General features: G+C 73.0%; 39 protein-coding genes (1 of these 39 cut by a window edge). 29 read left to right on the forward strand and 10 right to left on the reverse strand.

Going from position 1 to position 43,112, the window contains the following annotated elements; translation table 11 throughout:
* Positions 1-482: the 5' portion of a MerR family transcriptional regulator gene (locus ACIRQF_RS35120; protein WP_376637063.1), read on the reverse strand. The gene continues 133 nt to the left of window position 1, outside the view; only the first 482 of its 615 coding nucleotides appear in the window; it begins with the start codon at positions 480-482; the stop codon falls past the left edge of the window.
* A gap of 244 nt (positions 483-726) precedes the next feature.
* Here ACIRQF_RS35120 and ACIRQF_RS35125 point away from each other — a divergent pair, with 244 nt between their 5' ends.
* The 5 genes from ACIRQF_RS35125 (at position 727) to ACIRQF_RS35145 (ending at position 5,004) form a co-directional block, all read left to right on the forward strand.
* Positions 727-2,250 (forward strand): flavin-containing monooxygenase, encoded by a 1,524-nt coding sequence (locus ACIRQF_RS35125; RefSeq protein ID WP_404098701.1) that lies wholly within the window; start codon positions 727-729, stop codon positions 2,248-2,250.
* A complete protein-coding gene (locus ACIRQF_RS35130) occupies positions 2,247-3,146 on the forward strand; it encodes an alpha/beta fold hydrolase (protein ID WP_404098704.1) in 900 nt (299 codons plus the stop codon). The genes ACIRQF_RS35125 and ACIRQF_RS35130 overlap by 4 nt, the downstream gene beginning before the upstream one ends.
* Positions 3,143-4,033 (forward strand): SDR family oxidoreductase, encoded by an 891-nt coding sequence (locus ACIRQF_RS35135; RefSeq protein WP_376637060.1) that lies wholly within the window; start codon positions 3,143-3,145, stop codon positions 4,031-4,033. Before ACIRQF_RS35130 ends, ACIRQF_RS35135 begins: the two co-directional genes overlap by 4 nt.
* Positions 4,034-4,143: 110 nt before the next feature.
* Positions 4,144-4,326 (forward strand): hypothetical protein, encoded by a 183-nt coding sequence (locus ACIRQF_RS35140; protein WP_376637059.1) that lies wholly within the window; start codon positions 4,144-4,146, stop codon positions 4,324-4,326.
* 123 nt (positions 4,327-4,449) lie between these two features.
* On the forward strand, positions 4,450-5,004 hold the full coding sequence (locus ACIRQF_RS35145; RefSeq protein WP_404098708.1) for a GNAT family N-acetyltransferase: 555 nt from the start codon (positions 4,450-4,452) through the stop codon (positions 5,002-5,004).
* Here ACIRQF_RS35145 and ACIRQF_RS35150 read toward each other — a convergent pair.
* Positions 4,947-8,312 (reverse strand): S41 family peptidase, encoded by a 3,366-nt coding sequence (locus ACIRQF_RS35150; RefSeq protein WP_382482797.1) that lies wholly within the window; start codon positions 8,310-8,312, stop codon positions 4,947-4,949. The two genes, ACIRQF_RS35145 and ACIRQF_RS35150, sit on opposite strands and share 58 nt — an antisense overlap.
* 184 nt (positions 8,313-8,496) lie before the next feature.
* On the opposite strand from ACIRQF_RS35150, the gene ACIRQF_RS35155 reads away from it, so the two are divergent.
* Positions 8,497-9,069: a TetR/AcrR family transcriptional regulator gene (locus ACIRQF_RS35155; RefSeq protein ID WP_404098711.1), complete on the forward strand. Its 573-nt coding sequence runs from the start codon at positions 8,497-8,499 to the stop codon at positions 9,067-9,069.
* 108 nt (positions 9,070-9,177) lie between these two features.
* A complete protein-coding gene (locus tag ACIRQF_RS35160) occupies positions 9,178-11,382 on the forward strand; it encodes an MMPL family transporter (RefSeq protein ID WP_404098714.1) in 2,205 nt (734 codons plus the stop codon).
* Positions 11,383-11,479: 97 nt separating this feature from the next.
* On the opposite strand, the gene ACIRQF_RS35165 is transcribed toward ACIRQF_RS35160, so the two are convergent.
* On the reverse strand, positions 11,480-11,842 hold the full coding sequence (locus ACIRQF_RS35165; protein WP_376637054.1) for an SsgA family sporulation/cell division regulator: 363 nt from the start codon (positions 11,840-11,842) through the stop codon (positions 11,480-11,482).
* 150 nt (positions 11,843-11,992) lie between these two features.
* Between ACIRQF_RS35165 and ACIRQF_RS35170 the strand changes: the two genes are divergently transcribed.
* The 4 genes from ACIRQF_RS35170 to ACIRQF_RS35185 all read left to right on the forward strand — a co-directional run bounded on the left by ACIRQF_RS35170 (position 11,993) and on the right by ACIRQF_RS35185 (position 15,767).
* Positions 11,993-13,024: an energy-coupling factor ABC transporter permease gene (locus ACIRQF_RS35170; RefSeq protein WP_404098716.1), complete on the forward strand. Its 1,032-nt coding sequence runs from the start codon at positions 11,993-11,995 to the stop codon at positions 13,022-13,024.
* Positions 13,024-13,785 carry a cobalt ECF transporter T component CbiQ gene (cbiQ, locus tag ACIRQF_RS35175; protein WP_376637052.1) on the forward strand — a complete coding sequence of 254 codons (762 nt, stop codon included), beginning with the start codon at positions 13,024-13,026 and terminating at the stop codon, positions 13,783-13,785. Before ACIRQF_RS35170 ends, cbiQ begins: the two co-directional genes overlap by 1 nt.
* Complete coding sequence (locus tag ACIRQF_RS35180; RefSeq protein ID WP_376637051.1) at positions 13,773-14,528, forward strand: energy-coupling factor ABC transporter ATP-binding protein; 756 nt, start codon at positions 13,773-13,775, stop codon at positions 14,526-14,528. Before cbiQ ends, ACIRQF_RS35180 begins: the two co-directional genes overlap by 13 nt.
* A 75-nt stretch (positions 14,529-14,603) precedes the next feature.
* Positions 14,604-15,767, forward strand: a complete 1,164-nt coding sequence (locus ACIRQF_RS35185; RefSeq protein ID WP_404098836.1) for a serine hydrolase domain-containing protein — start codon at positions 14,604-14,606, stop codon at positions 15,765-15,767.
* A gap of 55 nt (positions 15,768-15,822) precedes the next feature.
* Here ACIRQF_RS35185 and ACIRQF_RS35190 read toward each other — a convergent pair whose 3' ends face one another.
* The 5 genes from ACIRQF_RS35190 to ACIRQF_RS35210 form a co-directional block, all read right to left on the reverse strand.
* A complete protein-coding gene (locus ACIRQF_RS35190) occupies positions 15,823-16,335 on the reverse strand; it encodes an RICIN domain-containing protein (RefSeq protein WP_376637050.1) in 513 nt (170 codons plus the stop codon).
* Between the two features lie 129 nt (positions 16,336-16,464).
* Positions 16,465-17,316, reverse strand: coding sequence for an EamA family transporter (locus ACIRQF_RS35195; protein WP_404098721.1), 852 nt, complete (start codon positions 17,314-17,316; stop codon positions 16,465-16,467).
* Positions 17,313-17,801, reverse strand: coding sequence for a YbaK/EbsC family protein (locus tag ACIRQF_RS35200; RefSeq protein ID WP_389753808.1), 489 nt, complete (start codon positions 17,799-17,801; stop codon positions 17,313-17,315). The genes ACIRQF_RS35195 and ACIRQF_RS35200 overlap by 4 nt, the downstream gene beginning before the upstream one ends.
* Before the next feature lie 158 nt (positions 17,802-17,959).
* A complete protein-coding gene (locus ACIRQF_RS35205; protein WP_404098723.1) occupies positions 17,960-19,594 on the reverse strand; it encodes a penicillin-binding transpeptidase domain-containing protein in 1,635 nt (544 codons plus the stop codon).
* A gap of 251 nt (positions 19,595-19,845) precedes the next feature.
* Positions 19,846-21,588, reverse strand: coding sequence for a dolichyl-phosphate-mannose--protein mannosyltransferase (locus tag ACIRQF_RS35210; protein ID WP_376637046.1), 1,743 nt, complete (start codon positions 21,586-21,588; stop codon positions 19,846-19,848).
* A 52-nt stretch (positions 21,589-21,640) separates the two neighbouring features.
* On the opposite strand from ACIRQF_RS35210, the gene rsmI reads away from it, so the two are divergent.
* The 6 genes from rsmI (at position 21,641) to ACIRQF_RS35240 (ending at position 27,081) form a co-directional block, all read left to right on the forward strand.
* Positions 21,641-22,528, forward strand: a complete 888-nt coding sequence (rsmI, locus tag ACIRQF_RS35215) for a 16S rRNA (cytidine(1402)-2'-O)-methyltransferase (protein WP_382482805.1) — start codon at positions 21,641-21,643, stop codon at positions 22,526-22,528.
* Between the two features lie 139 nt (positions 22,529-22,667).
* Entirely contained in the window at positions 22,668-23,102 is a 435-nt protein-coding gene (locus tag ACIRQF_RS35220) for a hypothetical protein (RefSeq protein WP_376637044.1), read from the forward strand.
* 64 nt (positions 23,103-23,166) lie between these two features.
* Positions 23,167-24,036, forward strand: a complete 870-nt coding sequence (locus ACIRQF_RS35225) for a TatD family hydrolase (protein WP_389753817.1) — start codon at positions 23,167-23,169, stop codon at positions 24,034-24,036.
* 72 nt (positions 24,037-24,108) lie between these two features.
* Positions 24,109-25,266: a ubiquitin-like domain-containing protein gene (locus ACIRQF_RS35230; RefSeq protein WP_404098728.1), complete on the forward strand. Its 1,158-nt coding sequence runs from the start codon at positions 24,109-24,111 to the stop codon at positions 25,264-25,266.
* A gap of 40 nt (positions 25,267-25,306) precedes the next feature.
* The gene (gene rsmA / locus ACIRQF_RS35235; RefSeq protein ID WP_404098731.1) at positions 25,307-26,191 is read left to right on the forward strand and encodes a 16S rRNA (adenine(1518)-N(6)/adenine(1519)-N(6))-dimethyltransferase RsmA; all 885 of its coding nucleotides are present in this window, start codon (positions 25,307-25,309) and stop codon (positions 26,189-26,191) included.
* Positions 26,188-27,081 carry a 4-(cytidine 5'-diphospho)-2-C-methyl-D-erythritol kinase gene (locus tag ACIRQF_RS35240; RefSeq protein ID WP_382482808.1) on the forward strand — a complete coding sequence of 298 codons (894 nt, stop codon included), beginning with the start codon at positions 26,188-26,190 and terminating at the stop codon, positions 27,079-27,081. Before rsmA ends, ACIRQF_RS35240 begins: the two co-directional genes overlap by 4 nt.
* Before the next feature lie 31 nt (positions 27,082-27,112).
* On the opposite strand, the gene ACIRQF_RS35245 is transcribed toward ACIRQF_RS35240, so the two are convergent.
* A complete protein-coding gene (locus ACIRQF_RS35245; RefSeq protein WP_404098734.1) occupies positions 27,113-28,087 on the reverse strand; it encodes a hypothetical protein in 975 nt (324 codons plus the stop codon).
* A gap of 226 nt (positions 28,088-28,313) precedes the next feature.
* Here ACIRQF_RS35245 and ACIRQF_RS35250 point away from each other — a divergent pair, with 226 nt between their 5' ends.
* From ACIRQF_RS35250 to ACIRQF_RS35295, 10 genes are all read left to right on the forward strand, one after another.
* Positions 28,314-29,597 (forward strand): acyltransferase, encoded by a 1,284-nt coding sequence (locus tag ACIRQF_RS35250; RefSeq protein ID WP_404098737.1) that lies wholly within the window; start codon positions 28,314-28,316, stop codon positions 29,595-29,597.
* A 145-nt stretch (positions 29,598-29,742) separates the two neighbouring features.
* Positions 29,743-29,949, forward strand: a complete 207-nt coding sequence (locus ACIRQF_RS35255) for a hypothetical protein (RefSeq protein ID WP_404098739.1) — start codon at positions 29,743-29,745, stop codon at positions 29,947-29,949.
* A 362-nt stretch (positions 29,950-30,311) separates the two neighbouring features.
* Positions 30,312-32,108 carry an ABC-F family ATP-binding cassette domain-containing protein gene (locus tag ACIRQF_RS35260; RefSeq protein ID WP_382482811.1) on the forward strand — a complete coding sequence of 599 codons (1,797 nt, stop codon included), beginning with the start codon at positions 30,312-30,314 and terminating at the stop codon, positions 32,106-32,108.
* Between the two features lie 134 nt (positions 32,109-32,242).
* Positions 32,243-34,096 (forward strand): PQQ-binding-like beta-propeller repeat protein, encoded by a 1,854-nt coding sequence (locus tag ACIRQF_RS35265; protein WP_404098742.1) that lies wholly within the window; start codon positions 32,243-32,245, stop codon positions 34,094-34,096.
* Positions 34,097-34,145: 49 nt separating this feature from the next.
* Positions 34,146-35,975, forward strand: coding sequence for a PQQ-binding-like beta-propeller repeat protein (locus ACIRQF_RS35270; protein ID WP_382482813.1), 1,830 nt, complete (start codon positions 34,146-34,148; stop codon positions 35,973-35,975).
* A gap of 186 nt (positions 35,976-36,161) precedes the next feature.
* Positions 36,162-36,836: a LuxR C-terminal-related transcriptional regulator gene (locus ACIRQF_RS35275; protein WP_404098745.1), complete on the forward strand. Its 675-nt coding sequence runs from the start codon at positions 36,162-36,164 to the stop codon at positions 36,834-36,836.
* 218 nt (positions 36,837-37,054) lie between these two features.
* Positions 37,055-38,095, forward strand: a complete 1,041-nt coding sequence (gene galT, locus ACIRQF_RS35280) for a galactose-1-phosphate uridylyltransferase (RefSeq protein WP_404098839.1) — start codon at positions 37,055-37,057, stop codon at positions 38,093-38,095.
* Positions 38,092-39,060, forward strand: coding sequence for a UDP-glucose 4-epimerase GalE (gene galE, locus ACIRQF_RS35285; RefSeq protein ID WP_382482814.1), 969 nt, complete (start codon positions 38,092-38,094; stop codon positions 39,058-39,060). Before galT ends, galE begins: the two co-directional genes overlap by 4 nt.
* Positions 39,057-40,214: a galactokinase gene (gene galK, locus ACIRQF_RS35290; protein ID WP_404098748.1), complete on the forward strand. Its 1,158-nt coding sequence runs from the start codon at positions 39,057-39,059 to the stop codon at positions 40,212-40,214. The genes galE and galK overlap by 4 nt, the downstream gene beginning before the upstream one ends.
* Positions 40,215-40,440: 226 nt before the next feature.
* Positions 40,441-41,166 (forward strand): LuxR C-terminal-related transcriptional regulator, encoded by a 726-nt coding sequence (locus ACIRQF_RS35295; RefSeq protein WP_376637030.1) that lies wholly within the window; start codon positions 40,441-40,443, stop codon positions 41,164-41,166.
* Here ACIRQF_RS35295 and ACIRQF_RS35300 read toward each other — a convergent pair.
* On the reverse strand, positions 41,125-41,622 hold the full coding sequence (locus ACIRQF_RS35300) for a MarR family winged helix-turn-helix transcriptional regulator (protein ID WP_376637029.1): 498 nt from the start codon (positions 41,620-41,622) through the stop codon (positions 41,125-41,127). The genes ACIRQF_RS35295 and ACIRQF_RS35300 overlap by 42 nt on opposite strands.
* Positions 41,623-41,785: 163 nt before the next feature.
* Between ACIRQF_RS35300 and ACIRQF_RS35305 the strand changes: the two genes are divergently transcribed.
* On the forward strand, positions 41,786-42,619 hold the full coding sequence (locus ACIRQF_RS35305) for a trans-aconitate 2-methyltransferase (RefSeq protein ID WP_376637028.1): 834 nt from the start codon (positions 41,786-41,788) through the stop codon (positions 42,617-42,619).
* A complete protein-coding gene (locus tag ACIRQF_RS35310; protein ID WP_404098751.1) occupies positions 42,619-42,981 on the forward strand; it encodes a VOC family protein in 363 nt (120 codons plus the stop codon). The genes ACIRQF_RS35305 and ACIRQF_RS35310 overlap by 1 nt, the downstream gene beginning before the upstream one ends.
* Positions 42,982-43,112: the final 131 nt, after the last annotated feature.

Here is a 43,112-nt window from a genome sequence, read left to right on the forward strand (position 1 = left end):
GCCTCCGCGTGCTCGCGGACCCGGCCGCCCGCCTCCAGGACGGCGGCCAGCGGGACGCCCTCGCGGACGAGGGCGGAGGAGACGTCGAGCAGCCGGCGGCTGACGTGGACGATGTCCTCGCCGTCGGTGGCGAGGTAGCCGAGGTCGAGGGCGGCGGCCAGGTTCTCGGGGGTGACCTCGCCGGCGAAGGTGTCGGCGAGCTCCTCCGGGGTCAGCCGGACCGGCTCCTCCTCGGTCGGGGGGCCGAGTTCGAGGACCTCGCCGACGTTGCGGCCGGACTCGAAGGCGGTGGTGAGGTCGGCGATGCCGTTGAGGGTGTGGCCGCGTTCGAGCAGGGCGGCGATGGTGCGCAGCCGGGCCAGGTGGCGCTCGTCGTACCAGGCGATCCGGCCCTCGCGGCGGGGCGGCGGTATCAGTCCGCGCTCCCGGTAGAAGCGCAGGGTGCGGACGGTGATGCCGGCGGCGGCCGCCAGGTCGGTCATGCGGTACTCGTGCGGGGTTCTGTCCGAGCCCTCGGGTCGCGTGGTCCCCCCGGTGCCCGTGGTTCCCGTGGGTGCCGCCGTGTCCGCCTGTTCTCCCGTTCGTTCTGCCACACCCGCCAGCCTATGTTGTACCGCCGGTAACTTTCCCCGGCCCAACCCCTACCGCTCGGTATGCCGCTGCTCTACAGTCCCGACTGTGCCAGTGATTGCTGGCGTAATCATGGCCAGGCGCACGGGAGGCGGCATGGCGAAGCACGAGCACGTACGAGTGGCGGTGATCGGATCGGGATTCGGCGGACTCGGGGCCGCCGTCCGGCTGCGCCGCGAGGGGATCACCGACTTCGTCGTCCTGGAGCGGGCCGACGCCGTCGGCGGCACCTGGCGGGACAACAGCTACCCCGGCTGCGCCTGCGACGTCCCCTCCCACCTCTACTCCTTCTCCTTCGCGCCCAACCCCGACTGGCCGCGCACGTTCTCCGGGCAGCGCCACATCCGCGCCTACCTGGAGCACGTCACCGACACCTTCGGGATCCGGCCGCATCTGCGCCTGGGCCACGAGGTCATGAAGATGGCCTGGGACGAGGACGAGCTGCGCTGGGGGATCGAGACGAGCCGCGGCTCCTTCTCCGCCGACGTCGTCGTCTCCGCCACCGGGCCGCTGTCCGACCCGAAGATCCCCGACATCCCCGGGCTCGCCGACTTCACCGGCAAGGTCTTCCACTCCGCCCGCTGGGACCACGACTACGACCTCACCGGCAAGCGCGTCGCCATGGTCGGCACCGGTGCCTCCGCCATCCAGATCGTCCCGGCCGTCCAGCCGAAGGCCGGGAAGCTCACCCTCTTCCAGCGCACGCCCCCGTGGGTCATGCCCCGCGTGGACCGGGCCATCAGCGGCCCCGAGCGCTGGCTGCACCGGCAGCTGCCGTTCACCGCGACCGCCCGCCGAGGCCTCCTGTGGGGCATCCGTGAGCTCCAGGTCAGCGCCTTCACCAAGCGGCCGAACGAGCTCGGCCTGGTCGAGCGGCTCGCCAAGGCGAACATCGCCCGGTCGATCAAGGACCCGGTGCTGCGGGCCAAGATGACCCCGTCGTACCGCCTCGGCTGCAAGCGCATCCTGCTGTCGAACGCCTACTACCCGGCGCTCGCCCAGCCCAACGTGGACGTGGTCGCCTCCGGTCTGAAGGAGGTCCGCGGAAACGTCCTGGTCGCCGCCGACGGGACCGAGACCGAGGTCGACGCGATCATCTTCGGCACCGGTTTCCACGTCACCGACATGCCGATCGCCTCGCGCGTCGTCGGCGCCGACGGCCGCTCGCTCGCCGACTGCTGGAAGGGCGGCATGGAGGCGCTGCGCGGCGCCACCGCGGCCGGCTTCCCCAACTGGATGACGATCATCGGCCCGAACACGGGCCTCGGGAACTCCTCGATGATCCTGATGATCGAATCCCAGCTGAACTACATGGCCGACTACCTGCGCCAGCTCGACGTGCTCGGCGGCCGTGCCGCCCTCGCCGCCCGGCCCTCCGCCGTCGGCACCTGGAACCGCCGGGTCCAGGCCCGGATGGAGCGGACCGTGTGGAAGGCGGGCGGCTGCGAGAGCTGGTACCTCGACGCCAACGGCCGCAACACCACACTGTGGCCGGGCACGACCGGCGAGTTCCGGCGCGAGACGCGGTCCGTCGACCTCTCCGAGTACGAGGTGCTGCGGGTGCCCGCGAAGGCCACGGCCGGCCGCCGCACCGGCCGCAAGAAGGAGGCCGCGCAGTGAACACGCCCACCGTCACCTCCGCCGACGGCTCCCGTCTCCACGTCGAGGTGCACGGCCCGGCCGGCGCCCCCGCCGTGGTCCTGGCCCACGGCTGGACCTGCTCCACCCGCTTCTGGGACGCGCAGATACGGGACCTCGCGGCCGACCACAAGGTCGTCGCCTACGACCAGCGCGGTCACGGCGGTTCCCCCGCCCCGGCCGCCGGCGGCAAGGGCTACTCCACCGAGGCGCTCGCCGACGACCTGGAGGCCGTGCTCGCGGCCACCCTCGGCCCCGGCGAGCGGGCCGTCCTGGCCGGGCACTCCATGGGCGGCATGACGCTCATGGCCGCGGCCCGGCGGCCCGTCCTGCGGCAGCACGCGGCCGCCGCGCTGCTCTGCTCGACCGGCCCCGCGCGGCTCACGGCCGAGGCCCTCGTCGTCCCGCTGGGGCCGGGCGGGCTGCGGACCCGGCTGACCCGCTCCGTCCTCGGCTCCAAGGCGCCGCTCGGGCCGGTCAGTCCCGTCTCGAAGAAGATCCTCAAGTACGCCACGATGGGACCGGGGTCCGCGGCCGACCGGGTCGACGCGTGCGCGCGGATCGTGCACGCCTGCCCGCGCGGCGCGCGGTACGGCTGGTCGCAGGTCCTCGCGGACCTCGACCTGGAGGCGGAGCTGCGGGAACTCCGGCTGCCCGTCGCGGTGCTCGTCGGCACCGCCGACCGGCTCACTCCGCCGCTCCACTCCCGCGCCATGGCGGCCGCCCTGCCGCACTGCACGGGCCTGGTCGAACTGGCGGGCATGGGCCACATGACGCCGGTGGAGGCCCCCGAGGCCGTCACCGCACAGATCCGCGAACTGACGCTCACGTACCTGGGTGTGACGGAGCAGGCCGTGAAGGAGGAGGCAGAGGCATGAGCAGGGTGAGCCTGGAAGGACAGGTGGCGGTCGTCACCGGAGGAGCCCGCGGTGTCGGCGAACTCCTCGCCCGCAAACTCTCCGCGCGCGGCGCGAGGATCGCGCTCGTCGGCCTGGAGCCCGAGCTCCTCAAGGAGGTCGCGGGCCGGCTCCACACCGAGGCCGACTGGTGGCACGCGGACGTCACGGACCACGAGGCCATGGCCAAGGTCGCGGCCGAGGTGAAGGAGCGGTTCGGCAAGGTCGACATCGTGGTCGCCAACGCCGGTGTGGCGGCGGGCGGTCCGTTCGTCGACTCCGACCCGGTCGCCTGGCGGCGGGTCATCGAGGTCAACCTGATCGGCGGCGCCGTGACCGCCCGGGCGTTCCTGCCCGTCCTGATGGAGTCCCGCGGCTACTTCCTGCAGATCGCCTCGCTGGCTGCGATGACCCCGGCGCCGATGATGACGGCGTACTGCGCGTCCAAGTCCGGCGTGGAGGCCTTCGCCCACAGCCTGCGGGCCGAGGTCGCCTACAAGGGCGTCAAGGTCGGGGTCGGCTACCTGTCCTGGACCGACACCGACATGGTGCGGGGCGCCGACCAGGACGACGTGATGCGCGAGCTGCGCTCCCGGCTGCCGTGGCCGTCGAACCGCACGTACCCGCTCGGGCCGGCCGTCGACCGGATCGTCGCCGGCATCGAGCGCCGTTCGGCCCATGTGTACGCCCAGTGGTGGCTGCGGGGGATGCAGTCGAGCCGCGGCTACCTGCCGGGGATCATCGCGACCGTCGGCCGACGGGAGATGCAGCGCTTCGAACCGCGGCTGGCGTCCGTCCCGAAGGGGCTGGTGGGTGCGGGAGGCGCGGCGGACGAGCACGCCCGAGCGGACTCGGTCCGGCCGTCGTGACGGTCCGTATCTGATCGAAATGCGCGGGATGTCCTGCCGTGTCAGTCTGGTCGAGGCCCAGGGGCGACCAACGCCCCGTTCCCCTCTCACCCTTCTAGGAGTGAATCTTCATGGGCATCAAGGACCAGTTCCAGGACAAGGCGCAGGAGCTCTCCGAGCGCGCCAAGCGGCCGATGGGCAACCCGAAGGACAAGGCGTCGGAGCGCGCCTCGCAGCCCAAGGGCCGCCCGCAGCAGCCGCATGAGCGCACGGACGAGGCCCAGGACCGCTTCGACGCGGACTACGACGCCTGACGCCGTCCTGTGAGGAAGGCGCACCCGGGACGCCGGGTGCGCCTTCGCGCATGTCCCTGTGGACAACCGCCGGCTGTGGATAACCTGCCGCACGGAATCGCGAAGTTACGTACCGTGATCCCCATGTCCGTAACCGACGCAAGCGACATGACCGCGGCGCTCGTCCTCGAGCGGCTGCGACCCGACCACGCGCCCGCCCTGCTCGCCTTCGAGCGGGAGAACCGGGCCTACTTCGCCGCGTCCGTGCCCGACCGCGGGGACGCGTATTTCGAGGAGTTCACGGCCCTGCATCAGGACCGGCTCGACGAGCAGGAGACCGGCGCGATCCTCTTCCACGTGCTGGTGGCGCCGGGCGACGGGGAGATAGTCGGCCGGTTCAATCTGGTCGACGTGGCCGACGGCAGCGCCGAACTCGGCTACCGGGTGGCCGAGAAGGCGACCGGACGGGGCGTGGCCACCGCGGCCGTACGGGAGTTGTGCGTACGGGCCCGGGAGGAGTACGGGCTGAGCCGGCTGACCGCCGCCACGACCCTCGACAACGGGCCGTCCCGGGCGGTGCTCACCCGGGTCGGCTTCGGTGCGGTCGGGAGCGTGACGCTGGAGGGGGTGCCCGGGATCGCCTACGAGCTGGACCTCGGCGGCAGTTTGGGCCGGGAGCGGTCGGGCACGGCCTCGTAGCCCGGCGGGCTCGCGGGCGGGTTCTCGTCCAGGAGCGCGAGGGCCACGTGCACGGCGTCGTCGAGCTGGGCGTGGCGGCCCTCGGCCCAGTCGAGGGGGGTGCGCAGGATCGCGAGGTCCGGCGCCACCCCGTGGTTCTCGATGGACCAGCCGTACTCGGGGAACCAGGCCGCGTTCATCGGGACCGTGATCTGGGTGCCGTCGCCGAGCCGGTGGCGCCCGGTCATACCGACGACACCGCCCCAGGTGCGCTGGCCGATGACGGGGCCGAGCCGGAGCAGCTTGAAGGCGGCGGTGATCATGTCGCCGTCGGAGGAGGTGGCCTCGTCGGCGAGCGCCACGATCGGGCCGCGCGGCGCGTTGGTGGCGTACGAGACGGGCTGGGCGTTGCGGGTGAGGTCCCAGCCCAGGATCTTGCGGGTCAGTTTCTCTATGACCAGCTCGCTGATGTGGCCGCCGGCGTTGCCGCGGACGTCCACGATGAGGGCCGGCCGGGAGACCTCCATCCGCAGGTCGCGGTTGAACTGGGCCCAGCCGGAGCCGCCCATGTCGGGGATGTGGAGGTAGCCGCAGCGCCCGCCGCTGACCTCGTGGACCACGGCGCGCCGCTTGGTCACCCAGTCCTGGTAGCGCAGGGGGCGTTCGTCGACGAGCGGGACGACGGCGATCCGGCGGGCCCGGCCCTCGCCCTCGGCGGGGGTGAAGGTGAGTTCGACGGTGGTGCCGCCGGTCCCGGAGAGGAGGGGGTAGGGGCCGGCGACCGGATCGACGGGCCGGCCGTCGACGTGGGTGAGGACCGCGCCCTCGCGGATGCCGTTGCCGGCGAGGGGTGAGCGGGCCTTGGAGTCGGAGGAGTCACCGGGCAGGATCCGCTTGACCACCCAGCCGCCGTCGCGGGGCACGAGGTTGGCGCCGAGGAGGCCTTGGGCGCGCTGGTAGTGGGACGGTCCCTCGTTGCGCCGGGCGGGGGTGACATAGGCGTGGGAGGTGCCGAGCTCGCCCATGACCTCGCGCAGCAGGTCGGCGAACTCGTCGGGGGAGGCGACGCGTTCGACCAGCGGGCGGTACTGGTCGAGCACGGCGGTCCAGTCGACGCCGCCCATGTCGGGTTCCCAGAAGTAGGCGCGGACGATCCGGCCGGCCTCGTCGAAGGCCTGCCGCCACTCGGCGGCCGGGTCGACCTCGTGCACGATCCGCCGCAGGTCCAGATAGACGGTGGAGTCGCTGTCGCCGGACTCGGTGGCGGGGGCGGCCCGCAGCTCGCCCTCGTCGACCACGACGAGCCGGGTCCCGTCGCCGCTGACCGCGAACCAGTCCAGGTGGCCGACGAGTTCGGTCTTGCGGGCCTTGGTGATGTTGAAGTGCTCCAGCGTGGGGCGGGGGGAGGGGTCGGAGGGATTGGCGAAGGTCTCGCCGAGGGCGCCGGAGATGGGCCAGCGCAGCCAGACCAGGCCGCCGCCGGAGACCGGCTGGAGGGCGGAGTACTTGGAGGCGGTCACGGGGAACGGGGTGACCCGGTCGGGGAGCCCCTCGATCTCCACGGTCACCGTGCCGTCGCCCTCGGCCCCGCTCTCCTCGGCCGGGTCCATGCCGCCGGCGGCGGGCCGGCCGTCGGGGAGGAGGGCGAAGGGGGAGGGGGTGGCGGAGGAGAGCGGGACGAGGTAGGGGCGGCAGCCCAGCGGGAAGGACAGGTCGCCGGTGTGCACGTCGTAGACGGGGTCGAAGCCGCGCCAGGAGAGGAAGGCGAGATAGCGCCCGTCGCGGGTGAAGACCGGGTTCTCGTCCTCGAAGCGCCCGTTGGTGACGTCGACGACGACCCCGGCGCCGGGGCCGGCGATGCGGGCCATCTTGATGGAGCGCAGGGAGCGGCCGATGCCCGGGTGGGACCAGGTCAGCCAGGCCCCGTCGGGGGAGAAGGCGAGGTCGCGGACGGGGCCGTTGACCGAGCTGATCAGCTCGGTGACCTCGCCTCCGGGCTCCGTCGTGGAGTCCTCGGGTGCTTCGGTGGTGATGAGGAGCAGCCGCCCGTCGCTGGAGGCGATGGCGAGCCGTTCGCCGTCGGGGTCGGAGACCATCTCCTCGACCCGGCCGAGTTCTCCTGAGGCGAGCCTGCGCGGGGGGCGGACGCCGCTGGCCCGCGGGAGCGAGGCGACCTCGATGGCGTCCTCGCCCTCGGCGTCGGTGACGTAGGCGACCTGGCCGCTGCTGCCCAGCATCTCGGGCAGCCGGACCCGTACGCCGGGGGTGTCGGCGATCGTGCGGGCGGGACCGTCGCGGTGGGTGAGCCAGTAGAGGCTGCCGCGCACCGAGACGGCGCTGGCCCGGCCGGTCTCGTCGACGGACAGGGCGTCCACGTGGTGGGCGGCGGGCACGTGGTACGGGCGCCGGCCGGTGCGCGGGCCGCCCAGCCGGACGTCGAGGCGGCGCGGCCGGGCGTCGGCGGTCAGGCGGTCGACGATCCACAGCTCGCCCGCGCACTGGTAGACCACGCGCTGACCGTCGCTGGAGGCGTTGCGGGCGTAGAACTCTTCGTGGTCGGTGTGGCGGCGCAGGTCGGAGCCGTCGGGCCGGCACGAGTAGAGGTTGCCGATGCCCTCGTGGTCGGAGAGGAAGGCGATCCTGGTGCCGCCGCCGGCCCCGCCCTCCTCGGCGGGCGCGGCGACGAACATCGGGGCGTCGAGGTGTCCGTCGAGGTCCGGGAGCAGCTGTTCGCCGTGCAGCCACAGCCGGCCCATGGCCCCGCCCCGGTACCGCTTCCAGGAGGCGGGCTCGTGCGGGGGCGTGCCGGTGAGCAGCAGGGTGCGGCGGTGTCCCGCGGAGTTGTCGGCCGGGGAGGTGCCCTCGTCGAGGTCGGCGACGGCGATGTGGGAGACCGGTCCCCAGGGCATCCGGCCGCCGGGGGAGCCGTCGGTGGGCACGGTGTACGCCCAGGAGAAGTACGAGAAGGGCTGGCCGTGCGAGGAGACGGCGAGGATGTCGGACCCGCCGTCCTCGCCGGGCGGCGACCAGCCGCAGACCCGGGTGTCGGTGGAGCCCCAGTAGGTGAGCCGCCGGGAGGGGCCGCCGTCCACCGGCGCGAGATGGATCTCCGGGTCGAGGCTGCGCCAGCTCGTGTAGGCGATCTGGCGGCCGTCCGGGGAGAAGCGCGGGTGGCCGATCCGGGTCCGGTCGGCGGTGATCCGCCAGGCGCGGCCGGGGCGGTGGCCCTCGGGGACGAGGGGGGAGACCCAGAGGTCGTCCTCGGCCGCGAAGCAGAGCAGTTCGCCGTGGAGGTGCGGGAAGCGGAGATACGCGACGTCGTCACTCACCTCCTCATGCTTTCCGCGTGGAGGGGCTGCGGCAACTCGTACGTCAGTCCAATCCGGCGACGGTTCCGGCGGGGCTGTGGCCCAGGACACGTACGAAACGGTTTCGTTTCGCTTGGACCGGGGGTATCGTCGTGGTGTACGAAACCGTTTCGTTCGTGTCGATCGTCGGAACAGGAGGCCGGACATGGCTCGCAGCAGGCTCACCCCGGAACGGCAGGCCGAGCTGTACGAAGCCGTGCTCGACCTGCTGCGCGAGGTCGGCTACGACGCCCTCACCATGGACGCCGTCGCCGCCCGCACCCGGTCGAGCAAGGCCACCCTCTACCGCCAGTGGGGGAGCAAGCCCGAACTCGTCGCCAGGGCCCTGCGTCACAACAAGCCGGTCTCGATCGGCGAGATCGACACCGGCAGCCTGCGCGGCGACTTCCACGCCGTACTGGAACGGTCCGACGACTGCCAGATGGAGAAGGACTCCGCGCTGATGCGGGGCCTGGCCCATGCCGTACACAACAACCCCGAACTGCTCGAGGCACTGCGCGAGCTGCTCATCGAACCCGAGATGACCGGCCTTCGCGAGGTACTGGACCGAGCCGTACGGAGGGGCGAGGTCGACGCCGGCAACCCGGCGCTCGCGCTCGTGCCGCACATGCTGATCGGAGCGTTCATCGCCCGCCCGCTGATCGACGATCGGCCGGTGGACCAGGAGTTCCTCAGCGCCTACGTCGACGCCGTCGTGCTCCCCTCACTCGGCGTCTGACCCACCCGCCCCACCCTGTCGCACCCCGCAGTTCCTGACGTCGCACCGCTCACGCCGTCGGGCCGGCTCCCCATGCCCTGTCCCACTCACCAATGGGAGTAAGCCCCCGTGGCCACGTTCCTGTACAAGCTCGGCCGCTCCGCCTTCCGGCGCCGACGGCTCGTCGCCCTGCTCTGGGTGGCGCTCCTCGCGCTCGCCGGCGTCGGGGCCGCCACCGCGCCCGCCGCGACCTCCAGCTCCTTCTCCATCCCCGGCACCGAGGCACAGCGCGCCTTCGACCTGCTCGAACAGCGCTTCCCCGGCGGCAGCGCCGACGGCGCCACCGCCCGTGTGGTCTTCAAGGCCCCGGCCGGCCAGTCCATGAAGGACCCGGCCAACAAGGCCAAGGTCGAGAAGACCGTCGCCGCGCTCAAGTCCGGCTCCGAGCAGATCGCCCAGGTCACCGACCCGTACACGGCGCAGGCGATCTCCCGCGACGGCTCGACCGCCTATGTCTCCGTCGCGTACAAGGTCAACGCGATGGAGCTGACCGACGCCAGCCGGGACGCGCTCAAGGAGACCGGCCGGGCCGCGCAGGGACAGGGGCTCACCGTCGAGATCGGCGGTGACGCGCTCCAGAGCATGCCGGAGACCGGAGCCGGCGAGATCGTCGGCGTGATCATCGCGGGCATCGTGCTCGTCATCACCTTCGGTTCGCTCGTCGCCGCCGGACTGCCGCTGCTCACCGCGATCATCGGCGTCGGCATCGGCGTCTCGGCCATCACCGCGCTCGCGAGCGTCCTCGACCTCGGCTCCACCACCTCCACCCTCGCGATGATGATCGGCCTCGCGGTCGGCATCGACTACGCCCTCTTCATCGTCTCCCGCTACCGCGCGGAGCTCGCCGAGGGCCGTGAGAAGGAGGAGGCCGCGGGGCGCGCGGCCGGCACCGCCGGCTCCGCGGTGGTCTTCGCCGGTCTGACCGTGGTCATCGCCCTGGTGGGCCTGGCCGTCGTCAACATCCCGATGCTCACCAAGATGGGCTTCGCCGCGGCCGGCACGGTCGTGATCGCGGTCCTCATCGCGCTCACCCTCATCCCCGCGCTGCTCGGCTTCGCCGGCGACAAGGTCGTCGGCCGCAAGCAGCGCAAGGCCGCCGGGGAGAACGCCGGCGCGCCGAACGCCGACCCGAAGAAGGAGAAGCCGAACGCCGGCACCCGCTGGGCCCGCTTCGTGATCCGTCGCCCGCTGATGGTCCTCCTCGTCGGCGTCCTCGGCCTCGGCGCCATCGCCGTGCCGGCCGCCTCCCTGGAGATGGGCCTGCCGGACGACGGCGTGAAGCCCACCTCGGCGACCGAGCGCCGCGCCTACGACCTGCTCTCCGACGGCTTCGGCCCCGGCTTCAACGGCCCGCTGCTCGTGGTCGTCGACGGCGACAGGTCCGCCGCGGACAAGACCGTCTCCACGATCAAGGGCCTGGAGGGCTGGGCCGCCGTCACCCCGCCGACCCCCAACAAGGCCGGCGACACCGCGATGATCACGGTGATCCCGAAGGACCGTCCGTCCTCCGTGGCCACCGAGAACCTGGTGCACGACATCCGCGGCGCCACCGGCGACGACGTGCTGGTCACCGGTGCCACCGCGATGAACATCGACTTCTCGCAGAAGATGAACGACGCGCTGCTGCCCTACCTGGCGCTGGTCGTCGGACTCGCCTTCCTGCTCCTCATGGTGGTGTTCCGCTCGGTCCTGGTCCCGCTGAAGGCGGCCCTCGGCTTCCTGCTCTCCGTGGTCGCCGCCCTCGGCGCGGTCGTCGCGGTCTTCCAGTGGGGCTGGCTGGGCAGCCTGTTCGGCGTCGAGCAGACCGGCCCGATCATGTCGATGATGCCGATCTTCATGGTGGGCGTCGTCTTCGGCCTTGCGATGGACTACGAGGTGTTCCTGGTCACGCGGATGCGTGAGGCGTACGTCCACGGGGCGCGCCCCGGCGAGGCGATCGTCACCGGTTTCCGGCACGGCGCCCGGGTGGTCACCGCCGCCGCGGTGATCATGATCGCGGTCTTCTCGGGCTTCATCGGCTCCAGTGAGCAGATGGTGAAGATGATCGGCTTCGGTCTGGCCGTCGCCGTCCTCTTCGACGCCTTCGTGGTCCGCATGGCGATCGTCCCGGCGGTGCTCGCGCTCCTGGGGCACAAGGCCTGGTGGCTGCCGAAGTGGCTGGGCCGGGTCCTGCCCAACGTGGACGTCGAGGGCGAGGGCCTGGCCGCGCACGACGCCCGGGGCGACGGCCGCGGCACGGGCCGCGACGAGGACCGGGAGCTGGTCTCCCTCTGACCCTCCGAAACCTCCGGGGCCGCCGCACGAGCGGGCGGCGCGCCCCGGACCGCGCCGGGACCTGTGGGGACGGGGAGCCGACGCGACGCCTACGCCGTCAGCCCGCCTTCATCGGCGCGCGGGCGGCGTAGGTGTGTCGGAGGAAGCGGAGCAGGGCGGTGGTGTCGAACTGGACCACCGCGACCCCGTCAGCGGTGTGGAACTCCACCACGGTCTGCACCCGTCCGCAGGGCCAGACGCCGACGTCCCCGCGCCTGGCCGGGGCGCGTAGTCCGGTCTCCAGGAGGGCGCGGGGGAAGGACCACTCGATGTCGCCGGGGAAGACGAAGCGGACGGTCGCGGGCTCGAAAGCGGGGTCGAAGCGGAGGGCCACCGGGACGGGTCGCGAGAGCGGAGCGTCGCTGATGATCCGGCCTTTGGCGTGGTCCTCGACTCCATGGTCATCAGCGGCGCGGGGCATCGGGCGACTCCTCACACTCGTTCGTACCATTAGTCCTTAATGTCCCACTATTTCCGGGCGCGCGCCCGGGCGGGGCGTGAGCCCTCACCTCCCTCCTGACCTCCGGGCGCTCTTGCAAACCATTCGCAGGAGCGCTCTATCATTCGGGACGTGCATGTACCCGACGGATTCATCAACGCCCCCGTATCGGCCGCCGCCGGTGTCGTCGCCGCAGGCGCCGTCGCCGTCAGCCTGCGCGGAGCCCGCAAGGAACTCGACGAGCGGACGGCCCCGCTGGCGGGCCTCGTCGCGGCCTTCATCTTCGCCGTGCAGATGCTCAACTTCCCCGTCGCGGCCGGCACCAGCGGACACCTGCTGGGCGGCGCGCTCGCGGCGATCCTCGTCGGGCCGTACACCGGCGTCCTGTGCATCGCCGTCGTCCTGCTCATGCAGGGTGTCCTGTTCGCCGACGGCGGTCTCACCGCGCTCGGTGTGAACATCACCGTCATGGGCGTCGTCACGGTCGTCGTCGCCTACGCGCTCTTCCGCGGCCTGGTCCTCCTGCTGCCGCGTACCCGCCGCTCGGTGACCGCCGCCTCCCTCGTCGCCGCGCTCGTCTCGGTGCCGGCCGCGGCCACCGCCTTCACCGCGATCTACGCGCTCGGCGGCACCACCGACGTGCCGATCGGCAAGGTCCTCACCGCGATGGTCGGCGTCCACGTCCTCATCGGCATCGGCGAGGCCGTCATCACCATGCTCACGGTCGGCGCCGTGATCGCCGTCCGCCCCGACCTCGTGTACGGCGCGCGCGGCCTGACCGCGCCGCTCAAGCTGCGCGTGGACGGCGAACTGATCGACGCCGCCCCCGCGACCGTGCCCGCCGCCGCCCGGTCGCCGCGGAAGCTGTGGATCGGCGGTGTCGTCGCGGCCCTCGTCCTCGCCGGCTTCGTCTCCTTCTACGCCTCCGCCAGCCCCGACGGTCTGGAGAAGGTCGCCGCCGACAAGGGCATCGACAGCAAGGTCCAGCCGCACGCCGCCGCCGACTCCCCGCTCGCCGACTACGGCGTCAAGGACGTCTCCGACGCGCGGCTCTCCGGCGGCCTGGCCGGCGTCATCGGCGTCGGCGCGACCCTCGCCGTCGGCTCGGGCGCCTTCTGGGTGGTCCGGCGCCGCAAGGGCCCCGCCCCCGCACTGGAGGCCTGATGGGCGCCGGGCACGCGCACAAGCTCTACCGGCACGGACACTCGCCGGTCCACGCGCTGCCCCCGCACACCAAGCTCGCCGCCGTCTTCGCCTTCGTCGTCGTGGTCGTCGCCACGCCCCGCGAGGCGATGTGGGCGTTCGGTCTGTACGCGCTGCTGCTCGCCGGCGTCGCCGCGGCGGCCCGCGTGCCCGCCCGGTTCGTGCTCGGGCGGCTGCTCATCGAGATCCCGTTCGTGGCCTTCGCGCTGCTCATGCCCTTCGTGGTGCCGGGCGAGCAGACGCAGGTCCTCGGCGTCTCGCTCTCGGTCCCCGGACTCTGGGGCGCCTGGAACGTCCTCGCCAAGGGCACCCTCGGCGTCGCCGCCTCGGTCCTGCTCGCCGCCACCACCGAACTGCGCGCCCTGCTCCTCGGCCTGCAGCGGCTGAAGCTGCCGCCGATGCTCGTCCAGATCGCCTCCTTCATGATCCGCTACGGCGACGTCATCACCGACGAGATGCGGCGGATGTCGATCGCCCGCCGTTCACGCGGCTTCGAGGCGAGCGGCGTACGGCACTGGGGCGTCCTCGCCAAGTCCGCGGGCGCCCTCTTCATCCGCTCGTACGAGCGGGGGGAGCGGGTGCACCTCGCCATGGTCAGCCGCGGGTACACCGGGTCGATGCCGGTCATCGACGAGGTGACCGCCACCCCGGCCCAGTGGCGCCACGCCGCCGCCCTGCCCGCCGCCGCCCTGATCGTCTGCCTCCTGGGATGGACCCTGTGACCGAGCACCCCTCACTGGACGTACGCGGCCTCGCGTACGCGTACCCGGACGGGCACCAGGCCCTCTTCGGCGTGAACCTGACCGTGGGACGCGGCGAACGGGTCGCCCTGCTCGGCCCGAACGGCGCCGGCAAGACCACGCTCGTCCTGCACCTCAACGGGATCCTCACCGGCGGCGCCGGCGGCGTCACCGTCGCCGGACTGCCGGTGGAGAAGCGGAACCTGGCCGAGATCAGGCGCCGCGTCGGCATCGTCTTCCAGGACCCCGACGACCAGCTCTTCATGCCGACCGTCCGCGAGGACGTGGCCTTCGGCCCGGCCGCGGCCGGCCTCCGGGGCGCCGAGCTGGAGGCCGTGGTCCGCAAGGCCCTCGCCCGGGTCGGCATGGAGGAGTTCGCCGACCGCCCGCCGCACCACCTGTCCTTCGGGCAGCGGCGCCGGGTGGCGGTGGCGACCGTCCTCGCGATGGAGCCCGAGATCCTCGTCCTCGACGAGCCCTCCTCCAACCTCGACCCGGCCTCGCGCCGCGAGCTCGCCGACATCCTGCGCTCCCTGGACGTCACGGTCCTGATGGTCACCCACGACCTGCCGTACGCGCTGGAGCTCTGCCCGCGCTCGGTGATCCTCAGCGAGGGCGTGATCGCCGCCGACGGGCGCACCGCCGACATCCTGACCGACGAGGAGCTGATGGCCCGGCACCGCCTGGAGCTGCCGTACGGCTTCGTCCCGAGCTCCGTGGCCTGACGCACCCCGGAATCGGAGGGCGCCGACGCCCGTTGCACCATGGGGGTCGGTCGTACGAGAGGAAGCGTGGGTCAGGTGGACGTCCGGGGCACGGTCGCGGCGGGTTTCGAGCCGGTCAGGGACGCGTTCCTGCGCAACTTCGAGGGGCGCGGCGAGCGCGGTGCCGCGGTCGCGGTCTACCGGGACGGCACCAAGGTCGTGGACCTGTGGGCGGGGACGAAGGACGTCCACGGAGAGCAGCCCTGGGCCGTGGACACCGCCCAGGTCGTCCGCTCCGCCACCAAGGGCGTGGCGGCCGCCGTGCCGCTCCTGCTCCACCAGCGCGGCCAGCTGGACCTGGACGCGCCGGTCGGCACCTACTGGCCGGAGTTCAAGGCGGCCGGCAAGGACCGGGTGACCGTACGCCAGCTGCTCGCCCACCGGGCCGGCGTGCCGGTGCTCGACCGCCCGCTGACCCTCGCCGAGGCGGCGGACCTGCCGACGGCGACGGCCGCGATCGCCGCCCAGACCCCCGTGTGGGAGCCGGGCACCGCACACGGCTACCACGCCCACACCTACAGCTGGCTGCTCTCCGGCCTGGTGCAGCGGGTCACCGGCCGCACGATAGGCCGCTGGGTCGCCGAGGAGATCGCCCGCCCGCTGGGCCTCGACCTGTGGATCGGCCTGCCCGGGGGGGAGGCCCACCGGGTCGGCCGCCTCGGCCCGGTGGAGGAGTTGGAGCCGGCCGACAGCGGAATGCTGCGGCTGCGCCCCAAGCCCGCGGTGACCGCGGCCTACCAGGACCCGGAGTCCCTGACCCGCCGCGCGTTCGCGGTGATCGAGCCGAAGCCCGACGAGAACGACCCGGTCTACCGGGCTGCCGAGCTGCCCGGTACGGCTGGGGTCGCCACCGCCCGGGCCCTGGCCCGCTTCTACGCGGCCACGCTCGGCGCGGTCGACGGCGGCCCCCGCCTCTTCGCCCCGGCCACCCTGACCCTGGCCCGTACCGAGGAGTCCGCCGGCCCGGACCGGGTCCTGGTGGTCAACACCCGCTTCGGCCTCGGCCACATGCTGCACGGCCCGGCCTCGCCGCTCCTCGGCCCCGGCTCCTTCGGGCACCCCGGACGCGGCGGCTCGCTCGGCTTCGCCGACCCCGAGTCGGGCATCGCCTTCGGCTACGTCACCAACGGCATGCGCAAGACGGTCACGGCCGACCCGCGCGCCCAGGCGCTGATCCGGGCGGTGCGGACCGCGCTGTGACCGGCCGGGCGTGGGTCCGGGGCGGGACCCCGTCGCCGCCGGTCCGCGGGCTCCGTCAGACGAGGCGCCACAGCTGGTCGCGGTAGTCCTCGCAGTCGTACTGGAAGACCCGGCTGCCGTTGTCGAAGCCCTGGGCGACCAGGCACTTGCCGCTGTTGAGGTTCTTCAGCTTGTAGACGTCCGGGTCGTCGGTGAGGACCTTCTGCCACAGCTGGTCGGCCCAGGGCCCGCACTCGTACTGCTCGCCGAGGTTGCCGTTGTCGAGGCCGCGGACGAGGAGGCACTTGCCGCTGTTGACGTTCTTCAGGCGGTAGGTGCCCTTCGTCTCCAGGTAGGTCTCGTCGAGGACCCACTTCTGGTCGGCCCAGTAGCCGCACTCGTACTGCACGGCGGGGTTGCCGTTGTCCGGGCCCTGGACGAGCAGGCACTTGTTGCTGTTGACGTTCTTGACGTGGAACTCGGGCGTCGGGCCGGCGACGGCGGAGGCGGTGGTGGCGGAGCCGGCCAGCGTGCCGGCGGTCAGCGCGACGGCGGCCAGGGCGGAGCCTATGGTGCGCGTCCTGATCATTTCGGATCTCCCTCGTAGGTGTGCACGATCTTGATCAGGACCATAGGGGGGCGGGATCGATGTTGTCGTTGAGTTTGGGATGCGGAGTCGGGATTCCGGTCGAGTGCCCGGCTTTGCCGGGCTCCGTCCTCAACTCGCGTACAGCATCAGCCCGATCCCCACGACCATCAGACCCGCCGCCGCGACCCGCGGACCGCCGAAGCGCTCCTTGAAGAGCAGGGCGCCGATCGCGGCGCCCACGATGATCGAGGACTCGCGGAGCGCGGCGATCGGGGCGAGGGGCGCCTTCGTCTGGGCCCAGAGGACGAGGGCGTACGCGGCGACGGACATCGCCGCGCCGAGCAGGCCGCGGCCCGCGTACGGGCGGAGCTCGGCGACCAGCCCGGGGCCGCGGCGGGCCAGCGCGTACGCCGGGATGACCAGGCCCTCCAGGAGCATCAGCCAGGAGATGTAGCCGAGCGGGGTGTGCGCGGCGCGGACGCCCACGCCGTCGACGACCGTGTACGCGGCGATCGACAGGCCCGTCGCGCCCGCCGCCAGCAGGGCCGGCCAGTGCGGGCGGGTCCCCTTGCCGCGGATGCCCCAGAGGGCGAGGCCGGTGAGACCGGCGGAGGCGACCGCCACGCCGGCCAGCTGGCCGGCGTCCGGGATCTCGCCGACGAACAGGGCGGCCAGCAGGGTGACCACCAGCGGGGCCGTGCCGCGGGCGATCGGGTACATCTGGCCGAAGTCCCCGAGGTCGAACGACTTCATCAGCAGGGCGTAGTAGGCGACGTGCAGCACGGCCGACACGACCAGGTAGGGCCACGCGCCCGCCGCAGGCATCGGGGTGAGGCACACCCCGACGAGGCCGAGGAGCGCGCCGCCGCCGGATATGAGGGTGAAGGACAGCAGCTTGTCCTTGATCCCGGCGGCGATCGCGTTCCAGCTCGCATGGGTCACGGCGGCCAGCAGCACCGCCGCGGCGACCAGCGGCGTCACGCCGTGCGCTCCCGGACGTCCACCAGCGCGCCGCCCGCGTGGGCGATCAGCGTCTTGGGGTCGAGCGCGAACACGGTGTGCGGCGTACCGGCCGCCGCCCACACCACCTCGTGGTCGAGCAGTCCGCGGTCGGCGAGCACCCGGGTGCGGGTGCGGTGTCCGAACGGCGGGACGCCGCCGATCGCGTACCCCGTCGTCTCCCGGACCAGCCGTGCGTCGGCGCGGGTGACCGCCGCCGCGCCCAGCTCCTCCCGTACCCGCTCCACGTCCACCCGCGAGGAGCCGTCCATCAGGACGAGCACCGGTACCCCGTCCGCGGCGAAGACCAGCGACTTCACGATCTCCGACACCGCACAGCCGATGGCCTCGGCGGCCTGCTGCGCGGTCCGGGTCTCGTCCGGGAAGCGCCGGACCTCGACGTCGAGGCCCAGCTCCTTCAGGGCGGCGGCGAACTGGGGGTGTGCATCAGCGTGCGAGGTCGTCATGCCACCGCACGCTAGCGGTCGGTGTACGGGCCACGCGACCGGGTTCCGGGAGGTGGACCGGCCGCGAGCCCGGCCCGCCGGGGCCCGCCGGCCGCGAGCCCGGCCCGCCGGGGCCCGCCGGCCGGACACGGGACCGCCGGGCCCCCGCAGGGCGCATCTCAGTCCGCGTTGAGGACCCGCGCCACCAGCGGGCCCGCCGCGTCCACGCCGTGCCCGCCGCCCTCGACGAACGCGGCCGCCGCGAGGTCGTCCGAGAACGCCGTGAACCAGGAGTCCGACGTGGCCTGCCCGCCGACCTCCGCCGATCCGGTCTTCGCGCCCTTGTCGCCGCCGACCGAGGACATCACGCCGGAGGCCGTGCCGTAGCCCGCCGTCGCCGTCAGCCGCATCATGTCGCGCAGCTGCCGGGCCGCCGAGGACGGCAGCTTCCGCTCGGCGGTGGCGAACGCGCGGTCGTCGAGGCCCTGGGCGACCAGATACGGCTGCTTGAAGCTGCCGTACTTGGCGGTGGCGGTGATCGAGGCCATGTTCAGCGGGTTCATCTGGACGGTGCCTTGGCCGATGTACTGCTCCGCGGCGCCGCCGCCGGTCGCGTCGGGGACCGAGCCGTCGGTGGACCGGATGCCGGTCTTCCATTCGAGGCCGATACCGAAGACCTCCTTGGCCTCCTTGCCCAGTGCGGAGTCGTCGCCGACGTCGTCGATCTTCTTGATGAAGGCGGTGTTGCAGGAGCGGGCGAAGCTCTTCTCGAACGGGGCGCCGTCCAGCGAGAAGCCCTTCAGGTTCCCGATCGTCCGGCCGTAGTACATGGCGGTCGGCGGGCACTCGGCGACCTGGTCGGCCTTGACCAGGCCCTTCTCCAGGAGCAGCGCGGCCGTGACGATCTTCATCGTGGAGCCGGGCATCTTCTTGCCCTCGAAGGCCGCGTTGAAGCCGTTCGCGGGGCTGTTGGCGACCGCCCGTACCGCGCCGGTCGAGGGCTGGACCGCGACCACGGACGCCGAGCCGTACTGCTTCACGGCCCGCTCGGCCGCCGCCTGCACGTCGGCGTCGATCGTCGTCTCCAGCTCGCCCTCCACGCCCTTGGTGAGGGTCAGCAGCGTCGTGTCGGGGACGCCCTCGACGCCGGACGCGACGACGAGCTCGACGCCCGGCTTGCCGCCCGCCTTGGCGCCGTACCGCTCGCGCAGCTGGTCCAGGACCGGCCCGAGCGACGGGTACTCCTCCGCCGTCAGCACCCGCCCCTTGCGGTCGACGGCCTTGATCTCGCCCGACTTCGCGAATCCGGTGCGGAGCGAGGCGCCCGGCGTCAGCTTCGGATGCAGCACGGTCGGCTTCCAGTCGACCAGGGGGCGTCCGGTGGTGAGCCCGCGCACCACGGTCAGCCGCGAGGAGTACGTCCAGGGCTTGGACACCCCCGCGTCCGTGACGGTCGCCTTCACCGTGAACGGCACCGTCGCGCCCGTCGCCGGTCCCGGCGTGATGGTGGCCGCGGAGACCGCGGCCTCCGCACGGAAGCCCAGCAGTGCGGACCCGGCGGAGACCGGATTGTTCGTCAGCTGCGCGGCCGTCTCGGCCTCTCCGCCGGCCCAGGCCGCGAGGAAGTCCTTCGCGGTCGCCGTCACCTCCTCGTCGGTGACGGGCCCGGTCTTCCTGCCCTCGGACCCGGACTTCACGGTGCCGCCCGTGTTCCCCGTGACCCCGTTCCAGAGGTTGTAGCCCCCGTACCCGACCCCGCTCGCCACGACGACGAAGACCCCGCCGACGATCGCGACCTTGGCTCCACTGCGCATGACTGCGCCTCCCTCCCCAGGTGTGGCCTCCCGGCAGCCTATGGCGCAGGAGTGACAGGAGCTACGGTCGTTACCGGAAAGCGACCGGACCGCCGGTTTTGCGGAGCCGGACCGGTCACGCGCGGCCGGTGCCGGTGCCGGTGCCGGAGCCGTGAGGAGCCGCCGGGGCCGTCCGAGGGCCGCCGGCAGGCGCCGGCGACGCGCAGGAGGGCGCGACCGCCGGTCGCGCCCTCCTCGTCGCCCTCGCCCCGCTAGACCCAGGTGTCGAGCCACATCCTGTTCCGCCACTGGTCCAGGGGAATGGACGTCCCGGTGTACAGGGGCCAGAAATAGATGAAATTCCAGACGATGAGGAGAACGAGCACTCCCGCGCCCACCGCCCCGAAAGTACGGCGCCTTTCCGAGGAGCCCGCCGGTCCCACGATCGCCCCGATCATCATGGCCACCGCGAGACACAGGAACGGGACGAACACCACCGCGTAGAAAAGGAAAATGGTGCGTTCCTGATAGAGGAGCCACGGCGCCCAGCCGGCCAGGATGCCGCAGGCGATCGCTCCGGCGCGCCAGTCGCGGCGGAAGGCCCAGCGCCACAGCACGTACAGGATCGCGAAGCAGGCGGCCCACCACAGGAGCGGCGTGCCGAGGGCCAGGACCTCCTGGGCGCACTTCTCCTTGGCGTCGACCGGGCAGCCGGCCGTGCCGGGGGCGGGGGACTCGTAGAAGTAGGAGACCGGGCGGCCGAGGACGAGCCAGCTCCACGGGTTGGACTCGTAGGTGTGCGGCGAACTCAGGCCCACGTGGAACTTGTAGACCTCGGTCTCGTAGTGCCACAGGCTGCGCAGCCACTCCGGCAGCCAGCCCCAGGTCCCGCCGCCGCCGATCTTGTCCTGTTCGGCGGCCCAGTGGCGGAAGTAGCCCTTGTCGGTGAGGATCCAGCCGGACCAGGTGGCCAGGTAGGTCGCGATCGCGACCGGGACCGTGGACACGAAGGCCGGGACCAGGTCGCGCCGGGCCACCGCCGCGTACGGGCGGAACGCGCCGGCCGTGCGCCGGGCGCCCAGGTCCCACAGGACCGTCATCAGGCCGAACGCGGCCATGATGTAGAGACCGTTCCACTTGGTGCCGGCCGCCAGGCCCAGCATCACGCCGGCCGCGAGCCGCCACGGACGCCAGCCGAGGCGCAGCTTCTCCGCGACCGACGCGTCCGGGCGCAGGATCCCGTCCTCGTCCACCGGCAGGGCCGCCGCGAGGCGGGCCCGCGCCCGGTCCCGGTCCACCACCAGGCAGCCGAACGCGGCGAGCACGAAGAACATCAGCACCTGGTCGAGCAGCGCCGTCCGGCTCATCACGAAGTGCAGGCCGTCCACGGCGAGCAGCAGGCCCGCCAGGCAGCCCAGGAAGGTCGAGCGGAACAGCCGGCGGCCGATCCGGCACAGCATCAGCACCGACAGGGTGCCGAGCAGCGCCACCATGAAGCGCCAGCCGAAGGGCTCGAAGCCGAAGATCTTCTCGCCGAGGCCGATGACCCATTTGCCGACCGGCGGGTGGACGACGTAGCCCGGGTCCGTCGGGACCAGCACCGAGCCCGGGTCGGTCAGGATCGTCTTGTCGATGTCCTTCGGCCACGCGCCCTCGTAGCCCTGGTTGATCAGGGCCCACGAGTCCTTGGCGTAGTACGTCTCGTCGAATATCACCGCGTGCGGCTTGCCGAGGTTCCAGAACCGCAGCAGACCCGCGACCGTGGCCACGAGCAGCGGCCCGCCCCACGCGGCGAGCCGCCACAGCCGGTCGGCCGCGGCCGGGGAGATCCCGAACAGCGACCACAGGCGTGGCGAGGGCCGGGTGTACGGGGGGACGAGCCGGTCCCGCAGTCCGGGGGTCGGGGAGCTCGTGGCGGCCGGGCGGTAGCCGAACTGCCGCAGCCGCTGCTGCCACGGAGAGGGCTCTGCCACGGGGTGCTGACCCTCCAGGGCCTCGGGTGCGGTACTGGTCACCGCGCCATCGTAGGGAACGCGCCTGTGCGCGTCGCCTGTCCGGGCTGGGAGGATGACCCTTGTGACTGGAACGCTGGTACTCGCAGGGACCCCCATCGGTGACATCGCGGACGCACCGCCACGGCTCGCCACCGAACTGGAGAACGCGGACATCGTGGCCGCCGAGGACACCCGGAGGCTGCGCGGACTGACCCGCGCGCTCGGGGTGCACACCCAGGGCCGGGTGGTGTCGTACTTCGAGGGCAACGAGTCCGCCCGGACGCCCGAACTGGTCGAGGCGCTCGTCGGCGGGGCGCGGGTGCTGCTGGTCACCGACGCCGGCATGCCGTCCGTCTCCGATCCCGGTTACCGCCTGGTCGCCGCCGCCGTCGAGCAGGACATCAAGGTCACCGCCGTGCCTGGGCCGTCCGCCGTGCTCACCGCGCTGGCCCTGTCCGGGCTGCCCGTGGACCGCTTCTGCTTCGAGGGCTTCCTGCCCCGCAAGGCGGGAGAGCGCCTCGGGCGGCTGCGCGAGGTCGAGGGCGAGCGGCGCACCCTCGTCTACTTCGAGGCCCCGCACCGGCTGGACGACACCCTCGCCGCGATGGCCGAGGTCTTCGGCGCCGAGCGCCGCGCCGCCGTCTGCCGCGAGCTGACCAAGACGTACGAGGAGGTCAAGCGCGGCCCGCTGGGCGAGCTCGCCGCCTGGGCCGCCGAGGGCGTACGCGGGGAGATCACCGTCGTCGTCGAGGGAGCGCCCGAGACCGGGCCCGCCGAGCTCGACGCCGAGGAACTGGTGCGCAGGGTGCGGGTGCGCGAGGAGGCGGGGGAGCGGCGCAAGGAGGCCATCGCCGCGGTCGCCGCCGCGGCGGGGCTTCCCAAGCGCGAGGTGTTCGATGCCGTCGTGGCGGCAAAGAATGCGGCGGCACCAGGCCCCGGAAACGGTAAAGGACTAATCTGAAAGGCAAAGCAGAACCCGGTGACGGGCCTGCTCGAGGGCCTTTTGGGCAAGGAAACGCCAAAGAGCGTCCATGGTTCTTCCGGAGCTGATGCGTTCCGGCCGGAAAAGGCGTCCACTGGTTCAGTGGAGAGGAGCTGGAATGAGTGAGATCACCGGCACCGGAACGCCCGTCGCACACGAGGCGTACGCCTTTGCCTGTATGAGGTGTGGTTACGGCTGGGAGCAGGCGTACGACATCGAGCACCACGTGGACGCCCACGGACACGCGTACGTCGTCTACAAGGCGGACGGTGCCCGGGTGCCGTCCCCGCTGTCCCGGCCCACCTGCATGAACTGCAGCAGCCACGTCGTGCGGATCATGCGGGCCGGGCAGGTGTCCTCGGTGCTGGACACGGTGGCCGCGACCGAGCGGCACAGCCACGGGGCCAGGGCGACCAGGCCGGTGTCCATCGCCGGACCCATCGGCCAGGAGCTGACCGAGGACGCCCCCGCGGCGAGCGGCGAGGAGTCCCCGCCGGTACCTCACCACTGGCACCTCTCCGACCTCCTGCATCCCTTCCGCAACCGCAAGTGAGCCACCTCCCCGCCGGCGGGTAAGCCTTGGCGGCGGAACTCATGGCCCTCGTACGATCGGGGCCATGAGTTCCAAGGACGCCCCGCCGCCGCTGCCCGAGCCCCTGCTGGTGGAGGTCGCGGATTCGCACACCCATCTCGACATGCAGTCCGGCACCGTCGAGGAGGCCCTCACCAAGGCCGCCGCCGTCGGTGTGACGACGGTCGTCCAGGTCGGCTGCGACATCAAGGGCTCGCAGTGGGCCGCCGAGACCGCCGCCCGGTACGACAACGTGCACGCGGCCGTCGCCCTGCACCCCAACGAGGCCCCCCGGATCGTCCTCGGCGACCCGGACGGCTGGTCCCGCCAGGGCGCCCGGGACGCCGGCGGTGACGCGGCACTCGACGACGCCCTCGCCGAGATCGACCGGCTGGCCGCCCTGCCGTACGTCCGAGCCGTCGGCGAGACCGGCCTCGACTTCTTCCGCACCGGCCCCGAGGGCATGGCAGCGCAGGAGCGTTCCTTCCGCGCCCACATCGAGATCGCCAAGCGGCACGGCAAGGCCCTCGTCATCCACGACCGCGAGGCCCACGCCGACGTGCTGCGGGTCCTCGACGAGGAGGGCGCACCGGAGCGGACCGTCTTCCACTGCTACTCCGGCGACGCCGAGATGGCCGAGATCTGCGCGGCCAAGGGCTACTACATGTCCTTCGCCGGCAACGTCACCTTCAAGAACGCCCAGCCGCTGCGCGACGCCCTCGCCGTCGCCCCGCAGGAGCTCGTCCTCGTCGAGACTGACGCCCCCTTCCTCACCCCCGCGCCCTACCGGGGCCGCCCCAACGCCCCGTACCTCATTCCGGTCACCGTGCGGGCCATGGCCGCGGTCCGCGGCATCACGGAGGAGGAGCTCGCCGAGGCCATCGCCGTGAACACGGCCCGCGCCTTCGATTACTGATCCATAACGGTTACGTGTGGTAGTCGAGTCGTCCTGGAGGGTGACGGCTCCCGGGGCTAGGGTCCCGGCCTCGTGAGCACTTCGCATCGATCCGGGGCTCGCCGGGCGGCCCGGCGCCGCAAGGCGAGCCCGTCCGCGGCCGAGGGACTGCGGCGGATCGTCCCGCAGGCCCTCGTCGTCGCCTTCCTGGCCGGCGGCACCAGCGCCTTCGTCGTCAACGACAAGTCCGTCAGGCTGTCCGTCGACGGCGTCCCGCGCACCCTGCACACCTTCGCCGACGACGTCGACGAACTCCTCGCCGACGAGGGCCTGGCGGTCGGCGAGCACGACATCGTCGCCCCCGCGCCCGGCACCCACCTCGCCGCCGGCGACGAGGTCGTCGTCCGCTACGGACGGCTCGTCTCCCTGACCCTCGACGGCCGCCGCCGCCAGGTGTGGACCACCGCCCGCACCGTCGACGGCGCCCTGCGCCAGCTCGGTGTGCGTGCCGAGGGCGCCTACCTGTCCGTCTCCCGCTCGGCGCCCATCTCCCGGCAGGGCCTCGCCCTCGACGTCCGCACCGAGCGGGCCCTCACCTTCCTGGCCGACGGGCGCGAGCTGGCCGTCCGCACCAACGCGGCCACCGTCCGCGAGGCCCTGCGGCAGGCCGGCCTCACCCTCGCCGGCGAGGACACCACCTCCGTCCCGCTCGACTCCTTCCCGCGCGACGGCCAGACGGTCACGATCCTGCGGATCACCGGCACCCGGGAGATCCGCGAGGAGCCGGTGCCCTACGCCGTCGAGCGGACCCGCGACCCGGAGCTGTTCGCCGGCACCGAACTCGTCGAGCAGCGCGGCGTGCCGGGCGTCCGCCGGGTCACGTACACCCTGCGCACCGTCAACGGCGTCCGGCAGCGGCCGCGCCGGGTCGGCGAGGAGACCGTCCGCGAGCCCGTGCCGCAGAAGGTCCGGGTCGGCACCCGCCCGCTGCCCCGCTCCGTCGCCGGGGCCGACGGCCTGGACTGGGGCGCGCTCGCCGCCTGCGAGTCCGGCGGCCGTCCGGACGCCGTCGACCCCTCGGGCACCTACGGCGGGCTCTACCAGTTCGACCCCGGCACCTGGCGCTCCCTCGGCGGCAGCGGCGTCGCCCAGAACGCGCCCGCCGCCGAGCAGACCTTCCGGGCGAAGAAGCTCTACGTGACGCGGGGGGCGAGCCCGTGGCCGCACTGCGGCCGCCGGCTCTACGGGTGAGGCGTAGGCCGGGCCTACGGGCGCCCCGTAGGCTGTACCGGTGAGCACCACCACCGGCCCCGACAGCCCCGACGCCCTCCTCGGCCCCGCCGACATCCGTGAGCTGGCCGCCGCCCTCGGCGTCCGCCCCACGAAGCAGAAGGGCCAGAACTTCGTCATCGACGCCAACACCGTGCGGCGGATCGTCCGCACGGCCGAGGTGCGCCCCGACGACGTGGTGGTGGAGGTGGGCCCCGGGCTCGGCTCCCTCACCCTCGCGCTCCTGGAGGCCGCGGACCGCGTGACGGCCGTCGAGATCGACGACGTCCTCGCCGCCGCGCTCCCCTCGACCATCGCCGCGCGCATGCCGCAGAAGAAGGACCGCTTCGCGCTGGTCCACTCCGACGCCATGCAGGTCCAGGAGCTCCCCGGCCCGCCGCCCACGGCGCTCGTGGCGAACCTCCCGTACAACGTCGCCGTGCCGGTGCTGCTGCACATGCTGGACCGCTTCCCGAGCATCGAGCGGACCCTCGTCATGGTGCAGGCCGAGGTCGCCGACCGGCTCGCCGCCGGACCGGGCAACAAGGTCTACGGCGTGCCCTCGGTGAAGGCCAACTGGTACGCGCAGGTCAAGCGGGCCGGCTCCATCGGCCGCAACGTCTTCTGGCCCGCGCCCAACGTCGACTCCGGGCTCGTGTCCCTCGTCCGCCGCGCCGAGCCGCTGCGGACCACCGCCGCCAAGGACCAGGTCTTCGCGGTCGTCGACGCGGCCTTCGCCCAGCGCCGCAAGACCCTGCGCGCCGCCCTCGCCACCTGGGCGGGCTCGCCCGCGGCGGCCGAGACGGCCCTGGTGGCCGCCGGGATCTCGCCGCAGGCACGCGGAGAGGCGCTGACGGTGGAGGAGTTCGCGCGGATCGCCGAGAACAAGCCGGAGGCCGAGCAGTGAGCGTGACGGTGCGCGTCCCCGCCAAGGTCAACGTCCAGCTCGCGGTCGGCGGCGCCCGGCCCGACGGCTTCCACGACCTGGCCAACGTCTTCCTCGCCGTCTCGCTCCACGACGAGGTCACCGCGACCCCGGCCGGCGGGCTGACCGTCACCTGCGAGGGCCCCGACGCCGACAAGGTGCCGCTCGACCGCACCAACCTGGCCGCGCGGGCCGCCGAACTGCTCGCCGCCCGGCACGGCATCGCCCCCGACGTGCACCTGCACATCGCCAAGGACATCCCGGTCGCCGGCGGCATGGCCGGCGGCAGCGCCGACGGCGCGGGCGCCCTGCTCGCCTGCGACGCGCTGTGGGGCCTGAACTCCTCGCGCGCCGAACTCCTGGAGATCTGCGCCGAGCTGGGCAGCGACGTGCCCTTCAGCCTGGTCGGCGGCGCCGCCCTCGGCGTCGGGCGCGGCGAGCGGCTGACCGAGCTGCCGGTCGGCGGCGCCTTCCACTGGGTGTTCGCGGTCGCGGACGGCGGTCTGTCGACCCCGGCGGTCTACGGCGAGTTCGACCGCCTCAACGAGGGCGTGGACGTGCCCGAGCCGGTCGCCTCCCCCGCCCTGCTGGACGCGCTGCGCACCGGCGACACCACCGCGCTCGCCGGCGCCCTGGCCAACGACCTCCAGCCGGCCGCGCTGTCCCTGCGGCCCTCGCTGGCCGCGACCCTCGCGGCCGGCACGCAGGCCGGCGCGCTGGCCTCCCTCGTCTCCGGTTCGGGGCCGACGACCGCGTTCCTGGTGAAGGACGCCGAGTCCGCCGAGGCGGTCGCCGCGGCCCTGATCGCCTCCGGCACCTGCCGGACGGCGCGGGTGGCGACCTCCCCGGCGACCGGGGCGAAGGTCCTCTGAGACCCGCCCCGGCTCCTCGGCCGGACCCCCGTCAGTCCTTGTTCTTGGAGATCCGGGCGAGCAGCAGGTTCGGGTCCGGGTTCGACGGGGCGAAGTAGGCCGCGCTGGGCACGTAGACGTTCTTGGCGTGCACCGCCACGGAGGTCGGGTTGGTGAGCCCGTCCGCGGCCGTGAGGACGGTCCGGTGACTGCCGTCCGGGCGAACCAGCTCCAGTGCGTCCTCCAGGATCAGGGCGGCGAGGACGGTGTCACCGTGCCCGGTGAAGGCGAAGTCGTCGATGGCGAGCCCGGTCGCCCTCGTCTCGACCGGCCCCGCGGCCCCCTCGTGCCCCGGACCGATCGGGATGCGCAGCAACGTCCCCTGGCCGGTGTTGGACACCCATACGGCACCGTCGTGCACCTTGAGGCCGTTGGCGCCGAAGGGGAGCTCCGCGGTCGGCTCCAGCGCCGCCCCGGAGGCCCAGACGGCGGGGACGCCGGTGGCGAGCGGCACGCTCCACACCACTCCGCGCACCGAGTCGGCGACGAAGATCCGGTCGCACTTCTCGTCGAGCGCGATGCCGTTGGGCAGCCCGTCGGCGGGCAGCTGCGCGATCTGCTCGGGCTCGCCGCCGGGGGAGATGCGCCAGATGCCGGTCTCGGCCGTGCCGGTGGCGTAGGCGACGTAGAGGGTGCCGTCGTGGGCGCGGGCGATGCCGGTGGCGATGGCGGCGCCGATGTTGGGCGTCTGCGGGTTCGTGACGGCGGGCAGGGTGGCGAGGATCCGCGTGGCGCCGTTCCTGTCGACACGGGCGACCTGGTGGGCGAAGGCGAAGGTGAGGTCGGCCGAACCGTCGGGTTCGAGCGCGATGTTCTCGGGCGTCTGGCCGGCGGCGAAGGCGAAGTGGGCGACGACGCGCGGGTCCGACACGGTGGGATCACCGGCGGACACCGCGGTCCCCGTGGCGAGCACGGTGAACGCGGCGCCGGCCGCGACGGCGGCGGCCAGGCGGGGGAGACGGGGCATGCGACTCTCCTTGTGGGGGGTGTGCGGTACGAGTCGAAGATGAGGGACCGCCGGGCGGCCACCCCGGCAGCCGGGGCCGCGGGGTCGCCCGCGCGGGCGCACCGGGACCGCCATCCGCACCCACCCGGCGCGAGTCCGCGAGGCGCCGCCCGCGCGGGCCGTACTCAGGGGGAGTTGAGTACGCGAGCGCTGCCGGGGCCCGTGGGCCGACCGGCACCGTGCCCGTATGGGAATCAGCGCGCGTGACCTCGCTGCCGCGACACCGGCGACCCGGGACCGCTACGTCGACCTCCTGCGGGTCGCCTCGCTCGCGGTCGTCGTGCTCGGACACTGGCTGATGGCGGCCGTCACGGCCGACGGCCGGGTCGGGAACCTGCTCGCCGTCGTGCCCGGCCTCCAGCTGATGACCTGGGCGCTCCAGGTCATGCCGGTCTTCTTCTTCGTCGGCGGCTTCTCGCACGCCCTCGCCCACCGCTCCCGCCCGCAGTACGCGGCCTTCCTGCGCGCCCGGCTCCAGCGCCTGCTGCGGCCCACCATGGTCTTCATCGGGGTGTGGGGCGCGCTCGCGCTCACCGTCCAACTGCTGGGTGCGGACGGCGGACTGACCGGGGTCGCGCTGCGGCTCGTCACACAGCCGCTGTGGTTCATCGGGATCTACCTGGCGATGGTGGCCTTCACACCACCGCTGCTCAAGCTCCACGGGCGGTACGGGTGGGGCGCGTTCGGCGGGCTGGTCGCGGGCGCGGTCCTGGTGGACGTGCTGCGGTTCGCGGCCGGGGTGCCGTACGTCGAGTTCCTGAACTTCGCGCTCGTCTGGCTGGCGGTCCACCAGCTCGGCTTCCTGCGCGCCGACGGGCTGATCCGCCGACCGGCGCTCCTCGCGGGCGCGGGCCTCGCGGGCGCGGCGCTGCTGGTGGCCCTCGGGCCGTATCCGCTGTCCATGGTGGGCATGCCCGGGGAGCGGGTCTCGAACATGGCCCCGCCGACGCTCGCCCTGCTCTGCCACGGCCTGTGGCTGGTCGGCGCGGTCGAGCTCCTGAAGGGCCCGGGCGCGCGGTTCACCGCCCGGGCGCGGGTGTGGCGCGGGGTCGTCGCCGCGAACGGGATCGCGATGACCGCGTTCCTCTGGCACCTGACGGCGATGCTCGGCGTGTACGGGGCGCTGCTCGCCCTCGGCGTACGGCTCCCGGAGCCCGCGACGGGCGCCTGGTGGGCCCAGGTGCCGGTGCGCGTCGTCGCGGCGGCCGCGCTCACCGCCGTGCTGGTCGGCGTCTTCCGCCGCTTCGAGCACCCGGTGCCGGCCGCCCCGGCGAGCGACACCGGCGGGCCGCTCGCCGCGCTCGGCATCACGCTCGCCCTGCTCGGCGTCCTCGGCCTGTCGATGACCGGTTTCGGCGGCCTCCTGGAGGGGCACACCGCGACCCTGATCGCGGTCCGGGTGACCGCCCCGGCCGCGGTCGCGACGGCCCTTGCGGGCTGGTTCCTCGTGGAGCGGGCCGGCCGGACCTGAGGCCCGACGCCTCAGGGCGCGAGGCGGGCCTCGAAGCCGTCCGGGGCGGACCCCGGGCCGAGGCCGAAGGCGCGGCTGTCCGACGGCGCGGCGTGATCGGCCGAAGGCGCTGCCGCCGAGGCGCTCGCCCGGGCGCGGGAAGCGGGTGGCGACCTCGGCGGCCGCGGCCATGGTGTCGGCCGGCTCCTTCTCGTGGTCGTCGCTGCGGCTCGGGAGCCGGGCCGGCTCCGACCTGCGCGGCGGCGCCGGGGTCGCCGCCCGCGGCCGCGGCGAGGGCGCTGCCGGGGGCGCTGCCCGCGGCCGCGGCGAGGGCGCTGCCGAGGACGGTGGCCGCGGCGGTCGGCGTCGGTGAGGGAGGAGCCCGCCCCTTCGTCGTACAGGGCGGGGCGGTGGGCGTCGTGCCGGACGTGCCGGGGCCGGAGCGGACGGCTGCCGATGGCCTGGCCGAGCCACGGGTGGCGGGTGGGCGTTGCGTGCGGGCTGTCCGCCATCGCGGTGGCGGCGGCCCGCCGGTCCGGGGCGCCGGGGCCGGGCAGGGCCACCTCGCTCCGGACCGCGTCGACGGCCGGCCGGACGAGCTCGTCCTCGGTCCTGATGTGCCGGTGGACGGCGGTGCGGCGGTGCCGGGCCCGGTCGGGCCGTCCGCGCGCCACGACCCCGGTGCCGGGCGACGTACCCTGGGACGTCGATCGCAAGCCCCGTATCAGGAGTGAAATGGCCGTCAACCTGGTCAATGTCGAGTCCGTCAGCAAGGTGTACGGCACCCGCGCGCTGCTCGACGGGGTCTCGCTCGGCGTCTCCGAAGGGGACCGGATCGGTGTGGTCGGCCGGAACGGCGACGGCAAGACCACCCTCGTCCGGATGCTCGCCAAGCTGGAGGAGGCCGACACCGGGCGCATCACGCACAGCGGCGGCCTGCGGCTCGGCGTGCTCACCCAGCACGACTCCCTCGACCCGAAGGCCACCATCCGGCACGAGGTCATCGGCGTCATGGCCGACCACGAGTGGGCCGGCAGCGCCAAGATCCGCGACGTGCTCACCGGCCTCTTCGGCGGGCTCGACCTCCCCGGCTTCGAGAACGGCCTCGACACCGTGATCGGCCCGCTCTCCGGCGGCGAGCGGCGGCGCATCGCGCTCGCCAGGCTGCTCATCGAGGACCAGGACCTGATCGTCCTCGACGAGCCCACCAACCACCTCGACGTCGAGGGCATCGCCTGGCTCGCCCAGCACCTGCAGAACCGGCGCTCCGCGCTCGTCTGCGTCACCCACGACCGCTGGTTCCTCGACCAGGTCTGCACCCGCATGTGGGACGTGCAGCGCGGCTCCGTCTACGAGTACGAGGGCGGCTACTCCGACTACGTCTTCGCCCGCGCCGAGCGCGAGCGGATCGCCGCCACCGAAGAGGTCAAGCGGCAGAACCTGGTCCGCAAGGAGCTCGCCTGGCTGCGCCGCGGCGCCCCGGCCCGGACGTCCAAGCCGCGCTTCCGCATCGAGGCCGCCAACGCGCTCATTGCGGACGTGCCGGAGCCGCGCGACACCAGCGAGCTGATGAAGTTCGCCAACGCCCGGCTCGGCAAGACGGTCTTCGACCTGGAGAACGTGTCCGTCACCGCCGGGCCCAAGGAGCTGCTCAAGCACCTCACCTGGCAGCTCGGTCCGGGCGACCGCATCGGCCTGGTCGGCGTCAACGGCGCCGGCAAGACCTCGCTGCTGCGCGCCCTCGCCGACGCCGCCTTCTCCGAGGGGGAGACGCAGCCCGCCGCCGGCCGGATCGTCGTCGGCAAGACCGTGCGGCTCGCCTACCTCTCCCAGGACGTCACCGAACTCCCCGCTGAACTGCGCGTCCTGGAGGCCGTACAGCAGATCCGCGACCGGGTCGACCTCGGCAAGGGCCGCGAGATGACGGCCGGACAGCTCTGCGAGCAGTTCGGCTTCTCCAAGGAGAAGCAGTGGACGCCGGTCGGCGACCTGTCCGGTGGTGAACGGCGCCGTCTGCAGCTCCTGCGCCTGCTCATGGACGAGCCCAACGTGCTCTTCCTCGACGAGCCCACCAACGACCTCGACATCGAGACCCTCACCCAGCTGGAGGACCTGCTCGACGGCTGGCCCGGCTCGATGGTCGTCATCTCCCACGACCGCTTCTTCATCGAGCGCACCACCGACCGCACCTTCGCCCTGCTCGGCGACAAGACCCTGCGCATGCTGCCGCGCGGCATCGACGAGTACCTGGAGCGGCGGCAGAGGATGATCGCCGAGGCGACGCCCGTGACCGCGGCCGCCCCGGTCAAGGAGAAGTCCGCCGCCGACGCCCGCGCCGCGAAGAAGGAGCTGCAGAAGGTCGAGCGACAACTCGACAAGCTCTCCGAGAAGGAGACCAGGCTGCACGCCCAGATCGCCGACAACGCCACGGACTTCGAGAAGGTCGCGAAACTGGACGCGGAGCTCCGGGGACTCGCCGGTGAGCGCGAGGAGTTGGAGATGCGATGGCTGGAATTGGCCGAGGACGCGTAGAGATGTCGTAGAGGACGCGTAACGAGGGCATCACGGGCCGGTCCTCCCTTGGGTACAAGGGACGGACCGGTCGCTTTTGCGCCATCCCGTGAGTGGTAGAAAGAAAACCCGCTCACATCAAGGGGGAAGCGCTGATGACCCAGCCGCCCAGCAACCAGCCGCCGGGGGGCTTCGGCGCTCCGGACCCGAACCCGAACGCGGGCCAGAACGTCCCGCCGGTGCCGCCGCAGGCCCCGCCGGTGCCGCCCCAGGCACCTCCGGTCCCGCCGCAGGCGCCGCCGCACGCCGCCCCGCAGCAGCCTCCGGCCCCGCCGCAGACCGCGCCGCCCGCGCAGCCCGGTCCGTACGGCTACCCGCAGCAGGCCCCGCAGCAGCCGGGCCCGTACGGCTACCCGCAGCAGGCGCCCGGCCCGTACGCCCAGCAGCCCGGCCCCTACGGCCAGCAGCCGGGGCAGTACGGCCAGCAGCCCGGCCCGTACGGCCAGCAGAACCCCTACGGCGGTTACCCGACCGCGATGCAGACCGCGCCCCCGACCGGCGGCGGCAAGAACCCCTTCAAGGGCAAGCCCGGCCTCATCGTCGCCGCGGCGGCCGCCGCGCTGCTCGTGGTCGGCGGCGGCACCTGGATCGCCCTCGGCAGCGGCGACGAGAAGGACCCGGTCGCCCAGCCGACCAGCTCCGCCCCCACCGGACCGAAGCCGACGGAGTCCGTCGACCAGGGCGACGGCAAGGGCGACGGCGACGAGGGCGGCCCCGAGGACCTCAACGCCGGCCGCAAGGACGGCGAGGCGAAGATCAACTGGCTGCTCGCCAACAACGTCGACCTGCCCAAGAACGGCGCCGACGTCTACGGCCCGTGGATCGTCGGCGACACGGTCGTCAAGGCCATGTACAAGGGCATCGACGGCTACAGCCTCGCCGACGGATCCGGCAAGTGGCACATCGACGTGCCCTACGAGCTGTGCGCCGCCCCGCCGGAGCCGAACGCGAACGGCCAGATGGTCTTCGCCTACAAGGACTCCGCGGGCGACAAGGCCAAGTGCCTGGAGATGCAGCAGGTCGACCTCAAGACCGGCAAGGCGGGCTGGAAGAAGTCCATTCCCAAGCCGACCGGCCTCTTCGCCTTCTCCGACAACACGCTCGCCATCAGCGGCAACACGGTGACGGCGTCCGGCTCCAGCTCCGCCTACGGCTTCTCGGTGACCGACGGCCGGCAGCTCTTCACCTCGCCCACCAGCGGCTGCAAGCCCTACGCCTACGCGGGCGGCAGCAAGCTGATCGCCGCCTCCAAGTGCCCCTCGGGCGACGTGAGCAAGGAGTCGCACGCGGTCAGCGAGATCGACCCGAACACCGGCAAGCCCAAGTGGACCTTCAAGCTGCAGACCAACTGGGAGGTGGACCGGGTCTACTCGGTCGACCCGCTGGTCGTCTCCGCCACGCAGCGCGAGGAGAAGAAGTGGGCGATCTTCTCGCTCACGGCCGCGGGCAAGGAGCGCTCGCAGATCCAGGGCGGCAACGACAAGTTCGCCCCGCGCTGCGGCGGTTCCTTCGTCGTCTTCGGGAAGAACCTCCAGGGCTGCACCGGTGTCGCCGCCGACCAGAACACCTTCTACATGGCGACCGACACCCAGTACGGCACGCCCAACGAGGTCGTCGCCTTCGACCTCAACACCGGCAAGGCCAAGTGGCGCTCCAAGGCTCCCGGTGAGCAGCAGATGAAGCCGCTGCGCATGGAGGGCTCCGGCGTGCTGGTCTACATCGAGCCCCGCTACGACACGGGCGGCGCGGTGGCGACCATCGCCCCGACGGGCGGCGCCCCCAAGGTGCTGCTGCAGCACCAGGCGGCGGTCACCGACCTGGAGAGCTCCTTCTACGACGCGGCCTACGGCTACTCGAACGGCACGTTCGTGATCGCGGCCGGCCGGGTCTCCGCCTCCAACGACAAGGCGGAGAAGGAGACCAAGACGATGATGGCCTACGGCAAGTGACGCCCCGCCCGTCCCGTCCGTCCACCGAATCCTCCGAGGAACCCACGCCATGACGCAGCCGCCGCCACCGCCCAACCAGCCCCCGGGGCCGCCCCCGGGCGGTTTCGGCGCGCCGCAGGACCCCCCGCCGGGCGGGTTCGGCGCGCCGACGCCTCCGCCGCAGCAGCCGCCGGCCCAGCCGCCGTACGGCTATCCGCAGCAGCCCCAGCAGCCGCAGTACGGATACCCGCAGCAGGAGCAGCCGCAGCAGTACGGCTACCCGGCCCAGCCGCAGCAGGAGCAGCCGCCTCAGTACGGCTACCCGAACCAGCCGCAGCAGCCGGTCCAGCCGCCGTACGGCTACCCGACGCAGCCGCAGTACCCCCAGGTGCCGCACCAGCCCGTGCCCGGGGCGCCCGGCGGCGGCAGGAAGCTGTCCGCCCAGCTGCAGATCGTCATCGCGGCGGTCGTGGCCGTCGCGCTGCTCATCGGCGGCGGCCTCTGGTACGCCAACTCGGGCGGTGGTGAAGAGGAGCCGAACGCGAAGGGCAGCTCCGGCGCCGCCACCGGCGGCGGCGAGGACGGCGGGGCGGGCGGTCTCGGCGGGGGCGGCAAGGAGAAGGCCCCGGCGGACACCAAGTCCAAGCTCGCCTTCCAGCTGCCGGTGCCGACCGTGCCGGACGTCACCGACGTCTCGGGCTCCTGGATCACCGACAAGGCGTACGTGAAGACGGGCGTCAACTCGGTGGTCGGCTACGACCTGGACAAGGGTTCGGCCCTGTGGACCCTGCCGCTGACCGGCCAGGTCTGCGGCGCCTCGCGCCACATGACGGCCGACTTCAAGGTGCCGATCCTCTTCGAGGCCACCAAGCGGGTCGCGCCGCGCTACTTCCAGCCGTGCACCGAGGTCGGCCTGCTCGACCTCACCACCGGCAAGCTGGTGTGGCAGACCTCGATCACCGGCGGCACGGCCGGCGACAAGAAGGTGTCCTTCTCGGAGGTCACCCTGCACGGCCAGACCGTCGCGGCCGGCGGCCTCGACGGCGGCGCGGCCTTCGACCTGGCCAACGGCAACCCGCGCTGGAAGCCGCAGGCCAACGCCGGGGACTGCGAGGACCTGGGCTACGGCGGTGGCGAGGGCGGCCTCGTCGCGGTCCGCAAGTGCGGCTCGTACGACGACCCGACGGTCACCGTCCAGAACCTCGACCCGCTGACCGGGCGGCCGGTCTCGCAGTACAAGATGCCCCCGGGTGTCGACTTCGCGGCGGTCGTGTCCACCAAGCCGCTGGTCGTGGCGGCGGACGTCAACGACGCCGCCGACGACGGCAGCGGCGTCTCGGACTTCTTCTCCATCGACGAGAAGACCGGGAAGCTGAAGGCGAAGATCACGGCGGACGCCAAGCGCTACGCGCCGCGCTGCCGCTCCACCAGGGTCGAGGGCTGCACCCAGGTCCTCGTCGGCAACGGGCGGCTCTACCTGCCGACCGAGGAGCACGACGGCAGCACCGGCGAGTACGGCGACGAGACCAACGAGATCGTCGCCTTCGACCTGGCCAACGGGCGGATGGTGCCGGAGAAGACGGACGCGGGCGACCGGTACACCCTGATCCCGCTGCGCATGGACGGCGGCAACCTCATCGCGTACAAGTGGCCGCCCTACGACAAGGGCGGGCAGGTCGTCTCCATCGACGGCGGCACGATGAAGTCGACGCTGCTCATGGAGAACCCGTCGGACAAGACGACCCGGACCGCCGAGACGAGCTTCAGCTCGATCGGCGCCGAGTTCCGCTACGGCGGCGGGCGCCTGTTCATCGCGGACACGCTGATCAGCAAGACCAAGGCCAGCACCTCTCTGTACGACAAGAAGTACCTGGCCGTGGCCTTCTCGACGGCCGGCTGACGTCCCGGCCGGCTCCCCGAGAGCCCTGGAAGGGGCCCCTCCGCTCACGGAGGGGCCCCTTCTGTGTGTTCCGGACGGGACCGGTCGCCGCGATTGGGGCAAAGCGGGGCGGGGGAGTGTGTAGCTTGCCGGGCAGCAGGGTGGCCGGGGGACGGCCGGCCCGCGCATGGGGATGGGGGAGGATCGATGGGCGTTCGGCTCATGGTGGTCGACGACCACAGACTGCACGCCGAGGCGCTGGCCTCGGCGCTGAAGCTGCGCGGGCACCGGGTGCTCGCCGCGGCGGCGCCGGTGGCCGGGGCCGCGGAGCTGGTGGTGAGCCGCGCGCCGGAGGTCTGTCTGCTCGGCACCTCGGCGCCCGCCGAGCCGGGCACCTTCGACCCGGTCGTGCGGATCAAGCGGGAGCGGCCGCAGGTGGCGGTCGTGGTGCTGGGGCCGGTGCCCTCGCCGCGCGGGATCGCCGCCGCCTTCGCGGCAGGTGCCTCCGGATACGTACGGCACGACGAGCGCATCGAGGGCGTCGAGCGGGCGCTGGTGAAGGCGCGGGCGGGCGAGGTGGCGGTGGCGCCCCAGCTCATCCAGAGCGCCTTCGCCGAGCTGCTGAACCCGGCGGCCCAGCCGGACGACGAGGCGCAGCGGCTGCTGCGGCTGCTGACCCCGCGCGAGGCGGAGGTGCTGGTCCGGGTGGCGGAGGGGGAGGACACCAGGCTGATCGCCGCGGGGATGGCGATCGCGCCGAGCACGGCGCGCACGCACGTGCAGCGGGTGCTGATGAAGCTGGGGGTCGGCTCGCGCCTGGAGGCGGCGGCGCTGGCGGCCCGTACGGGACTCCTCGACCGCGTGCCGGTGCAGCGGGCGTAGGGGGCGACGTCCGGCCAGGACGTCCGTCCAGGGTGCCGCTGAGGGTGGCGGCGCCGGTCCGGGGTGGCCAGCCCGACGTGGCGGCCCGGCGGGGCGGCGTTCCCGGTGTGGTCCTTCCGTGGGTCGTGGCGAGGGAAGTGTTGACCTTCGATGTTTGATCGTGCTTTTTTATGAGTGGTTCTGTTTGATGGAGGCCGCTGGAGGCTGCCCGCGTGAACGTGAAGAAGACCGTCACCCGCCTCGCCGACGGACGTGAGCTCCTCTACTTCGACGCGCACCCGGGCCGTGTCCGCGACGCCGTCGACCGGCGCTCCCTCGAACCCGTCACCTCCGCGTCCGAGATCCGCCACGACCCCCTCCTCGGCGAGGACGTCGCCATCGCCTCGCACCGGCAGGGGCGCATCTTCCATCCCCCGGCCGACACCTGCCCGCTGTGCCCCTCCAGCGAGGCGTGGCAGAGCGAGATCCCGGCCGACGCCTACGAGGTCGTCGTCTTCGAGAACCGTTTCCCCTCGCTGTCCGGCGCGAACGGGCGCTGCGAGGTCGTCTGCTTCACCTCCGACCACAAGGCGTCCTTCGCCGACCTGGGCGAGGAGCGGACCGCCGTGGTCCTCGCCGCCTGGACCGACCGCACCGCCGAGCTCTCCGCCCGCCCGGGCGTCGAGCAGGTCTACTGCTTCGAGAACCGGGGCGCCGAGATCGGCGTCACCCTCGCCCACCCCCACGGGCAGATCTACGCCTTCCCCTTCACCGCGCCCCGCACCGCCGCCATGCTGCGGAACGCCGCCGCGCACCGCGCCCGCACCGGCCGCAACCTCTTCGACGACGTCCTGGAGCGGGAGCGGGGCGCCGGCCGGGTGGTGCTCGCCGGGGAGCACTGGACCGCCTTCGTGCCGTACGCGGCCCGCTGGCCGTACGAGGTGCACCTGTACCCGCACCGGCGCACGGCGACGCTGACCGGGCTCGACGCGGCGGCCCGGGACGAGTTCCCCCGCGTCTACCTGGAGCTGCTGCGCCGCTTCGACCGCCTCTTCGGCGCCGGGGAGCCGCCCACGCCCTACATCGCCGCCTGGCACCAGGCGCCGGTCGCCCACCCCGACCGCGAGGAGTTCGCGCTGCACCTGGAGCTTTTCACCGTCCGCCGCGCCTCTGGCAAGCTGAAGTACCTCGCGGGCACCGAATCCGGCATGGGCGCGTTCATGAACGACGTGTCGCCGGAGTCCGCGGCCGACAGACTCCGAGAGGTGGCAAGCAGTTGAGTAAGTACCTGGTGACGGGTGGGGCCGGCTATGTGGGCAGCACGGTCGCGGCCCACCTCCTGGAGGCGGGGCACGAGGTCACCGTCCTCGACGACCTCTCCACGGGATTCCGCGAGGGGGTCCCCGCCGGGGCCGCGTTCATCGAGGGACGCATCCAGGACGCCGCACGCTGGCTCGACGCCTCGTACGACGGTGTGCTGCACTTCGCCGCCTTCTCGCAGGTCGGCGAGTCCGTCGCCAGGCCCGAGAAGTACTGGGACAACAACGTCGGCGGCACCATGGCGCTCGTCGCGGCCATGCGCGAGGCCGGCGTGCGCAAGCTCGTCTTCTCGTCGACGGCCGCCACCTACGGCGAGCCCGAGAGCGTGCCGATCACCGAGTCCGCGCCGACCGCGCCGACCAACCCCTACGGCGCCACCAAGCTCGCCGTCGACCACATGATCTCGGGCGAGTGCGCCGCGCACGGCCTCGCCGCGGTCTCGCTGCGCTACTTCAACGTGGCCGGCGCCTACGGGGAGTGCGGCGAGCGGCACGACCCCGAGTCGCACCTCATCCCGCTGGTGCTGCAGGTCGCTCTCGGCAGGCGCGAGGCCATCAACGTGTACGGCGACGACTACCCGACGCCCGACGGCACCTGCGTCCGCGATTACATCCACGTCGCCGACCTCGCCGAGGCCCACCTGCGCGCGCTCGACGCGATGACCGCGGGCGAGCACCTGATCTGCAACCTCGGCAACGGCAACGGCTTCTCCGTGCGGGAGGTCGTCGAGACCGTCCGCAAGGTGACCGGCCACCCGGTGCCCGAGGTCATGGCCGAGCGCCGCGCCGGGGACCCGGCCGTGCTCGTCGCCTCCGCCGACGCCGCGCGCGAGCGGCTCGGCTGGACTCCGTCCCGCCCGGACCTGGCGGCCATCGTCGAGGACGCGTGGGCGTTCGCACGGAAGAAGGAGCAGGGGCAGGGATGACCGGTGCCGGGGCGGGCGTGGCGGACGGGTTCGGCGAGCTGTACGGGGCGGCCCCCGAAGGGGTCTGGGCCGCTCCCGGGCGGGTCAACCTGATCGGTGAGTACACCGATTTCAACGAGGGTTTCGTGCTGCCGCTCGCCCTGCCCCACACGGCCGTGGCCGCCGTGTCCCGCCGGGAGGACGGCGTGCTGCGGCTGCACTCCCGCGATGTCGGGGGCGGCATCGTCCAGCTCGACGTCGCCGCCCTGGAGCCCGGCGCGGGGGGCGGCTGGGCCGCCTACCCGGCCGGTGTGGTCTGGGCGCTGCGGGAGGCCGGGCACGCGGTGACGGGCGCCGACGTGCACCTGGCGTCCACGGTGCCCACGGGGGCCGGGCTCTCGTCCTCCGCCGCCCTGGAGGTCGTCGTCGCCCTCGCCCTGAACGACCTGTTCGGGCTCGGGCTCCCGCGCCCGGAGCTCGCCCTGGTGGCCCAGCGGGCCGAGAACGCCTTCGTGGGGGTGCCGTGCGGGGTCATGGACCAGATGGCGTCCGCGTGCGCGGTCGAGGGGCACGCGCTGTTCCTGGACACGCGTGACCTCTCCTGCCGGCAGGTGCCGTTCGACCTCGCGGCCGAGGGCCTCCGCCTGCTCGTCGTCGACACCCGGGTCAAGCACGCGCTCGGCGACGGCGCGTACGCCGAGCGGCGCGCCGGGTGCGAGGCCGGTGCGCGGGCGCTCGGCGTACGCGCGCTGCGCGACGTGGCTGCCGCGCAACTGTCCGAAGAGCTGGCGCGTTTGACCGACGAAACGGTTCGTCGGTACGTCCGGCACGTCGTCTCCGACGACGACCGGGTGGAGCGGACGATCCGGCTCCTCGACGCGGGGGACCCGCGCGCGGTCGGCGCCCTGTTGACCGAGGGGCACGCCTCGCTGCGGGACGATCTCCGGGTGTCCTGCGCGGAGTTGGACCTGGTCGTCGCGACCGCCGTGGCCGCCGGGGCCCTGGGGGCCCGGATGACCGGGGGCGGCTTCGGCGGCTCCGCCGTCGTGCTCGTCGAGGCGGACCGGGCCGGGGTGGTCACGGCCGCCGTGGAGAAGGCCTTCGCCGACGCCGGGTTCGCCGCGCCGGCCGTCTTCCCGGCGGTGCCGTCGGCGGGGGCCCGGCGACTGATCTGACGCCGCGTACGGCGACTTCCGCGTTTTCGCCTCCCGGGTGCGGCGGCGGCCGTACTCTGGTGCGCAGCGCCGGTGGGGGCCGGTGCTGATTCAGGGGTATCGAGAGCCGCCGGGTACGGCGACCGGGGCGGGCAACTGTCATGGCACGGCGGCGGCCGTGCGGCCGACGGACCCGTTCCCGGCGTCGTGCCCGCGCCGGCCCGTCCTCGATCACTTGGGGGTGTCCGTGGCCCGCATCCGGGTTCTGGTGGTGGACGACCACCGTGTCTTCGCCGAGTCGCTGGCCGCCGCGCTGGCGGCGGAGCCCGACGTCGACGTGGCCGCCGCGGGAAGCGGGCCGGCCGCTCTGCGCTGTCTGGACCGGGCCGCGGCCGAGGGCCGCCGGTTCGACGTGATGCTGGTCGACTCCGACCTGGCCGGCGCCGACGGCGTCGAGCTGGTGGGCGAGGTGCGCTCGGGGCGGCCCGGGGTGCGGGCCGTGGTGCTCGCGGAGAAGGACGACGCCCGTCGGGCGGCGCTCGCCCTGCAGGCCGGGGCCTGGGGGTGGGTGGCCAAGGACTGTTCGCTGCAGCGGCTGCTCGCGGTGGTGCGGGGCGTCCTGCGGGACGAGACGCATCTGCCGCCGGCCCTGCTGACGGGGGTCCTGAGGGAGCTGACCGAGGCCCGCCGGCACCGTACGGAGAGCGAGCAGCTCGTCGAGTCGCTGACGCCGCGCGAGCGGGAGGTGTTGCGCTGCATGGTGGCCGGACTCGGCCGCAAGGCCGTCGCCGAGCGTCTGTTCCTGTCCCCGCACACCGTCCGCACCCACATGCAGAACGTCCTGGGGAAGCTCGGCGTGCACTCCACCCTGGCGGCGGTCGCGCTCGCGCGCCGGGCCGGGGTGGGGCCGGCGGACGAGCCCGGGCCCGCGCTAGCCGGGGATGTTGTCGAACGGGGCGGTCAGCTGGCGTAGCAGGGCCGCCAGCTCGCCGCGCTCGGTGCGCGACAGGCGGGCCAGGATCGCCCGTTCCTGCGCGAGCAGTCCGGCCAGGGCCTGGTCGGCGCGGTCGCGGCCCTCGGGGGTGAGCCGGACCAGGACCCCGCGGCGGTCGCTGGGGTCCGGGAGGCGTTCGACGAGGCCCTTCTTGGCGAGCCGGTCGATGCGGTTGGTCATGGTGCCCGAGGTGACCAGGGTCTGGGTGAGCAGCTGTCCGGGGGAGAGCTGGTAGGGCGCTCCGGCGCGCCGGAGCGACGTGAGCACGTCGAACTCCCAGGGCTCCAGCTGGTGCTCGGAGAAGGCGAGTCGACGGGCGCGGTCCAGGTGCCGGGCCAGGCGTGAGACACGGCTGAGCACCTCGAGCGGTTCCACGTCGAGGTCCGGGCGCTCTCGGCGCCATGCAGCGACCAGTCGGTCGACCTCGTCCTCCATGGCGATCAGTGTAGAGGGTCTGTTGACATAAAGTCTCTTGTATTTGAGATTCTCGATTCCAAGTATCTTGATGTCGAGATATAGTCTTCTTGACTATGGGGAAGGGACCGGGCCGGAACTCCGTTCCGCTTCGGCAACTCGTTCCAGCAAGGGGGCTTCGAACATGCATTCCGTGGACTCCGCCGCACCCACGTGGGACCCACAGCAGTACCTGCACCACTCCGGACACCGCACCCGCCCGTTCCTCGACCTGCTCGCCCGAATACCGCAGCTTCCCCACCAGGGCCGTCCCGCCCGGGTCGCCGACCTCGGCTGCGGGCCCGGCAACGTCACCGCGCTCCTCGCCGACCGGTGGCCCGACGCGCACATCACCGGCTTCGACCTGTCTCCCGAGATGCTGGAGCGCGCGGAGAAGGACTGGGCCGGCACCACCGCGGGCGGCGGCTGGCTCGACTTCCGGCCGGCCGACGCGGCCCACTGGACCCCGGAGGAGCCCTACGACCTGATCGTCTCCAACGCGGCCCTCCAGTGGGTGCCCAACCACCCCGAGTCCTTCGCGCTCTGGATCGACGGGCTGCGGCCCGGCGGCACCTTCGCCTTCCAGGTGCCCGGCAACTTCACCTCGCCCAGCCACGCCCTCCTCGGGGAGCTCTGCGAGAGCCCCGAGTGGCGCGACCGGATCGGGGACCAGGGGCGCCGCTTCGTGCACATCCTGGACCCGGGCGACTACCTGCAGCGGCTCTCCGACCTCGGCTGCGAGACCGACGTCTGGGAGACCACCTACCACCAGATGCTCGTGGGGGAGGACCCGGTCCTGGACTGGGTCAAGGGCACCGCGCTGCGGCCCGTGCTCACCGCCCTGAGGGACGACCGGGCGGCCACCGAGGCCTTCCTCGACCAGTACCGGGAACGACTGCGCGAGTTCTACCCGCCGGGGCCGCACGGCACCGCGTTCCCGTTCCGCCGGATCTTCGCCGTCGCCACGAAGGGTGTCTGATGTTACGAGCCGTCGACCACGTGCAGCTCGCCGCTCCGGTCGGAAGCGAGCCGCTGCTGCGCGACTACTACGTGGGGGTCCTGGGCATGACCGAGGTGCCCAAGCCGCCCGTGCTCGCCGCCCGCGGCGGATGCTGGTTCGCCTCCGGGGCCGTACGGCTCCACCTGGGAGTCGAGGCCGGCTTCAGGGCCGCCCGGAAGGCCCACCCGGGACTGCGCGTCGAAGGGATCGCCGACTACGCCGCCCGCCTGGAAAGACGCGGGGCCGCCGTGGTCTGGGACGACGACCTGCCGGGCCACCGGCGCTTCTACTCCGAGGATCCGGTCGGCAACCGGCTGGAGTTCCTGGAGCCCTTGGAGTGATTCGGGGGCGGGGGGGCGGCCGCGGCCCCCCCCCCCCCCGGGGACCGCGTGGGGGTCCCCAAAAACCCGGCCGTCGAGCCACAACCCCCCGCCCCGAGCCTCCCAAGGGAACCCAAAAACGCCCCACCCAA

The organism is Streptomyces sp. NPDC101191 (assembly GCF_044767915.1).
GTDB lineage: Bacteria > Actinomycetota > Actinomycetes > Streptomycetales > Streptomycetaceae > Streptomyces.

What these genes read in the sequence shown, in the direction of transcription:
- ACIRQF_RS35260 (WP_382482811.1), top strand. Translation starts at nt 30,312, where the DNA reads ATGGCCGTCAACCTGGTCAATGTCGAGTCCGTCAGCAAGGTGTACGGC.
- ACIRQF_RS35155 (WP_404098711.1), top strand. Translation starts at nt 8,497, where the DNA reads ATGGCTCGCAGCAGGCTCACCCCGGAACGGCAGGCCGAGCTGTACGAA.
- ACIRQF_RS35300 (WP_376637029.1), bottom strand. Translation starts at nt 41,622, where the DNA reads ATGGAGGACGAGGTCGACCGACTGGTCGCTGCATGGCGCCGAGAGCGC.
- galK (WP_404098748.1), top strand. Translation starts at nt 39,057, where the DNA reads ATGACCGGTGCCGGGGCGGGCGTGGCGGACGGGTTCGGCGAGCTGTAC.
- ACIRQF_RS35250 (WP_404098737.1), top strand. Translation starts at nt 28,314, where the DNA reads ATGGGAATCAGCGCGCGTGACCTCGCTGCCGCGACACCGGCGACCCGG.
- ACIRQF_RS35180 (WP_376637051.1), top strand. Translation starts at nt 13,773, where the DNA reads ATGGACCCTGTGACCGAGCACCCCTCACTGGACGTACGCGGCCTCGCG.
- ACIRQF_RS35265 (WP_404098742.1), top strand. Translation starts at nt 32,243, where the DNA reads ATGACCCAGCCGCCCAGCAACCAGCCGCCGGGGGGCTTCGGCGCTCCG.
- ACIRQF_RS35275 (WP_404098745.1), top strand. Translation starts at nt 36,162, where the DNA reads ATGGGCGTTCGGCTCATGGTGGTCGACGACCACAGACTGCACGCCGAG.
- ACIRQF_RS35165 (WP_376637054.1), bottom strand. Translation starts at nt 11,842, where the DNA reads ATGCCCCGCGCCGCTGATGACCATGGAGTCGAGGACCACGCCAAAGGC.
- ACIRQF_RS35245 (WP_404098734.1), bottom strand. Translation starts at nt 28,087, where the DNA reads ATGCCCCGTCTCCCCCGCCTGGCCGCCGCCGTCGCGGCCGGCGCCGCG.
- ACIRQF_RS35140 (WP_376637059.1), top strand. Translation starts at nt 4,144, where the DNA reads ATGGGCATCAAGGACCAGTTCCAGGACAAGGCGCAGGAGCTCTCCGAG.
- ACIRQF_RS35205 (WP_404098723.1), bottom strand. Translation starts at nt 19,594, where the DNA reads ATGCGCAGTGGAGCCAAGGTCGCGATCGTCGGCGGGGTCTTCGTCGTC.
- ACIRQF_RS35310 (WP_404098751.1), top strand. Translation starts at nt 42,619, where the DNA reads ATGTTACGAGCCGTCGACCACGTGCAGCTCGCCGCTCCGGTCGGAAGC.
- ACIRQF_RS35220 (WP_376637044.1), top strand. Translation starts at nt 22,668, where the DNA reads ATGAGTGAGATCACCGGCACCGGAACGCCCGTCGCACACGAGGCGTAC.
- ACIRQF_RS35190 (WP_376637050.1), bottom strand. Translation starts at nt 16,335, where the DNA reads ATGATCAGGACGCGCACCATAGGCTCCGCCCTGGCCGCCGTCGCGCTG.
- ACIRQF_RS35305 (WP_376637028.1), top strand. Translation starts at nt 41,786, where the DNA reads ATGCATTCCGTGGACTCCGCCGCACCCACGTGGGACCCACAGCAGTAC.
- ACIRQF_RS35135 (WP_376637060.1), top strand. Translation starts at nt 3,143, where the DNA reads ATGAGCAGGGTGAGCCTGGAAGGACAGGTGGCGGTCGTCACCGGAGGA.
- cbiQ (WP_376637052.1), top strand. Translation starts at nt 13,024, where the DNA reads ATGGGCGCCGGGCACGCGCACAAGCTCTACCGGCACGGACACTCGCCG.
- ACIRQF_RS35225 (WP_389753817.1), top strand. Translation starts at nt 23,167, where the DNA reads ATGAGTTCCAAGGACGCCCCGCCGCCGCTGCCCGAGCCCCTGCTGGTG.
- rsmI (WP_382482805.1), top strand. Translation starts at nt 21,641, where the DNA reads ATGACCCTTGTGACTGGAACGCTGGTACTCGCAGGGACCCCCATCGGT.
- ACIRQF_RS35270 (WP_382482813.1), top strand. Translation starts at nt 34,146, where the DNA reads ATGACGCAGCCGCCGCCACCGCCCAACCAGCCCCCGGGGCCGCCCCCG.
- ACIRQF_RS35145 (WP_404098708.1), top strand. Translation starts at nt 4,450, where the DNA reads ATGTCCGTAACCGACGCAAGCGACATGACCGCGGCGCTCGTCCTCGAG.
- ACIRQF_RS35125 (WP_404098701.1), top strand. Translation starts at nt 727, where the DNA reads ATGGCGAAGCACGAGCACGTACGAGTGGCGGTGATCGGATCGGGATTC.
- ACIRQF_RS35200 (WP_389753808.1), bottom strand. Translation starts at nt 17,801, where the DNA reads ATGACGACCTCGCACGCTGATGCACACCCCCAGTTCGCCGCCGCCCTG.